Origin of the sequence: Shewanella chilikensis (genome assembly GCF_002836945.1) — a bacterium.
GTDB classification, from domain to species: domain Bacteria; phylum Pseudomonadota; class Gammaproteobacteria; order Enterobacterales; family Shewanellaceae; genus Shewanella; species Shewanella chilikensis.
Genome location: NZ_NIJM01000013.1, coordinates 1 through 57,671 on the forward strand (window position 1 = coordinate 1; position 57,671 = coordinate 57,671).

The window sequence follows — 57,671 nt, forward strand, 5'->3', positions numbered from 1 at the left end:
CCCCAGCAAGATCTGGTTTTGCTGCTGGGTTATGGCCGGGTTGGGCAGACCATAGGGAGGTTTCTCAAGGCCGAAGCTATCCCTTTTATTGCCCTCGACCGGGATCCCTCCCGGGTTGCCGAGGCGCGCCGGGCCGGAGAGCCTGTGTATTTCGGCGATGCTTGTAAACGCAGTTTGCTCAAACAAGCCAACGTGCGCCACGCCAAGAGTATAGTGCTGACCTTTTGCGAGCAGCCGCAGTTGGAAGAGGCCTTGGTGCTGTGTCGGCAACTGGCGCCCGAAGCGCGGATCATGGTGCGAACCCGGGATGACAGCGAGCTTGAGCAACTGGAGCAGGCCGGTGCCAGTCAGGTTATTCCAGAAACTCTGGAAGGCAGCTTGATGCTGGTATCTCAGGTGTTGTATCAGTCAGGGGTCCCTTTGTCGCGGATCCTCAAACGGCTGGAGTCGGAGCGGCGCAATCACTATCAGTATCTGCACGGTTTCTTTTCCGGTGAGGAAGCCGACTTCTCTCTCGAATTACTACATGCAGTGGCTCTGCCAAGAGGCGCCAATGCCGTGGGAAAATTCAGTGCCGAGATCCCCTGGCAACAGCTCAGAGTGGAACTGAGAGCCGTGCGCCGCGGCGGCAGGGAATACGAGCCACCGGATGAAGATTGGCAGTTTCGCGCCGGTGATACCTTGCTTATTCGCGGCAAGCCCAGAAGGGTGGAGAAAGCCGAAGTTATTTTGCTTCAAGGCTGATTACCCGGCCGCTGGCGTTGGTTTTATTTGCACTTTAAATGGGGTACTCTGCGACCTTTGTGGAGCTGAATGCCGGGAAGGACAGCTTGGCTGCATGTTGCAGCGACTTTTCCTGAATAAGCGCAAACCCGAGTGACTTACAAGGAGTTGGCAACCGTGACCCATGACAGTAATCATGGCCTCGATATCTCGTTCGAGGAACTGTTTGAGATTTTGACTTCTACCCAGCAGCTGCTGTTTTGCCGTGATGGCGATGTGCCGCTGATCCTGCCGGTGAATATCGATGGCAATGAACAGGCCAGTCATTGTTATGCCTACCTTCCCATGATGGATGAGCCTGAGGCGAGTCGGGTGCTTGCAGAGAATCTTAAACAACCGGATGATTACTATCTCAAACCCATTCATTGGCAACGGCTTATTCTGACCGCTCATATCAATGAAGTGCTGTTGCTGGATCTGGCGGGCAAACTCGTGCTGCCGCTGGAAGATCAGCAAGCCTACCTGAGCTATATGGCGGCGCGCCTCAATGGTGAAGACTGCGTGCTGCGGGTCAACAATGTGGAAATCAGCCCTTGGCTCACCGGAGAGGCCGACGCCTGGGAACTGGTGGAAGCACTGTTTGCCCGTCACGCCTCACTCAAGGGGATCTGGCTGGCCGACTGTCTGTGGCAACACGCCGAAGGCAAACCCGGTAAGCTAATCATTCTCGATGCCGAGCTGGCCAGCTACGAGATGTCGACCGCCTTGCAGGATCAGGCCAAGGCGCTGGGTTATACACTTGTCCAACTGAGAGATTTGACCCTGGATTATCAGTTGGATGCGCTGACCATACTGCCGCCGCTGGTGAGCCGAAGTGATGCGGGGGAAGTGCGTCTCTATGTCGGCGACCCGAACCAGCCCTTTATTCCGTTTCAGCGCCACCAGATAGTGCAAACCATAGTCGACAACCAAGAGAGCGGTTCCCATGGTTTACAGCAGGGGGCTGAGAATATAACCGTGACCGCCAATGAGCGGCAGCAAGGTTCTACACCAACCTTTGCTGTGACTCTGGTCTCAGTGTTGCTGGTGGTGGCCTTACTTATCTTTTTCGCCTGATCCATGCTCAACTGATATCGAAAAAAGCTTTCAATTCATCAATCTGACACATGGCGTCCTGATAACCCAAATCTATCAGGGCGCCTGTGTAGGCGTTCTCAAACAGCAGATAAGACACAATACTGGTGTCCGACTGACTGTCTATACCAATCAAAGCCAGCAGCCGGCGAATGGCGAAGGGCATCTCTTGATAGTAACGCTTGGCCAGCTCACTGAGATCTTCACTGGGTTTAATCACCAAGGTATCAATCGGCCTCAAATCCAACTGTTGGCGGCTCGATTCCGGCACCAGCGCCAGAGTGCTGTTGATGCGTCTGAGCCGCTCCAGATCTGAGTTCAGGGTATCGGAAAATATGGTATCCAGCAGATGACCGGCAATGGTGGCCGTCTTGGGATGATAATCCAACTCAACGGGGGTGTTCTTATGCGGGCTGTCTAAGTTGATCACCATGATCCGCTTGGCGCCCAGATGTATTGGGCTGGACAGCGGCGCCAGTTGATGCACTGAACCATCACCATAGTAGGACTGAGATAGCTTAATCGATGGGAACACCAAAGGAATGGCGGAGCTGGCCATCAGGTGCTCTGTGTGTAGCCTGGTGCGCTCGCCGCTGCGTCTGGCTCTTTGCCAGTTCTCCAGTTCCTTATTCGCCTGGAAGAAGGTCACGGAGCGGGAGCTGTTGTAACAGGAGGTATCAATGCTCAGTGCCATCAGGGAGCCACCGCGGATGTTGCGATCGATTCGCTCGAAGTTAATCAGCTCATTGAGCAGTTGCCGCAAGGGTTCATTGTCCAGCAAACTGCCGGCATCGGTATTGACCAGATCCCCCTGCATGCCACGAAGGGCCATCTTGGCCAGGTGTGCCAGCACGCCGGTATTGGAGGCGCGGTAGACTCTCTCTGTGTGGATATTACGCCAGATCCACTCCAGCTTTCTCAGCCCCAGATGAAAACAGGATGCATGGGTGGCGATAGCGGTGCCATTGATGGCTCCGGCCGAAGTGCCGCAAACAATCTTGAATGGAATGGCGTGATTGCGGGGATAAAACTGCACCAGTGCCTTGAGCACCCCAACCTGATAGGCCGCCCTGGCACCACCGCCCCCCAACACCAAAGCCCTGCTTTCCGGCACAGTGCCTCCTTTGCTAAAGCCCAAAACCATAAGAGAATGCCAAGGTATTATTTTGCAGACACTGCTTGGCTATCTCAGTTTAACTCTAGTTGGCTTTACTGTGGTCGGAGAAGCAAAAACCGCCCTGAGGCGGTTTTTTATAATGATAGCGGATGCTTATCTTATGCGAACCGGTTTTGGATCTGCTCGAGAATGCCACTGGCATCCAGCTTGAGCTCAGTCAGTATCTCTTCCGGTGAGCCGTGCTTGATAAATTCATCCGGCAGGCCAATTTGCAGCACAGGCTTACAGATCCCCTGGCTGGCCAGATACTCGAGCACGCCACTGCCGGCGCCGCCTATGATGGCGTTCTCTTCCACAGTTACCAGCAAGTCATGATTGGCGGCCAGTTCCTTGATCAAATCTTCATCCAAGGGTTTAACAAAGCGCATATCGGCGACTGTGGCATCCAGGCTTTCGGCGGCTTCCAGGCTGGCAGCCAGGGTAGTGCCGAAGTTGAGAATGGCAATCTGTTTGCCTTGACGTCTGACAAGGCCTTTACCTATCGCCATGGCCGTCATCTCTTCAACCTGCTCGGCGCCGGTTGCATTGCCGCGAGGGTAGCGCACTGCGCTTGGGCCCTTGTCGTAGCAGTAGCCGGTGTAAAGCATCTGCCGACACTCGTTTTCATCGGATGGCGCCATTATCACCATGTTGGGTACGCAGCGCAGATAGCTGAGATCGAAGGCACCCTGATGGGTTGGGCCATCGGCGCCCACAATGCCGCCACGGTCAATGGCAAACAGCACAGGCAGGCGCTGCAGTGCCACATCGTGGATCAACTGATCATAGCCGCGCTGCAGGAAGGTGGAGTAAATGGCCACTACCGGCTTATAGCCTTCACAGGCAAAGCCTGCGCCTAAGGTCACAGCATGTTGCTCGGCGATGGCGGCATCGAAGTATTGCTCGGGGAATTTCTGGGAGAACTCCACCATGCCGGAGCCTTCACGCATGGCCGGGGTGATCCCCAGTACCTTGTCATCCTTGGCGGCGATGTCGCACAACCATTTGCCGAACACCTGGGAAAAACTGGGTTTCCCGGGTTTGGTGACCGGTTTGCAAAATTGTGAAGGGTCAAACTTGGGCACCGCATGCCAGCCGATGGGATCTTTCTCTGCAGGCTCATAACCTTTGCCTTTCTTGGTCATGATATGCAGTACCTGCGGCCCCTTGAGGCTGCGCATGTTACGCAGGGTTTCCACCAGCGCATCCACATCGTGGCCATCGATAGGGCCTATGTAGTTGAATCCCAGCTCTTCAAAAAGGGTTCCCGGAACCACCATGCCTTTAAGGTGTTCCTCGGTGCGGCGCGCCATCTCTTTGATGACGGGCATGCCCTTGAGTACCTTCTTGCCGCCCTCACGTATTGTGGTGTAGAAGCGACCGGACATCAGTTGTGCCAGGTGGTTGTTGAGGGCGCCAACGTTTTCCGAGATAGACATCTCGTTGTCGTTGAGCACCATCAGCATGTCTTTGTGCAGATCGCCGGCGTGATTCATGGCTTCAAATACCATGCCGCCCGTCATGGCGCCATCGCCTATCACGGCCACCACTTTACGGCCGGCTTGCTCTTTATCGGCGGCGACGGCCATTGCCAGCGCGGCGGAAATTGAGGTGCCTGAGTGGCCGACACTGAAGGTGTCGTATTCACTCTCTTCCCGCCAAGGGAAAGGATGCAGACCGCCTTTTTGGCGTATGGTAGGCATGCGATCGCGACGACCGGTAAGGATCTTGTGCGGATAGGCTTGATGACCCACATCCCAGACCAGGCGGTCGAAAGGGGTGTTGTAGACATAATGCAGCGCCACGGTCAGTTCGACCGTACCTAAGCCAGAGGCAAAGTGACCGCTCGACATGCCCACAGATTTTAATAAAAACTCCCTGAGCTCGTCGGCCAGCTGAGGGAGCAGGCTTTGTGGAAGTTGACGTAACTCTTCCGGGGTATTGGCCTGTGCCAGCACAGGAAACTGAGTGATATCCAGACTCATAACGAGATACTTTGTCTCTTTTTATACTCTTCGCTCAACGATATAGCGGGCGAATTCGGCAATTAACTGGCTATTGTATGGCAATTTTGCCAGCGCTGATAGTGCATCTTCCAGCAGTTTTTGAGCTGTGGTCTTGGCGCCCTCCAGCCCCAAGAGTTTCGGGTAGGTACTCTTGTTGGCATCGAGATCCGACCCTTGGGGTTTGCCAAGCTCTTCTGTGCTGCCGGTAATATCGAGAATGTCATCCTGTACCTGGAACGCCAGGCCCACGGCATCGGCGTATTCCAGCAGTGCCAGTTCTTCTTTGGCGTCAATATCGGCGGCAATTACCGCAAACTCGACGGCGCAGCGGATAAGGGCCCCTGTCTTCAATCTGTGCAGGGCGGTGAGCTGCGCAAGGGAGATCTCTTTGTCTGTGGCATTGAGATCCTGCGCCTGGCCGCCACACATACCGCGGTAGCCGGAGGCTTTTGCCAGCGCCTGTACCAGACGCAGGTGTTGGCGGTCGCTGAGGCCTTCAATGTCGCTGCTGATAAGTTCAAAGGCCAAGGTTTGCAAGGCATCACCGGCCAGAATGGCGGTGGCTTCGTCAAAGGCGATATGCACGGTTGGCTGACCGCGGCGCAGGGCATCGTCGTCCATGGCCGGCAGATCGTCATGGATCAGCGAATAAGCATGGATACACTCTATGGCGGCGGCGCAATCATCGAGACGTTCAAGGGGAACGCCGAGCATCTCGCCTACAGAGTAGACCAGAAACGGCCGAATACGCTTTCCACCCAGCAGGGCTCCATGGCGCATGGCGGCCTTGAGTCTGGGCTCGGTATCATCCAGGGTGTCCAGTATGGTGCCAATCCTTTGATTGACTCTCTGTTGGTATTGGCTAATAGCTTGGGTTAACACTCACTCACCCTCGACTGTAAATGGGCTCAATGGCGCCTGGGGATCCTGGGCCAGCAGTATGGCTACTTTCTGCTGTGCTTGTTCCAGCTTGGCCTGGCTGCTGCGTACCAAGCCTATGCCACGTTCGAACTGTTTTAGCGCGTCGTCCAGCGATACTTCACCGCGTTCCAGTTCGGCGACTATGCGTTCCAGTTCGTTGAGAGATTCTTCAAAACTCAGATTTTCGGGTTTTTTGGCCACAATCGGTTTCCTTGATGCACCTTGGTTGCCGGCCCATTCCTGCGACCTGATTGGCACGGTGCAAAGGTAAAAGGAGAGAGGGAGGGCTGCAGGTGTCTTGGCGTTATGTTCAGCGTGACACAAGGTATATCAGGGCGCGATAAGGGTCAAATTGAAGCGTCCGTTATTTGCTCAATAGCACGCTTTGTCGCGGATTTTTTTTGGAGAAAATTAAAATCTTCCTAAACTTGCTTAAGCCCTGTCCGATAACTCAAAATAGAAACTATTGAAAATTATCATATTCATCTCCTGTGAAAAGCCAAGATCCTATATCACCCTTTGGGGCGGATCGGCTTGTATGGGATAGAGATCCCGGCCACACTGTGTCGGGTCTGCTTTAGAGGTGAGGAGCCACTGTGGATTTAGCAACCCTGATAGGACTGGTCGGTGCTTTTGCTTTTATTATCATGGCAATGGTCAGCAGTGGCGGCATTGCCATCTTTATCGATGTACCCTCTGTATTGATTGTGCTTGTCGGCTCGCTGTTTGTGGTGATGATGAAATTTAACCTCAAGCAGTTTTTAGGCGCCGTCAAGATTGCCGCCAAGGCGTTTATGTTCAAACTGGACAAACCCGAAGAGTTGATTGAACAGTCGGTTACCATGGCAGACGCCGCCCGAAAAGGGGGCTTCCTGGCGCTGGAAGAGGCGCAAATTTCCAACAGTTTTATGCAAAAAGCGATTGATATGCTGGTGGACGGCCACGACGGCGATGTGGTGCGTGAAGCACTGGAGAAAGACATTCAGCTGACCGAAGATCGCCATAAGGCGGGGATCAGTATTTTCAAAGCACTGGGTGATGTGGCGCCGGCTATGGGGATGATAGGTACTTTGATTGGTCTGGTGGCCATGTTGTCCAACATGGATGACCCAAAATCCATCGGTCCGGCAATGGCGGTGGCCTTGTTGACTACCTTGTACGGCGCCATTATTGCCAACATGGTGGCGATCCCGATTGCCGATAAGCTGGCGCTGCGGATGAACGAAGAGATGCTCAACCGCAACCTGATTATGGACGCTGTACTGGCGATTCAGGATGGCCAGAACCCCAGGGTGATTGAGGGCTTCCTCAAAAATTACCTGTCTGAGAAGCAGCGTAAAATAGATACAACGGACGGAGAGTAACACTATGGCCAAGCCCAAGTGTGATTGTCCGCCACCCGGCGCACCCATGTGGCTGGCAACCTTTGCCGACCTGATGTCGCTGCTGATGTGTTTCTTCGTGTTGCTGCTGGCCTTCTCCGAAATGGACGTAATGAAGTTCAAACAGATAGCCGGCTCGATGAAATACGCCTTCGGGGTGCAGAACAAGGTGGAAGTGAAAGATATTCCCAAAGGCACCTCTGTGATTGCGCTGGAGTTTCGCCCCGGACGCCCGGATCCCACCCCGATTGAAATAATCAACCAGCAAACCAACGAGATGACCCAGCAGATCCTTGAGTATCAGGAAGGGGATGACGACAGTGCTGGTGGTGTGCAGCAGCAAAGGGGCGAACAACGTGGCGGCGAGGCTTCGGCCACGGCGCAGGAGCAGGCCGAAGACAAGAAGACCCAGGAACAGCAGGCGGCTCAGGATCAGATTAACGAGCAGGTCAAGAAGATGGCCGAGGCGCTCAACAAAGAGATAGTGGACGGCGCGATTGAAATCGAGTCTCTTGGGCAGCAGATTATCATCCGTATCCGGGAGAAGGGCGCCTTTGCCTCAGGTTCGGGGTTCCTGCAACCCAGATTCAAGCCTGTGGTGCAGGCGGTTGGTGAGCTACTCAAAGATGTACCCGGGATCATCACAGTCTCCGGCCACACGGATGACATGCAGATAAGCAATGAGCTGTACAGCTCCAACTGGGATCTGTCCAGCCAGCGGGCGGTGGCGGTGGCCCACGAATTGGTCAAGGTGTCCGGCTTTGATGCCAGCAGAATGAAAGTGGTGGGCATGGCTTCCACTGCGCCTTTGGTGGCCAACGATTCGCCGGAGAATCGCGCCCGTAACCGTAGGGTGGAAATCTCCATTGAGCAGGGCAAGGCCAAAGAGTCTGACGAGATTGAGGTCGATCCCAATCTTTGATGGCGCAGTATCATCAGAATCAGAGCAGCCTGAAAACGGCTGCTTTTTTTATGCTTCTGCAATCCGGGCACGGCTTTGGAGTGGCAAATCTCTGTGCCAGTTAGCGGGTCTTTGTTATAATCCCACGATTGCTGTTTGAAATTTTTTTCCTCGGGATCCCCATGAAGTTTATCGTAAAGCTGTATCCAGAAATCATGATGAAGAGCAAACCGGTAAGAATGCGTTTTACCAAGATGCTCGAGTCCAATATCCGCAATGTACTCAAAAAAGTGGATGAAGACGCTGCCGTTACCCGCCAGTGGGATCGGATTATGGTGCAGGTTCCCAAAGACAAACCCCAGCTAAAACAAGTTTTTGCCGAGCGTCTGGCTTGTATTCCGGGAATTTCTACCATCAGCCAGGTCAATGAATATAGCTTTGAAACCGTTGATGATATTTACCAGCATGCTCTCAAGGTGTATGCCGACGAGCTGGCGGGTAAGACCTTCTGTGTCCGCGCCAAGCGCAGCGGCAAGCACGACTTCAGTTCGCAGGATGTGGAGCGTTACGTAGGTGGTGGCCTGAACCAGTTTACCGAAGCGGCCGGTGTGCGCCTCAAAGATCCGGATATGACCATTCATCTGGAGATCAACAACGACAAACTCTACCTGGTGGAGAGAAAGATCCCCGGGCTTGGTGGATTTCCGATCGCGACCCAGGAAGATGTGCTGTCCCTGATCTCCGGCGGTTTTGACTCAGGGGTGTCCAGTTTCCAATTTATCAAGAAGGGTTCCCGTACCCACTACTGCTTCTTCAACCTGGGCGGTGCCCAGCACGAAATCGGGGTCAAGCAGGTGGCGCACCATTTGTGGAAGACCTATGGCGAGTCGCATAAAGTGAAGTTTGTGACCGTTCCCTTTGAGCCCGTGGTGGCCGAAATCCTCGAGCGCATAGACAATGGCTTGATGGGCGTCATACTCAAGCGGATGATGATGCGTGCCGCCGCCAGAGTGGCAGAACGTATGGGGGTTCAAGCACTGGTCACAGGTGAGAGCCTGGGGCAGGTATCCAGCCAAACCTTGACCAACCTCAATGTGATTGACCGCTGTGTCGATACCCTGATCCTCAGACCTTTGATCACCATGGACAAGCAGGACATCATCAACGAGAGCCGCAAGATAGGTACGGAAGACTTTGCCAAGTCCATGCCTGAATACTGCGGCGTGATTTCACAAAAACCCACGGTCAAGGCGGTATTGTCCAAGGTTGAAGCCGAGGAAACCAAGTTTTCCGAAGATCTGCTGGACCGGATCATCGCCGATGCCGTGGTTATGGATATTCGGGAGATAGCAACCGACATGGATACCAAAGTAACGGAAACCGAAACCGTCGCCAGTGTCGGTCAGGGGGAAGTGGTGCTGGATATCAGGGCGCCGGAAGAGGAAGAGAGCAAGCCGCTGCAACTGGAAGGAGCAGAGATAGTTCATATTCCTTTCTTTAAACTGGCCAGCGCCTTTGCCGAGCTTGATAGCAGCAAGACCTATCTGCTCTATTGCGACCGCGGCGTGATGAGTAAATTGCAGGCGCTCTACCTTCAGGAGCAAGGGCACGGTAACGTCAAGGTTTACCGCCCTTGATAAACAAAAAGCCGCCTCTCTCGAAGCGGCTTTTTTGCTGCTGACGCTCAGCTAAATCCAATGGGGCTCAGTTAAGCTGAACCTTTGAGGGACTGGCTGCAGCGTCTTCGGCCAACAGCAGTGTCGGTTCGTCCAGCGCTTGGGTTCTGAGCTCTTCGCCGCTGGCGGCAATATCACGGCTCAGCTCCTGCTCAAGCATTTTGAAGTCTATCTGCACCGCAGGGACTTCGACAGTGACTCTGGGCAGAGGGCGAGCTTGGGTTGGCGCAGAAAGGTTTTCCGCGGCCACGGCGATACTGCTCATGCCAAGCAGCAGGAGCACAAAAGCGGATTTAAAGTTCAACATGGATGCCTCCGGGTAAGAACGGGCACTGAGTGCCAGTGTCAGACCTTCCCTTCGACTGCTCAGAGATTGTCTGAATATTCAACTTTTCGGCGTGAAATTTAATCAAAAGCGCTGGCTTTAACAAACGATAAAATGTAACAATCTGGATTAGAAAAACTAATTAAAAAATGAGAAGTGGATCACTATGTCAAAACGACTCCCGCCGCTGAATGCGGTCAAGGCATTCGAGGCAGCAGCAAGGCATTTGAGCTTTACCCGCGCCGCCGAAGAACTGTTCGTTACCCAGGCCGCAGTGAGTCATCAGATCAAGGCGCTGGAAGACTTTCTGGGATTAAAATTATTTCGCCGAAAGAACCGCTCGTTGCTACTGACCGAAGAGGGGCAAAGCTACTTCCTCGATATCAAAGATATTTTTACCCAACTGTCGGATGCCACCGACAGACTGTTGGCCCGCAGCGCCGTGGGTTCCTTGACCGTCAGCATGTCGCCCAGCTTTGCCATTCAGTGGCTGGTGCCGCGTCTGGCGAAATTCAGTGAGAAGAATCCCGATATCGATGTGCGGATCAAAGCGGTGGATGCCGAGTTCAGTGCTCTGTCCGATGATGTGGATGTGGCAATTTACTATGGTCAGGGTAACTGGCCCGGGCTCAGGGCCGACAAACTGCGCAACGAAGTGCTGATCCCTGTGTGTTCGCCAATGCTGCTCAACGGCCCCAAACCTCTGGAAAAGCCTGCCGATCTCAAGTATCACACCCTGCTGCATGATATGAGCCGTCATGACTGGCAGGCCTGGTTCCGCCAATGTGGCGTAACAGATGTCAATGTCAATCAGGGGCCAATTTTCAGCCACTCATCTCTGGTACTGCAGGCCGCGGCCCATGGCCAGGGGGTAGCTCTGGGCTACAGCGTGCTCGCCCGCCCCGACATCAAGGCCGGGCGTTTGGTCTGTCCGTTCCAGGAGGTTCTGGTCAGCAAAGATGCCTATTATCTGGTGTGCCAGCAAAAGCATGCCGAGTTAGGTAAAATCGTCGCGTTCCGCGAATGGATGCTGGATATGTTTGCCGAGGAGTCACGTAGTGAATTGTTGCCGGGATAAGTCGGTAACACGTTTCTCTGCATATACAGGAAGGCACTACAAAGAAGTGAAAGCTTGCAGTTTATAGGGAACTTTGATGGAACTGGCTTACATAAACGAAAACACGGAAGAGAGTGATGCCATGTTTAGTTGCTCTGATAACAGAGGGCACCTGTACGAAGACATGGACTACATTCCAGTGAGCGCATTGAGTGCGGTTATTTGGGAGGATGAAGACAGTTATTCAGAAGCTGTTTTCGATATCACAAATTCAGGGGATTTAAGCGTTACCAAACCTATAGCAGACGTTTTTATGAGCTTTGACCCATATGGCGTCGCTTTTTTGCCCAATAAATTACAGTGCATGGATGGTCTGTCGACTCAGCAGCGATATATTATCGCGATAAATAACGAGTTGGATGTATTGGATGAAGAAAAGTCAAATATTGAATCTTTTGTTGAACATTACGATCCCAAAGAACATGGTTATGATGTGCCTCTTGAAGAGAGAGAGTCGTTTCATTCCGTTCTAGTTCAAAAATTATATCTGGACCGGGAAAAACTCGAAACCTACCCTATGAACCGCAGGCATATTTTTAGGGTTAAAGGCACCAACAGCTTTTTCTTTTCTTCAGAAATATATGATGAATTGTATATTATCGCTCGACAGGGGTTAGCTTGTGGACTGACCGCTTTTAAGTTTGATGTCGATGATGAAGCACCAAGGAGATAATAGTAAGTGAAAGATGAATACTCGATACTCACTAAACAAAATATGGATACTTTCCCATTCCAACAAACACCTGCACCAGTAGGTGCTGCAGCACCGGATCTGTTATTGGAAATGACCTTTTCTCCAAAGCTGTTCATTATTGGTGATATAGCATCCAAACTGGAGCCATTGGTGCAGCATGGTGTTGAATGGCTGGATGCTCGTGTTGACAATTCGCCAAGTCAACCTTCGGATGAACAACTCGAGGTATATGACAACTATCGAATGCCTTATATCCAGCAGACGTACAGATTGACGGATAAAGAAAAGCAATTTGGTAAGTTGAATTGGTTAGATACTGATTCGACAGAGTTCGATTTTTCTAAACTGGAAAATATTCCTGTGGAACAAAGGTTAATATTTAAACTGGAAGAGGACTTTGGCTTGGTGTTTATTCATCAAAGTGTGATTGATTTATTGAAAGAACATGTAAAAACGGTATGGGTAAGAGATATATAATTACCGCTTGGTCGTTTTTTAACGCTATTTTTTAATAAATTGATTTGTCAGGAAAGTACGGTATTTAATATTGTGGTTTATTCGAATCCAAGCATGAAAATTATTGTATCTTCGAACAGGGCTAATGATGGACTTGAACACTAACTGGCTGCTAGATCAAGGTAAGGACAATGACACTCTGGTGTTGTTTGCCCATGGAGCCGGTGCCGATATGCACAGCGACTTTATGGCGGATTATGCCGCGCTGTTGGCCGCCAGCGGCCCGAGCGTGCTGAGGTTTAACTTTCCTTACATGGTCAAGCGCGGCGAGGATGGCAAGCGGCGTCCGCCGGACCGGGCACCTGCGCTGCTGCAGTCTTTCGAGCAGACCTTGGCGGCAGCGGTTGCCGCGTTTGCGCCCAAGCGACTATTTTTGATGGGCAAATCCATGGGCGGGCGGATGGCGGCCATGCTGGCGGCCAATGATAAGTTGGCAATGACCCCCAGCGGCGTTATCTGCCTTGGTTATCCGTTTTTGCCGCCGAAGAAGACCGAGCCCAGACTTGAACCCCTGTGGGAATGTGCCTCGCCTCTGCTTATTCTGCAGGGCGAGCGCGACAGCTTTGGCAAGCGCGAGCAGTTGGCCTCCTGGGCGCTGCCCGAGCAGGCCAAAGTACGCTTTATTACCGACGGAGATCATAGTTTTGTGCCGCGCAAGTCGTCGGGAAAGGATCTTAAGGCTAACCTGCAGGATGCAGTGAAAGAATCACTTTTATTTATCGGGAGTTAGTTATGCGTAAGGGGTTATTGTTACTGGCGGCCATCAGTGGTTTCTTTGCCGTTGCTCTGGGAGCTTTTGGCGCCCATGGACTCAAGACCATTGCACCTGCCGAGTTGATTGCAATATTCAACCTGGGGGTTGAGTATCAGTTCTATCATACCTTTGGTTTGATAACCTTGGCCTTTGCCGGTCACTGGTTTAAGTCGCGTCTGATTGACTGGGCTGCCGGGCTGTTTATCGCCGGGATCTTTATGTTCTCCGGCTCGCTGTATCTGTATGCCCTGACCGGCACCAAGTGGCTGGGCATGGTAACCCCCCTCGGTGGCAGCTGCTTCCTGGTGGGTTGGCTATTGTTGGCGGCAGCGGTATGGCGTCATCGCATGGATGAAACCGGGCTCTGAGTTTATGACTTCCGCAAGCGATGTTTTTTAATTGGCCTCCTGAGGTTACGGCAACTGGATTGCTAGCCAGATAAGCGTGAGGCTTTTAGGAAAAGAATAAAAAAGCACCTTAGGTAATAACAACCAAGGTGCTTTTTGTTGTTTAAGCCACAGATGAGTCTCTATGGCTTAGATTGCAGGCTTATTAGAGCAGACCGCGACGCTTGAGCAGGGCATCGGTTGTCGGCTCCTGGCCACGGAAGTTTTTGTAGGCTTCCATAGGTGGCACGCTGTTACCCACTTCTCGGATAGTCTTGCGATACTTCATGCCGATATCGCGCTTGAGGCCGCCTTGGCTCTGCACATAGGCAAAGGCGTCGGCCGCCAGGATTTCGCTCCACATATAGGCGTAGTAGCTGGCGCTGTAGCCACCCGGGAAGGCGTGGGCAAAGTAGGTCGACTTGTAACGTGGTGGCACGGCTTCAATGTTCAGGCCGTGTTTTTCAAGTGCCTTGGCTTCAAATTCGGCCACATTTTGCAGTGGTGCGTCTTTGCCCAGCGAATGCCATTCCATGTCTACCAGGGCGGCTGCCATATATTCCAGGGTGTCGAAGCCCTGGTTGAAGCTGCGGGACTTCAGCAACTTGTCCAGCATCGCCTTGGGTAAAGGCTCACCGGTTTGGTAGTGCTTGGCATAGTTGGCCAACACTTGTGGATGACCGGCCCAGTCCTCTTCGAAGGTAGATGGGAACTCGACAAAGTCACGGGATACCGCAGTACCTGACAGGCTGGGATAGGTTACTTTGGAGAACATGCCATGTGTGCCATGGCCCAGCTCGTGGAACATGGTGGTTACTTCATCATAGCTGACGAAGGTGGCTTCGCCTTCCGGTGCCTTCTTGATGTTCATCACATTGACCACCACAGGCTTTTCACCCTTGAGCAGGTTCTGACTGACGAAAGAGCTCATCCAGGCACCGCCGCGCTTGCCTTCACGGGCGAAATAGTCGCCGTAGAAGATGGCCATGCTGCTGCCATCGGCATCAAACATTTCCCAGGCTTTGACATCAGGGTGATAAACCGGCAGATCCGGCCGTGGCTTGAAGGTCACCCCATAGAGTTGGTTGAGAGTAAAGAAGACGCCGTCTTCCAACACTCGATTGAATTCGAAGTAAGGCTTGAGGCTGGCCTCATCCAGATCATACTTCTCCTGGCGCACCAGCTCGGCATAGAAGGCCCAGTCCCAAGGTTTGAGCTGGAACTTGCCACCTGTCTTGTCGATCATCGCCTGGATATCGGCGGCTTCTTTCTGGGTGTTGGCGATAACGGCAGGCACCATGGAGCCGAACATCTCATAGACGGCCTCGGGCGTCTTGGCCATTTGTGGGCTCAGACGGTAACTGGCCCAGTTATCAAAGCCCAGCAGGGCGGCACGCTCGGCACGTAGTTGTGCCAGACGAGCGACCAGAGAGGCGGTTTCATTCTCTCCTTCAAGGCCGCGGTAGGCAGAGGCTTCCCAAATCTGCTTTCTCAGCTCTCGGTTTTTCAGCTGAGTCAGCACAGGCTGGCGAGTGGTGTTGGTGATGCTGATAAGGTATTGGCCATCAAGACCGGCGGCCTTGGCATCGGCCACGGCATTGCGAATGGCCGAGTCGGACAGGCCGTCCAATTGAGCGACGTCAGCCACAGTTACGGCAATCTCTTTGTTCATCCGCATCAGTCGTTGCTGGAATTCGTTCACCAGCTTGGACTGTTCTTCGTTCAGAGCGCGGATCTGGACTTTCTCGTTCTCGGTCAGCTTGGCGCCGGCGAGCACAAAGCGTTGGTGGTACACCTCAATAAGGCGCACTTCTTCGCTGCTCAGGTTCAGTTGCTGACGCTGGGAGTAGAGGCTGTCGATACGGGCAAACAGCTCCGGGTTGAGATTGACGTTGTCTGAATGGGCCGCCATCTTTGGTGCCATTTCACCCTGAATTTTACGCAGTTCAGGGTTGGAGTTGGAGCTGGTCAGGTTATAGAAAACGCTTGAGGCGCGGCTCAGTAGTTCACCGGACTTTTCCAACGCCACGATAGTGTTGGCAAAAGTGGGTTTCTCTGGATTGTTGGCAATGGCCAGCACTTCCTGGTAGTGCTCGGCAATACCGGCTTCCAGCGCGGGCTTGAAGTGTTCATCTTTGATCAGGCGAAAATCCGGAGCCTGATATTGCAAGGTGCTCTTGGCAAAAAGTGGGTTGTTTTGGGTGGCTTCAGCTCTTGCCAGATTGGTGTCTTGAGACGTGTGGGTGCTGCAGCCAGAAATAGCCAGAGTGGCGCCAACGGCCAGCGCCAGAAGAGATTTTCGCATTGATATGACTTCCATCTTTAGTTATGAGTTTTTTAGCGCAATTTAGCACTTGTTGCTTAAAAGTGGCTGAATTTGATGATTATAGCCTACATAATCCTGATGTTTATATGCCAGAGGCTTATTGAGGTAGAAGTGTAACAAATTGATTTTAATGACTAGATTCAGTGAATGCTGAATCAATGCCCAAGTTTGATGGCATGGGGCATGCGTCCTGTATTTATGTGGTAAAAAGTGTAAAATTGCGGCCGGAATTTTTCTCAGGGGAGAGCCGTTTTGGCGCAACTTTATTTCTACTATTCGGCGATGAATGCCGGAAAATCCACCTCTTTACTGCAGTCATCTTATAACTATCGCGAACGTGGCATGCACACCCTGGTGATGACCCCGGCGATAGATGACCGTTTTGGAGTGGGAAAGGTCGCCTCCAGGATCGGTATTGAATGTGATGCACGTATTTTTGCCCATGACGATAATCTGCTTGAGATGATCCGCGCTGAACACGAACGCCAGCCTCTGCACTGCGTGCTGTTTGATGAATCCCAGTTCCTCAGTAAAGAGCAGGTCAAGCAACTGGCCTATGTGGTCGACATCCTGGATATTCCCGTGCTCTGTTACGGTTTGCGTACCGATTTCCAGGGCGAGCTGTTTGTTGGCAGTCAGTACCTCTTGGCCTGGGCCGACAAGCTGGTAGAACTGAAAACCATCTGTCACTGTGGTCGTAAGGCCAATATGGTGATCCGTCGTGATGGGGTGGGTAACCCGGTGCGCGAAGGTGAGCAGGTGGCGATAGGCGGCAATGAGAGTTATGAGTCTGTCTGTCGTAAGCACTACCGCGAACTGATTTGGGACTGATGCGAGGCGCAGTATTTAAAATACTCAAAAGATAAAAATTCAATCGCGAAAAGCCAAAGATATAAAGAAAGGAAGCTTATGTCGTTCAGTTCTCCCATCGGATATTGCCTGTTATGGCGGGTGTTACCGGTTTTATTGTTGAGTTTGTCACTGGGCTTAAGCCAGTTGCAACATGCTGTCGCCGGGCAGAAGGTGCCAAATTCAGAAGTTAAAGTGATTCAAAAGCTTATTTTTGAAAGGAAGATGGCAGAGGCGGCGCCCAGGCTGGATACGGCCATGGCAAACTACCCGGATTCGGGGCGGCTGGCATTTTTGCTTGGTCAGCTTTATTACTTCAGTAATCTCCCTAATTATCCCAAGGCGGTGGCAGCCTATGATAAGGCCGAGCTCATGCTGTCCAAGGACCCTGAGCTGTATTTTTTCCGCGCCGCGGCCAAGGCTCAGGTGCTGTCCGCTTATTCCCAGCGCCAGAGTCCGGACTATGTCGGCGCACTGGCCGATTACCGCAAAGCCGAGGCTTTGGGATCGGAGCGGGATCTCAGGTTGGATATTGCCAGGGCAATCTATGAAACCCGGAACTATTCGGCGGCGCTGGAACAGATAAACCGCTATCTCAATAACAAGCCTCAGCTTTGGGCCGATGGCCAGATGCTCAAAGGTAATATCCTGGCACAAATGGGCCAGCATGAGGCGGCGCTCAAGAGTTATCAACGCGCTGCGAGGCAGTATGACTATCTGGATAAGCTGCAGTTCTATCAGGCTGTCAGCTTGCGGGCGTTGGGACAATCCGATGAGGCTCTAGCGCAGCTCGACAAGGGGTTAAAGCGTCAGGGCCGTGCTTACTTGCAGCTTGTCTATCTCAAAGCCATGCTGAGCTATGAGCAGAAACAATACCAAGAGGCGGCCCTGTTGTACCAGCAGCTGATTGAAAGGCGCCGCGACTGGGCCTTACCCTTACTCGGCTATTACAACAGCTTAAGCCAGATGGGCGAGGGACCCATCAGCATCAGCCATATACTGGATCTGGCACTCAAGCTCGACCCCGAGGTTGTGGTTCACTTTCATCAGCAGGATCTGTTGCGACTGTAACGCCCGGCAATTGGCTGATTACTCGGCCAATTACTCGGGAATATCCAACTGGCGCTGGGCAGATGCTTTGCGCTTATAGGCCAGATCCAGACTGGCCAGCTCGCCATGAATGGCCAACAGTGCCTGGGCAAGTTGATAGATAAGCCAGCTGTAACCGCTGAGCGCAAAGTCTTGATGCGCCGCTTCCGGCGAGTCGTCGCTCGATTCAGATGGCAGTTGCTTAAGCAGCTGTTGCTGCAATTGATAACCAAGTCCCAAGGGGAGTTTAGGACAGTCGGGCGTGTTGCCGGCCACATAGTCCGCCAGATAGGCGAACTCTCGCTGCAGCCCACTGGCCACCTGCTTAACTCTGGCGTAAGCCGCATCTTCTTCGGCCTTCCAGCGGGTGAGCAGCAGTAGTTCCAAAAGCGTGATCACCCTTATCTGTTTGTTGGCCAGCTCGGTTAGAGTCTGGGCCTCTTTCTTTAATGTTTGGCTTTCCCATTCCAGCGAAAACAGCAGCTTTTTCTGCGCCAGCACCGCCTTCATTGCCGTCTCCAGCGACTTACGGGCATTTTCCGGTTCTTCCTGGCCGGCATTGAGATGCTGCTCCAACACTTGGGTCATGATTTTCAGTGAACTTGCCAGTTGTGCCCGCCAGTCCTGTTTGGCCTTGATTGGCAGCACAAACAGGGAGACCAGCACGGCAATCACGCAGCCGATGAGAATATTGGCGGTACGCCACAGAGCTTCTGAGGTGTCGTGGTTGGCGTCACCTATCACTATGATCATGGTGAACCCAGCTACCAGATAGGCATAGCTGTAACGGCCGGCGTTGAGATAACAGACTATGCTGACCCCGAGGATCAGCAACCCCATCAGATCCCAATAGCCGTTCATCAAGATCACCAAAGAGACCCCATAAGCCGAGCCCAGGCAGGTGCCTACAGCCCGCTGCAGCGATTTTTCGATAGCGCCGCCCACCTGTGGCAGGCCCATCATGATGATCACTATGGTGACCATACTCCAGACAAAATGAGGCAAAGACCAGATGGCGTTGATGGCGGCGGCAATAAACAGCGCCAAGGCCAGTTTTACCGTGTGTACGGCACGGGAATGGCGGTAGATAAAATCGGCGAAGGCGGAGGCTCTGGCAAACAGGGGCATGGCAGTGTCTCAAAAATGTGGTTGACCGTCAGCGGCAATTATGCCAGAGATGCGCGGCGATAGCGTCTCGGGGATGAGCTAAAGATGCAAACTGGGAAGCTGAATTAGCGGCGGATAATATGGTTGTGAGCTGGGTCACGGCTATAGTGCTCTGGGAGCAAGCATCTTTGGCTCCGTCATGCTTTTTCTTCGCTAGATAAGCAGCTAAATCCAGCGTCTGACTTTTTGACAATACAAGCGGTAGCTGTCACCAAAGAGTTGCTGCATTGCCCGTTCTTCCGGAAGGATTTGAAAGCGTTGCAAATAAGCAACAAAAAGGGCGATTAAAAACAGTAACCAGAGACAGTTGAGAAAGACGGCCTGTGCCAGCAGCAAGAGTACAAACCCCAGGTACATGGGGTTGCGTGAGCAGCGGTAAATACCTGAGGTCACCAAGGCCGAACTCTGTTCCGGCACCCTGGGATCCGGCGTGGTTCCATGGCGTTTGAAGCTCAGTACTCCTGCCAAAGGAATAACCAGCCCAGCAGTCAACAGAGAAACAGCGAGCCCCAAACTAAAGGTCGGATGCAGGTTTGAAGAGGGTAAGTAATAGGATGTCAGTTGCAACAGTAGCGCAAACAGCAGCAAGAGCGCCAGGGGTGGCAGTTTCTTTTCCAGTCCGGACATGAATTACACGGTTTTGAGTATTAGGTATCGGTTAAGATGACATGGACAAGGTATTGAATACAAGGGCATACCATTGGCTATTCCCATTTTGGCGCAGCCGCGTTCTGTGCTTTGCGCCAACACCAGTCAGTTTGCCAGTCGATTTGATTGTGGCGATAAAAGACCCGGCCAGGTGACCGGGTCTTTATCGAACTAAATATGCTTCAAGCGCGATCAGAAGGGGGCGTTGATATCCACCACGTTGATCAGCTTGTGGTTGACGAACTCTTTCAGGCCTAAGTCGATCAGTTCACGACCATAGCCGGAGCGGCGGATGCCGCCAAAGGGCAAATCAGCCTTAACCATGGTGGGGTGGTTGACAAACATCATCCCGGTAGAGACTTGCTTGGCTACCGCCAGACCGCGCTGTTCATCGGCGGTGAACACAGAGCCACCGAGGCCGAAGGGCGAATCGTTGGCAATGGCAATCGCTTCCTGTTCATCCTTTGCCTTGAGGATCATGGAGACAGGGCCGAAGAACTCCCAATAGTAAGCCGGGTTGTCCGGGGTCACATTGGTAAGTATGGTCGGCTGTACAAAAGCGCCTTGCTCCGGCACTTTGGGACCAACTTCGGTAGCTGTGGCACCATGCTCAACCGCTTCACGAATTTTCTGCTTCACTTCATCGGCAGCACCCTGGGAAGACAGGGGCGCCAGAGTCGTGTTCGGATCCATAGGGTCACCGGCTTTAAGCGCGGCTACGCCTTTGGTATAGCCTTCCATAAACTTGTCATAAATGGCTTCCACCAGGATCATCCGTTTGGATGAAACACATACCTGACCGGCATTCCAGTGACGGCCGAATACCGCCCAATCTATGGTTTTCTCGAGTTCGGCATCTTCCAGCACGATAAAGGCGTCAGAGCCGCCCAGCTCCAGAGTGGATTTTTTCAGCGCCTTACCGGCCTGAGAGGCAATAACGGCGCCTGCACCTTCAGAGCCGGTCAGAGCCACGCCATGTACCTTGGGTGAGTTGATGATCTGCTCGACTTGATCCCGGGTAGCATACAGGTTCTGGAAGGCGCCCTGTGGCAGTCCGGCATCCCGCATCAGGCTCTCAAAAGCGGCGGCGCACTGAGGCACATTGGAAGCGTGTTTCAGCAGCAGGGTGTTGCCGGCAGAAAGTTGCGGAGCCAAGATCCTGGCTATCTGGTAATAGGGGAAGTTCCAGGGTTCAATGGCCAGCAAGACCCCAAGAGGTTCATTGACCAGCAGCGCTTCCCCTTCGGCGGGATCGGCCACAGGCAGTTTCTGCGGTGCCAGCAGTCTCTCGGCATGCTCGGCATAGTATTCGAGGATCTGCGCCGACAGTTCTACTTCGGCCTCGGCCTCTCCAATGACTTTACCCATCTCTAGGGTCAGCAGCTCTGCATAGCGGCGCTTGCTGTCTCTGAGCAGGGCTGCAGCCCGATTGAGTATTTCAGCCTTGTTGGCAAAAGAGGTATTGCGCCAACTCAAAAAGGCCTGGTGGGCCGATTCAATTGCCTCTGTGACTTCGGCATCAGTGGCATTGGGAAATTCTTTGATGAGCTCTCCCGTGAAGGGATTGATCGTTGCATATGCCATGTGTTCCTCCCAGCGTTGCAAGTAATAGGGTATTGATGCCAACTCCTGGCATCGGGTGAAAATGTTTGAAGTTATCGTGGGTTTTGCCCCTCAGAGGCGAGTGGCAAGAAAAAGCTCAAACCTTTCTACGCTTTAAATGGCGACATTTGTGTGATCTTGATCGCATCAGTCGCCTGATGTCTACCGGTCGGTGATTTTTAATCCTTTTTTGTTAATTCTTTGTTTTTAAAAAAACTTAAAAACAGCATTGACCAACAAAAATGCAACTTATCGTTTTGATCTTGCGCAAGGGAAGATGCAACCCCTCGCTTTCGGGAGAGAGGTTGCATCCTTTGCATCTTGTCAGTTCTGGTGGCTATAGCGTTCGGTCATGGCATTGGCTGCGATCATTGCCTGATAGACATCATCGGCACTGACCGCCATAGGCATATTGCCCATGGTATCGCCTTCGGCGCAGGCGATTTCGGCAACTTTACGCCACTCCTCCTCACGGAATTGTTTCAGCCCCATATCTGCCAGAGTCAGCGGCAAACCCGCGGTTTTAATGATGCGGACAACATTGTCGATTTCGCTCTGTGGGGCGTTTTCCAGCACCAGTTGGGTCAAGAGGCCAAAGACTACCTTTTCGCCATGTTGGGCACCATGCAACTCGGCAACTGCCGACATGCCGTTATTGACTGCGTGCGCTGCCGCCAGGCCACCGGCTTCGGCACCAACACCGCTTAAATAGATGGTTGCTTCTATGGTTTGCTCCAGCGCCGGGGTGACTATCTTATTGTTTACCGCATCCATGGCGGCGGCCACATTTTCACTGAGCAATTGATAGCACAGTTGTGCCAGACCAAGGCCGGTACGGGAAGGCTTTTTCAGCACCAGGTTGACACCGTCGGCTTGATAACAGGCCCTGGCTTCAAAGTAGGTGGCCAGGGCATCGCCTATACCTGCAGCGAAGAAACGCGCCGGCGCGGCAGCGATTATGCTGGTGTCGGCAATCACGGCATCCGGATTTTGTGGCAGGAACAGATAGCGTTCAAACTCACCCGCTTCGGTATAAATCACTGATAAAGCCGTACAGGGAGCATCGGTTGACGCTATGGTGGGGTAGAGAACGACAGGGTGCTTAAGGTAGAAGGCAACGGCCTTGGCGACATCCAGTGTCTTACCGCCGCCGACACCGACAATTACGTTGGCATGAGCCTGCTCAGCCAGGGCGACAAGACGCTGGATCTCGACTTCGCTGCACTCGTAGTTGAATTTTTCCAGTTGGTTGTTGATGCCGTTTTGCTCAAGCCCCGTCAGGGCTTCGTCCTCAAGCCTGCTGAGAATAAACTCATCGGCGATAATAAAAGCATTGTCGCCGAAGTCATGCACATATTCGTGCATTTGTGACAATAAGCCTTTGCCAATAATGAACTTTTTGGGAGATGTGACGGTACGTGGAACTGCTGTGCTCATATGGCCTCCATTACATTCAGACTCGGATCCTTGTTCAAAGAGACTCTATCACAGCCAAGATTTAATGCTATGGCGTAATCATCTGGTTTTTATTGGATTAACAGTAAAATAAACTGCAATGAGGTTTTGGTCCCTGGTCGGGGAACTGCCACTGGCCTTTTATTTGGAGAGGTTGCAGTGATGGATATTAAAACCTAACCGGGCAAGGACTGGGGAGAGCGGCGGCAAGATAGCAACAGTTATTGAGCTTTGCTTAAGGTGGTGGCAACTGGATAGTCGCCACCTTTTTTAGCGGAACGATGTTCGGCCGCTATCCATTCCCTTTAGGAGGGGATTGGCGGCATTGGTTCAGCAGGGTTTGCAAGTGGCCACCGAGCTGCTGATCTTTAATATCAGTGCCGTTTTTCAGTAGCTGTTCGACATCCGCCAAAGCCTTGTCTATTCCCTGGGATTCGATAAGTGTGCTGACATAGGCGGCGAGATCCGCGCCCTTATTCAGCAGTGCGGCTGCGTTTTCAAAGCTGAAGCCTTGCTCCAATAGCTGTTGAATTTGGCCGAGTAGCTCGCTGACCCTGGCGGGCTCTGCCAATACGCCATCGACCTGGATCAGTTCACCAAGCGGATCCTGGCTGAGCTTTTCAGCGACGCAGGCGGTCACTGAGCTGACCTCGGCGCTGCGATTGATGGCATCCAGACCTTGAGAGCGGATCTGCTCAATGGCTTGTTGTAATTGCTGATCCCTGGCGAGCCACTGCTGCTCCAGTTGTGCCTTTTCATCTGTGGCAAACCAGCCGCAGCCGGAGAGAGTGCCAAGGGCAAGCGCCGAAAACATCCAGAGAGCTGCTTTTCTGGCGGGGAAATGCTTTTTGCCTAGGGTGTTGGACTGCTTCATCCACAGGACTCCTGCAAAGGTTCTTAGAAGTCACAGTATCGGCTATCAGCCTTAAGCCGGGCTGAACAGCTTGAGTCCTTTAGTTGGTATGCGCATTTAACAGCAGGTTGGGCAAGGTAGACGGGAGCCTAGGCTCCCAGCCTGTTTAGAGATTAAAGCCCGGCGAACGTAAAGGGCTTGGCCGTGACAAAGTCCGGTAGTGCGTTACCTGAGTAGAGGCTGCTGTTGTTAATGGTCAGCTTTTTCACCTTTTGCAGCTTGTCAAAGTTGATGCCCTTCATATCGACCCAGAAGGTGTTGGGGGTCAAGGCGGTTTCAAAGTAATACACCCGATTTTTATGATCCGAGACCGAGCGCCACCGGGTTGAAGAGATATTCGGCTCAGTCTCGGAAGCTATGCCGAAGGGCACAGAGGCGTTACGAATGACGCTGAAGGCGCCGGCAACCGCTACTCGGGTATTGGCTGTCTTGGGAATGGCATCCATATAGAAAGAGGCCCTGACAAACCTGTCAGCGGCGCGGTTGGTTCCCGGTAACATGGTGAAGCCGCCAATCTGCTGCCAATACTGGTTCAGTGCCAGTTGCTGCTCGAAGATGGGGGAGTTGGTCATGACCCGGTACTTTGGGTCGTGATGGATTACCAGCTTGCCGTCTATGTACTCGAATATGGCGCTGTCACCTGTGGCATCGGAAATCGACAGATGCAGGGTGGCAAAGCGTTGGGTGCCGGGAATATTGGCGGAAACCACCACAAAAGGCTCGGCTCTCAAAGCATCGACAGTTTCGGCGACTGTGGCAAAGTTATCCAGTACATATTGCACCCAGGCGGCTACCGACAAGCCTTTTCGTTTACCCTGGTATTCGGGATAACTCGACTCTGCCAGCCAGAGCAGATTGGCCACCAGGCCCTTCTCATTCATGCCGTCGGTGCTTGAGATATCAAAGGCGCTGGTGATCAGGCTGCCGTAGCGTGAGGTCCAGGTGACTGAGTTGTCGCCGACTGCCCCATGACGCTGCATGCCGCGGGGAAACAGCCACAGACTCGCTGGGATTTCGTCGCGCCAGTCCATGGAGCGGGCGGTGATCACCAACTGGTCTTCGCCGTGATAGACGGCGCGGGTACAGGCCTGCGCAGTAGTGCCAATAACCAGCATTAACGCGCTGCTGATTAAAGCGATGAGTTTACGATTCATAGTGACTTCCCTGTTTGATTGCCAAAGAGAATGAATAAGTTAAAGGTGTTGAATACCTGATGGCAAGCCTGGTTTGTTTATTCTGCCCATCAGTGCTGCCTCAAGTGAAACAGTGCCTCCAGACCTGGGTTTTCTGTGTCTTCCCCCGGATGATACAGGTAACAGCTGATGCGGGCATAGTTATCCAAATCGCCGCGCCACAGGCAGCTGGCTTCAATATCCCGCTCTTGTTGCTGAAAGCGGATCCTAAGCACCTTGGCATCGCCGTTCAGCACCGGCTCTATGGTCGCGGTCCCTTGAATGCTTACACCTTCTATCTCCCGATGCACCTTAAGTTCGCCGCCCTGTTCATAAATGCTCATTTTGCCCGTGTAGCTGGCATCTGAGTCAATGGCTTTGCCAACCAACTGATAATGGCCCTGCAGATACTGCTTGAAAAGCTCATCTACTTCGGCCATTGCCGTAGGCGCCAGGCAGAGGGAAATTAAGGGCAAACATAATATTGCCAAACGGCGAATAAACAGTTTATTCATTGACCTTCCTTAGATTTGTACATCTATAGCTTGGTGCATCTTTGCTGCTGCTCTGGCAGCCTACTTACCGCTTTGATTGTTTCAGGGCCTTGTTGTGGTTGAAGTCGGCAGCGGCGCTTATCAGTGCCTTGAAAGCCGCTTCATCCAAGGGTTGGCCCTGGGTAATATCTATGGCTCTACGCTGTTTGCCCTCAAGACCTGCATTAAACAGCTGGTGGGGATCCGCCAGCGAAGCGCCATTGGCAAATGTCAGTTTCAATTTGGCTTTGTATGACTCGCCGGTACAGAGTATGCCTTGGCTTGACCATACAGGTACACCGGACGGGTTGGTTGGCTTTACCCATTTGCACTCTTCAACTACCTCGGGAATCGCCGCCTTGATAAGTTCGCGGATATGGCCAAGCATCTCGGCGCGCCAGCCGCCCAGGGCGGCAATCTTGTGGTCGATAGAAACGCTACCGTCAGTTTGCTGCAATTTTTTGTCCATCTGTGTTCTCCCTGGCTCGCTTGCGAGTGCGAGCCTGACTCTGTGTTATCTGGCTGCAGGATAGACCAAGTTGGACAAAGGTGCTCCGGCGAACGTCGATTCAATGGTCGCTGCCAAGCAATTTTACGATTGCCTGCTGGGCCGCCGGTGCGCATTTTGCCATATCTGCTATGCCTATCCAGTCCAGGCTTTCTATCTCGGCTGCGGTATTGATGTCGCCACTAAAGCCCGCGCTGAAACAGTGCATGGTCAGCTCAGTGTCCTCAAGGCCAAAGGCCTTATCCGTGATGCTGAACCTGTGGCAAATGGTGTCTTGCTGCAGTTCTATGCTGAGCTCTTCCTGCAGTTCCCGTGTCAGGGCTTGTTCAAGGGTTTCACCTGGTTCAGGTTTGCCGCCGGGAATAAAGAATGTATCTTTGCCCTTGGATTTGACACACAAGACTTCAGCGTTTTTTTTATGTAGCCAGGCGACACTATGTAATTGTTTCATGGGGTTCCTTGTTTACAACTAAAACCAGCTATTGGCTCTTCAGCGGTTGTCATGTGGACTTTGGGGGGCAGTAAAATACTGCTGCGGCTGGATCAGTTTAACCCCTAACATATTGGCCAAATACTGCTCCAGAAACACCTTGTGGCTGGCTCCGACTATCACCAGCACTCGACCTCCAGGGTTAGCTGCCACCACGCGCATGATGTGCGAGCTCATGTTGAGATTGCGTATCTCCCAAAGGGCAACCCGGGAGAGCGCCGCATCCGGGGGTAAATCTTTATCGATAAACAGGCTCCACTCCTTGTCAATGACGGCCGTCTGGTACTCCTGGCTGTTTAGCCAGGAAAAGAGCGGCAACCAGTTGCCTGTCTCGAGCGCCTCAGTCTTTAGCCTTTGTGGCTTGTTGATATAGTCGCTTTTGGCCAGAGCGGCGGCATGAGGCGACTGATTGTAAGACTCCAGCAGTCGCGCTTCGATGGGGCGGTAGAGATCTTTATCCAGATGATCATCTATCGGATAAATGCGCTTGAGCTTCAGTGCCATGGCCAGGTTGTTGCCAAGGGTGTTTTTCTCGTTATTGCTCGCGGCAAGTTGCTCCAGGTAGTGCTGTAACTCGGTGGAAATCGCTGTGCTCGCTGCAGTTTTGTCCAAATAATGCCAGTGCAGCAGGGCTAGCTCTTTGTGATAGGCGGCAACGGCTAACTTGATGAGTCTTGCTCGCTGCACAGGTTCAAGGCTGGCCTTATCCAATAAGGGCTCCAGACTCTCAAGCGCCTTTTGCGCCGAGAGCTGCAACTCCTGCTGCTCCTTTATCGCCAGCGCCAGAAATCTTTGTCCTACAAAATGATCCAACACAGTTTGATACTCGCCTGAGCCGTTGATCATGGTGGCAATATCCTCTGGCCGCAGTGACTCTACCGCTATGGCCGTAGGCTGGTAACGGGAGAGTGGCTCAAGGATCGAGGATAGAGAGCGGCTGTCCAATTGCTGTTTGATATTGCTCAGGTGCAGGCTGCCAAGCACCATCACCTGAGTCTTGGGTTGGCTTTTGCTACTGAGCCTTTGCAGTGCATGCTCAGCCCCTGGCGCTTGAGCGGCGACAGGGTCTGCTTTGGCCGTTGTTATATGGACAATACCCGCTGCCGACAGGCAGATAAGAAAAAGCAGCGCTTTAATGGTCAAGTTGAGTCTCCCAAAAGTGATTGTTTTTGGCTAATACCATGAGATGGCAGAGGTATAACAATACTGGCCGTAGAAAAACTTCTGGTTAACTTTTCACATAGAGACTGTTGGATGATGCTGATGATTAAAGCATCTTGAATTCCACCAGACGGTATGTTGAGTTGATTTATTGCAACTGGGAGAGATGACAAACTTCCCTGTTACTTGGTGGATGATCCTGAGGTCATCCCATCAAGTCTTCACGTCCCGGCCTAAAGCGGTTGCTTTCCATTAAGACTTATGTCGCTTCCTGGGTTTGGACCTTTGGGCTGAAGCTAAGCTATCCATTGCCAATATGGTTTCAGAGTAATTGATAGTCAGGAGGGAGACAAGAATGATTTGATTAAATTCAAGGCCCTGGAGAGCCAATTCTTCAAAGCACCTAAACCCTAAGCCGGACTATTTGCCCGTCCGGCCTTGTGGGTTGATACTTTTGCGGAAATGCTTCTTTGGGGAGAGCTGTTTATTTCTTGTCTTCCCTTGTGGAGCCGATGAATTGCCTTTGACTTGCTGGTCAGTCATTTTGGGCTGTGGCAATATCCCCAACTCTTCAAAGAAGTTGATTTGTCTTCTTAGTTCGAACAAAGAACCGGTGCGGCTGGTCTGGCCTATGGTTAGGGTCCAGCTGTCGGTGAGTCCATCGGTATTGCTGAGGATATAACCGCGATAAACAAGCTTACGCATCTTGTTGAACGCTTATTCCTATGTTGGACACGCCGTTCATGACGATTTCTTTGCGTAGTGCTTTGACAAAATCCGCAGTTATCTGCGGGTTTTCCTCGATAATTTCCAGCAAGGATGCCTGCAACTCGCGCTCTTCCTGCATTACTTCGTGGCTGAAGACAAACTCGTCCAATGCCTCACCATCCAATTCGGGATCGGCTATGGCTTCAATATAGTTGGCGACAGTACCGGATGACAACTTGGAGATATTGGTGATGTCGTCTTCCACCTTGCTTTCCAGCGCACCAAGCAGTGAACTGAGTGCCACAGCCGCATCCATCGCCGGGTAGACTCCATAGGCGTCGAATTGGGCTGGTTCAGGGGTGTTTTCCTCCAATTTGGCCATCTGCAGTTCAAGGTTCAACTTGAGTTTGCGGTCATATAAAGACTGCCACAGCAGGTTGAGCACAGTATCCAGTACTTGGGGATCGCCGAATTCACACACCTCGGAAAACAGTTGGTAGTTGGGGTACATACGCTGGCACAATGCCACGGCAAAGAGTTTCTTTTGCGGCAGTTCCAGCGCCTTCAGGCGTTTAAAGAAGCCAGGTTTAGTTGTCATCGGTTAAATCCATCGAAAGTTGGGATATCACTTGTTTTGCCGCGGATTCTACCTTAGTTAGCTCATCAAGTAACTCCAGTATTTCCGGCTCCAGCTCGGTAATGTTATTGCCTTGCTTGAGACCGCCTTCCACGGTTTGACAGAGTTTTTGCAGCGTCGGTACGCCGCAGTAGCAACAGGCGCCGTGCAGTTTGTGAACACAGGCCTTCATTTCGTCTATGTCATTTTGTTCCAGCGATTCCTGTATGGTGGTTCTGGTTTGTGGCATGGAATCGATCAACATTCTGAGCATATCCAGTGCCAGATCCTGCTTCTGGTTGGCCTGGGTCAAACAGAGTTCCCAGTTGAGGGTATGTTGATCAAAATGAGTAAACTTGGGCCGGGTAATCCAGCGACTGATCACTCCTTTCAGTGCCGCTTCATCGATTGGCTTGGGTAGATAGCCGTCCATGCCACTGTTGAGGATCCGCTCGCGCTCCTCATTGATGGCATGGGCCGTGACCGCAACTATCGGTGTATTACGATTCAGCGAGTCCTGACGGATGAGGCGAGTGGCGGTAATACCATCTGTCCCCGGCATCTGAATATCCATAAAGATCAAATCAAAACTGCGTTTTTTGGCCAGGTTGACCGCCTGCTCGCCATTACTGGCCGTGGTTACTCCTGTGACCAGTTCATCGAGCAGGGTGTCAATCAGCTTGAGGTTGGCCGGGTTATCATCCACCGCCAGCACATTGAGTTTGTGGCGCTGCTGCGGCTCTACCAATTGGGGACGGGCGGTTTTGAGTTCCGACTCCTGCGGCAGATAAATCATATTGCGTGCCATCAGGTATTCGCTGGCGGGGATACTCAACACCAGATCCACCGCGGGACGGATATAACGCTCCAGCGCTTCCTGGTCATGGCAGTCAAATAGGGCGATAAGGGCCTCGGTGACTTGTCTGGCGCTCTTGAGTATTGACTGCAATTGGGGTGGACCATCGAAGCCGTGACAGCCGAGCAGTACATAGTCGAAATGTGCCTTGTCCTGAGCGAGCTCGGCTTCCAGCTGCGGCACAGTGTGAACACTGTTGACCTGCATCTGCCAATGTTGCAGACGGCGGTTGAGTACAGAACGGGTTAAGGGTCTGGGTTCAAACAGTAATACCGTCTTGCCTCTGAGCTGCTCCAGTGGCAGTGGTTCACCTATGGAGAATTGGCTGGTCATCAGCGGCAGGGTAAACCAGAAGGTAGAGCCTTTGCCCATTCTGGAACTGAAGCCTATCTGGCCGCCCATCTGATTAATGAGGCGCTTGGTTATCACCAATCCAAGACCTGTACCGCCAAAGCGGCGGGAGATGGATGAATCGGCCTGGCCGAATGCCTGGAACAGCAACTCCTGCTGACTCTCCTCTATGCCGATACCTGTATCCGATACCTCACAGTGCAACAGCAATTTGTCTTCTTTGATGTTGCTGATATCCACCTTCAGCAGCACACTGCCCTGATCGGTAAACTTGATGGCATTGCCCACCAGATTGGTGATGATCTGACCCACCCGCATGGCGTCTCCGCTGACGGCATCCGGCACTTCCGGGGCCACATCCACGACAAGTTCCAACCCTTTCTCGTGGGCAGAGCCGGACAGCAGCATCAGGGTATCATCCAGGGTTTCCCTGAGGGCGAATGGCATGGTTTCCAATACCATCTTACCGGCTTCCAGCTTGGAGAAGTCGAGGATGTCGTTGATGATCCCCAGTAGGTTGGTGGCACTGCGTTCAATGGTGCGAATATATTCCATCTGGCTGGCGTGCAGCGGCGTTTTCAATAGTTGACGGGCAAAACCTATCACGCCATTGAGTGGCGTTCTCAGCTCGTGGGACATGTTGGCCAAGAATTCGGATTTTATCCGGCTGGCTTCCAGCGCCCGTTTCTTGGCCAAGTCCAGTTCGACGTTCTGAATTTCAATCTGCTCCAGGGTTTCCCTGAGATCCGAGGTCGCCTGATCTATGTTCTGCTGCATCTCATCATGGTATTCCGACAAGGAGCCCGCCATGGCGTTAATCCCCCGTTTGAGCAGATCCAGCTCACCGATGAGATTGCCCTCCAGCCGGGTATCCAGCTTGCCCTCACGGATTTTGGCCACCACCCGTACCATGTCGGTGATAGGCTGAGTGACATTCTTTACCAGGCGGAAGGTGAATAGCAGATTCAGCTGCACCCCGATAAGCACTATGATAAAAGCCGCCACCGCGGCTCTGTGCTGTTCCAGCAGCGCCTTTTCCTTGTTGAGCAGCAAAGAGATATAGCCCAGGGGTTTCTCATTGAAGCCGGGAGCATCGTCTATCGCCAGCAGACTACCGGCAGCGAAAATCGGTGCCCTGAGCACCAGGCTGTCGCCTAGCTGATCATATTCGGTGCGGGCCAGATCCGAGATGGCGCCCTTGTAGCGCATAATCTCAAAGTCTTTGTGATAATGGGAGGTGACAAACAGCTGGTTGTCGGCATCGAAGATGGCGATGGATTTCACCAAGGTCGACTTGTTGAGCTGAGCCGCGGCGAGCAGGCGTTTGGTGGCTTCGCGGTTGTTGGCGGCCAGGCCTATCTCGCTGGCGATGGCCAGCGGCTCTATGATATTACTGCCCTGTTCTATGAGCGTATCTTCAAGCTCATAAAAGCGATTTATGGTAAAGTAACTGCCCAGAAGAATACCGACCAAAATGGTAGGAGCCAGGGCCAATACCAGCACCCAGGATCTGAGGCTGTACTTGGTCATGTTATTCGCACTGTTCATGGGCGGTATAGGTATTCCAGATAGTTTGTTTTACGGCTATAGATAGACTGCCAGATATCCCGGCGTCTTTGCCAGTTTTTTATTGTTTCAGGGGCCTAGATGGCACAATTTTTTAGAGAAAAACCAAACAGATCCAAGAAAGTCTCCGCAAAACTGTCACTCACGGCTTCCGGATTGGATCATCAGGGTGCCGGGATCGGTCAATATCAGGGCAAAGTGGTGTTCATTCCCGGCTTATTGCCTGGTGAGAGCGCCGAGGTGCAGCTCACCGAACAAAAAAAGAACTATGCCAGGGGCAAACTCATCCGCATCAGCCAAACATCGCCGGAGCGGGTTGAACCCCAATGCCCCCATTATGCGCTTTGCGGCGGCTGCGATCTGCAACACTTGTCAGATTTGAGCCAGCGGCAGCACAAGCGCCGGGCCTTGGCCGAGTTGTTTGCCAAGCTCTCGGGCCTATCTGAACTGCCGGAGATCGGCGAGTTGGCTTCCACCCCTTGGCATTATAGACGCAAGGCCAGACTGGCGACCTGGTATGACAAACAAAGTCGCGAATTCACCCTGGGGTTCAGGGCCAAGTCCAGCAGCAAGGTAGTTGCCATTGGCGAATGTCCTGTATTGGCGGTTTCGTTGTCGGAACTGATAAAGCCGTTGGCGGCGCAACTGGCACACCTGCAGGGCGTGGCTCAGCTTGGTCATGTGGAGCTGATTGAAACCGAAGCCGGTCGTTTTGTGGTGCTGAGAATTACCCGGCCACTGGTGAATAAAGACAAGGAAAAGCTCAAGATCTTTGCCGGGCAGCAAGAAGTGCAGTTGGTGCTGCAGGACAATCAGGGCGAGTGTGATTACCTCACGGGCAATCAGCCAAGCTACCGCTTGCCTGGCGTCGATGGCGATGAGCTGACGCTTAAGTTTAATCCGGGGAATTTTATTCAGGTTAATGGTGAAGTAAACCGTGCCATGGTGGCCAAGGCCATAGATTGGCTGCAACCCAAGGTCGGCGAGCACATACTGGATCTCTTCTGCGGCATGGGTAACTTCAGCCTACCGCTGGCGGCCACCGGCGCCCGGGTCACAGGTGTCGAGGGCGTGCCCGCCATGGTTGAGCAGGCCAGACAAAATGCCAAACAGGCCGGGCTTGAAGGGTTGCAGTTCTTTTGCGCCGATCTCAGCGCCGATCTTTCGGCCGAGCCCTGGCTTGGCAAGGTGGATAAGCTGCTGCTGGATCCCGCCCGTGCCGGTGCCTATGAGACGCTTTCTTATCTGAAAAATATCGCGCCTGAGCGGGTGGTGTATGTTTCCTGCAATCCGGCAAGCCTGGCGCGGGACAGCGTCTTGCTGCTCGAGCAAGGCTATCGCCTGGAGCGCCTCAGTGTGTTGGACATGTTCCCCCAGACCCATCACACCGAAGCCATGGCCTTGTTTGTGCGGAATTGATGCTTTTATTGTCTATCGAGTCAATTTTATCAATAAAGGTACTCACGGGGGTTTGACATCCCATCGGGTATGCTCAAGATAGGGAGTCTTGTTGAGTCTGTTAATCGGACACTAAAGGAAGGTGAGATGGTATCTGTTCGCGAAGCACACTTTAAGGATCCTGATTTCAATCTGGATGAGTGGGTTAATCGTTATGTGGCCGACTCCGCCGATGCCGGGCGTTTGTTGGAGCTGATAGCCAAGGTGGAAGCGCTGCCTATGGGTAAGTGCAAGCGTCCCAAAGCCGAGCTGCAGGCCAAGGCGCGGGAGATGATAGAGATCCTCGCGCCGCTCAACATGGATATCGAAACCCTGCAGGCCGCCATCTTATTTGTGTTTTTCGAGGTGGGCATAGTCGATGAAGCCAAGCTCACCGAAGATTTTGGCCCCGAGTTGGCTACCTTGGTCAACAGCGTCAAGACCATGGATGCCATAGGCGCACTCAAGGTGGGCAATGACAGCCGCAGCAGCGAACCGCAAATCGACAATATCCGCAAGATGTTGCTGGCCATGGTGGAAGATGTACGCGCCGTGGTGATCAAACTGGCCGAGCGGGTATGCTTGCTTAGGGCCGTGAAAAATGACGATGAAGAAACCCGGGTCTTACTGGCCCGGGAAATTGCCGACATCTACGCGCCGCTGGCTAACCGTTTGGGTATAGGTCAGCTCAAGTGGGAGCTGGAGGATATCTCGTTTCGTTATCTGCATCCCGAGACCTATAAAGAGATTGCCAAGCAGCTGGATGGCAAGCGCCTGGACCGTGAAGTCTTTATCGACAACTTTGTCAATCAGTTGCAAACGCGGCTGGATGAAGAAGGCATTCGTGCCAAGGTCTATGGCCGCCCCAAACATATCTACTCCATCTGGCGCAAGATGCGCGGCAAGCAGCTTAAATTTGACGAGCTGTTTGACGTGCGTGCGGTGCGAATCGTCACCGACCGGTTGCAGGACTGCTACGGCGCGCTCGGTGTAGTGCATACCCTTTGGCACCATATTCCCAGAGAGTTTGACGACTATATTGCCAACCCCAAACCTAACGGCTACCAGTCGATTCACACTGTGGTGGTGGGGCCGGAGGGCAAAACAGTCGAAATCCAAATTCGTACCCAGCAGATGCATGAAGATGCCGAGCTCGGGGTGGCGGCTCACTGGAAATATAAAGAGGGCAATCACTCCGGCAAACAGAGTGGCTACGAAGAGAAGATCAACTGGCTGCGCAAGATTTTGCAGTGGCAGGAAGATGTGGTTGAGAGCGGCAACCTAGTGGAGGAGATCCGTGCCCAGGTCTTCGAAGACAGGGTCTATGTGTTTACCCCGTCCGGAGAAGTGGTGGACTTGCCAGCCGGCTCGACCGTGCTGGACTTTGCCTACTATATCCACTCCCAGGTGGGCCACAAGTGTATTGGCGCCAAGGTCGATGGCCGCATAGTGCCGTTCACCTACCAGGTGGAAACCGGTGAGCGCATCGAGATCATCACCTCCAAGCATCCCAATCCGAAGCGGGATTGGCTTAACCCCAACCTGGGTTATATCAAGACCTCCAGAGCCCGCAGCAAGATCCAACACTGGTTCAAGCAGCAGGACAGGGACAAGAACCTGGTGGCCGGACGCGAGATGCTGGAAGCCGAACTGGCGCGGGTGGGGCTGACACTCAAGGATGTCGGCAGCGCAATTGAGCGCTTCAACATGACCAACATGGACGACCTGTTGGCGGCCATAGGTGGCGGCGATGTGCGCCTCAACCAAGTGGTTAATCATGTACAGAGCCGACTCAGAACTCAGGAGCCTTCCGACGAAGAGGCGGTGGAAGAGCTGGTCAAGAAAGGTCAGCAGAAACCCATAGGTGCCAATCGCGGCCAGATTGAGGTCAATGGTGTCGGTAATCTGATGAGCCATCTGGCGCGCTGCTGTCAGCCGGTGCCCGGTGATGAGATTTTCGGTTTTATCACCAAGGGGCGTGGTATTTCGGTGCACAGAGCCGATTGTGAGCAGGTCAAGGAATTGATGCGTGCCCATCCCGAGCGGGTAGTGGATGTGGTCTGGGGCGAAAACTACTCCGGCGGCTACAAGATCCGTATTCGAGTGGTGGCCAATGACAGAACCGGTTTGCTGCGGGATCTCACCTCTGTGCTGGCGGCGGAAAAGTCCAATGTGCTGGCGATGAGTTCCTCATCGGATCTCAAGAACCAGACGGCGGCCATTGAACTTGAGATGGAGCTTTATAACCTCGACGGTTTATCCCGGGTTATCTCCAAGCTGACCCAGATAGACGGGGTAATAGAAGCCCGCAGGCTCTGAGGCCAGTTCGGTATTCGACCGGTATTTAAAACAGGACGCCTAGGTTGCGTCCTGCTGTTTTTTAAGACTTATCAAAGAGTCGTTGGATTGGTAAGCGTATTAGCAACAAAGGAGTAACGGCGGTGGCGGCAGATATCAATGCATTGCTTGAGATTATGGCAAAGCTCAGGGACCCTGAGCTGGGTTGCCCCTGGGACAGGGCACAGGATTTTGACTCCATAGTGCCCTACACCCTGGAAGAAGCTTATGAAGTGGCCGACGCCATAGAAAGCCGCGACTGGCAGGAGTTACCTTCTGAGCTTGGCGATCTGCTGTTTCAGGTGGTGTTCTATTGCCAGCTTGGCAAGGAAAAGGGCTGGTTTGATTTCGCCACTGTGCTTGAGCGGATATGTAATAAGCTTATCAATCGTCATCCCCATGTGTTTGCCGCCGATACCGACTTGAGTTTTGACTCGGCGCCGGATGCCAAGAACAACTGGGAGCGCATTAAAGCAGCAGAGCGCGCCGGGCGCGAACTGCACTCAGTGCTGGATGATATTCCCAAGGCGCTGCCGGCGTTGGCGCGGGCGGGTAAGATTCAAAAGCGGGTCGCCAGAGTAGGGTTTGATTGGCCCGAGCTTGAACCTGTAGTCGACAAGGTACAGGAAGAGATTGAAGAGGTGTTGCACGAAGCGCGTCAAGCCACGCCGGATAAGGCCAGGGTTGAGGATGAAGTGGGCGATTTGCTGTTTGCTGCGGTGAATCTGGCGCGCCACTTGGGGGTGGATCCCGAGCAGGCTCTCAGAGGGGCCAACAACAAGTTTGAGCGGCGTTTTCGCGCCGTCGAGCAAAAAGCCAATGCCAGCGGCAAGCCGTTTGCAGAACATGATCTGCAGGCACTGGATGCTTATTGGGATCAGGTCAAGCGTGAAGAGCGCGGTGAAATCCAGTAGCAGGCGAAGCCTGGATTAAAAATGCGCGAATGAGATCAGCGCGTAAAAATTATCGTCATTCCTGTTTGGTAAATGGCGGGGGCTTTGATATACTGTCGCCCCGTCCTGGTGCTTTCATTCGAGCACCTATTTATCATTCTTTTTTCTCAGGTTCAGCATGACTACAAGGTATATCTTCGTTACTGGTGGCGTTGTTTCATCACTAGGTAAAGGCATTGCAGCAGCATCGCTCGCGGCAATTTTAGAGGCCAGAGGCCTGAATGTAACCATCATGAAGCTGGATCCTTACATCAACGTTGATCCGGGAACCATGAGCCCAACCCAACACGGGGAAGTGTTTGTCACTGAGGACGGCGCAGAGACAGATCTGGACTTGGGCCACTATGAGCGTTTCATCCGTACCAAGATGAACCGCCGCAACAACTTCACTACGGGTCGTATCTACGAGGAAGTGCTGCGCAAGGAGCGTCGTGGTGACTACCTGGGTGCCACCATTCAGGTTATTCCGCACATCACCAACGCCATCAAGGAAAAAGTCCTCGAAGGCGGTGAAGGCCATGATGTCGCCATCGTTGAAATCGGTGGTACTGTGGGTGATATCGAATCTCTGCCTTTCCTCGAGTCTATCCGTCAGCTGGGTGTTGAATTGGGCCGCGAACGCAGCCTGTTTATGCATCTGACTCTGGTGCCTTTTATCGGCCCGGCTCAGGAAGTGAAAACCAAACCGACTCAGCACTCGGTAAAAGAGCTGCGTTCTATCGGTATTGCGCCGGATATCCTGGTTTGCCGTGGCGACCGCGCCATCCCGGCTACAGAGAGAGCCAAAATCTCCCTGTTCTGTAACGTTGAAGAGCGGGCGGTTATCTCCCTTAAAGACGTGGACTCTATCTACAAGATCCCGGCGCTGCTGCGCTCACAAGGTCTGGATGAGCTGGTCGTCAAGCGCTTTGGTCTGAGCTGTCCTGAAGCCGACCTGTCCGAATGGGAAAACGTGGTTTATCAGGAAGCCAATCCAAACAATGAAGTGACCATAGGTATGGTCGGCAAGTACATCGAACTGCCGGATGCCTACAAGTCAGTCAACGAAGCACTCAAGCATGCCGGCCTCAAAAACCGGGTTTCGGTGAACATCAAGTATATCGATTCCCAGACGGTTGAAGTCAAAGGCGTTGAAGTGCTGGAAGGCCTGGACGGCATTCTGGTTCCCGGCGGCTTTGGTGAGCGTGGTGTTGAAGGTAAGATCCTTGCCGCTCAATATGCCCGTGAAAACCAACTGCCATACTTTGGTATCTGTCTGGGTATGCAGGTTGCCCTGATTGAATTCGCTCGCCATGTCGCCGGTATGGAAGGTGCCCACTCTACCGAGTTCAACAAGGAAACCCCTTTCCCTGTTGTGGGCCTGATCACTGAATGGGTGGATGAAGAAGGCAATTTGGAGCAGCGTGACGAGGCCTCAGATCTTGGCGGTACTATGCGTCTTGGCGCTCAGCTGTGCCATCTGATTGAAGGCACCAAGGCCGCTGCGGCTTATAAGAGCAACACTTGTATCGAGCGTCACCGCCATCGTTACGAAGTGAACAACGCCTTCCGTGAGCGTCTGGAAAAAGCAGGCCTGGTGTTCAGTGGCTTGTCTTCGGATCGCAAGCTGGTGGAGATGATCGAAATACCGGCGCACCCTTGGTTTGTTGCCGGTCAGTTCCATCCGGAATTCACCTCCACACCTCGCGATGGTCATCCTCTGTTTGAAGGTTTTGTCGCCGCCGCCAGTACTTACCAAAAGCGTAATCTGGGTTAAACTATTAGAGCCGGACTGCTATGGCAGTCCGGCTTTTTCATCCCCGGCCGAGCCGGGAAGTGTGAAGTGAAAGTCCAATACCCATATGAGAGACGCTGAACGCTCAGATGGGTATGGGTTTTTTCTTTAACTTTTAATCGAGGACATTATGGCTAAGATCATTAACGTCATTGGACGCGAAATCATGGATTCTCGCGGTAACCCCACAGTAGAAGCTGAAGTGCATCTGGAAGGTGGTTTCATCGGTATGGCTGCAGCTCCATCAGGCGCTTCTACCGGTAGCCGTGAAGCGCTGGAACTGCGTGATGGCGACAAGGCCCGCTATCTGGGTAAAGGCGTGCTCAAGGCTGTTGACAATGTCAACGGTCCTATCCGTGAAGCCCTGCTGGGTAAAGATGCCACGGCTCAAGCCGAGCTGGATGGCATTATGATTGCGCTGGACGGCACCGAAAACAAAGACAAGCTGGGCGCTAACGCCATTCTGGCGGTGTCTTTGGCTGCTGCCAAGGCCGCAGCTGCATTCAAAGGTATGCCACTTTACGCTCACATCGCCGAACTGAACGGGACTCCTGGTCAGTACAGCATGCCGGTTCCTATGATGAACATCTTGAACGGTGGTGAGCATGCCGACAACAACGTCGACATTCAGGAATTCATGGTACAGCCAGTCGGTGCCAAGAGCTTCCGCGAAGCCCTGCGTATGGGCGCTGAAATCTTCCACAACCTGAAGAAAGTGCTCCAGTCCAAGGGCCTGAACACTGCCGTGGGCGACGAAGGTGGTTTTGCGCCTAACCTGTCATCCAACGCCGATGCCCTGGCGGTTATCAAAGAAGCCGTTGAAGCTGCTGGCTACAAATTGGGCACAGATGTGACTCTGGCGCTGGATTGTGCCGCTTCCGAGTTCTACAAAGACGGTAAGTATGACCTGGCCGGTGAAGGCAAGGTATTCGATTCCAACGGTTTCTCTGACTTCCTCAAGTCATTGACCGAGCAGTATCCTATCGTTTCTATCGAAGATGGCCTGGATGAGTCTGACTGGGACGGATGGGCTTACCAGACCAAGATCCTCGGCGACAAGATCCAACTGGTGGGTGATGATTTGTTCGTGACCAACACCAAGATCCTGTCTCGTGGTATTGAGCAGGGCGTTGCCAACTCGATTCTGATCAAGTTCAACCAGATAGGTTCTCTGACCGAGACTCTGGCCGCTATTCGTATGGCCAAAGAAGCCGGTTACACTGCCGTTATCTCTCACCGCTCAGGTGAAACTGAAGATGCGACCATTGCCGACTTGGCAGTAGGTACCGCAGCCGGCCAGATCAAGACAGGTTCTCTGTGCCGCTCTGACCGTGTTGCCAAGTACAACCAGTTGCTGCGTATTGAAGAGCAACTGGGCGCCAAGGCAGCCTACCACGGCCTGAGTGAGATCAAAGGTCAGGCGTAATTTTCGCCCCCAGTTTCAAAAGGCCGCCACTTGGTGGCCTTTTTTGTTGTACTATCAACACTAATCGTATTTTTAGGACATGAGCTGAATTTATCACCATGAAACGACTGCTTTTTGTCATCGTCTTGCTGCTGGGGCTACTGCAATATCGTCTTTGGCTGGGAGAAAACAGTCTGCCGGAGTACTTCCATCTTGAACAGCAGATAGCGGCTCAAAATGACAGCAATGCCAGGCTCGAAGAACGTAACCAGGTACTGAAAGAGGAGATCCGCGATCTACGCAGCGGTACCGAAGCCCTGGAAGAGCGTGCCCGCAATGAGCTGGGGTTAATCAAGAAGGGTGAAACCTTTTATCGGGTTGTTGGTGGTGAGCAGCGTTCCATGTCTTTGGCCAATCAATAACGGCCTAATTTCAACATAACGGATATCCATGAGCGAAGCTATTTCTTCCCGAGCCATAGCGGCCGGGCTCCTCAGTGATGAACAAGTGATTGCCATAGTGCCTGCGGCGGGGATAGGCAGTCGCATGGGCGCTGATTGTCCCAAGCAGTATCTGCCGCTTGCCGGCTCCTGTATTTTGGAGCAAACCCTCAAGGGTTTGCTGAGCCACAATGGCATCTCAAAGGTGATAGTAGCGCTGAACCCAGAAGATAGCTTTTTTGGCAAACTGACGGTGGCCAGTCATCCCAAGTTGGAGACTGTCACTGGCGGTAAAGAGCGGGCCGATTCTGTGTTGGCGGCGCTTGAGAGCCTGGTAGCCGACAAGCAATTGCCCGCTAATACCTGGGCTTTGGTACACGACGCTGCCAGACCCTGCCTTACCCATGGCGATATTGATAAGCTGCTTGCTTCACGGAAACAATATCCACAAGGGGCGATACTGGCAGCACCGGTGCGCGACACCATGAAACGCAGTGGCGTCGATGGCTGCATCAGTGAAACGGTTGCCAGAGAAGCACTCTGGCATGCGCTAACGCCGCAGCTGTTTCCACTGCTTACTTTGACCGAGGCGCTGAAAGCGGCGTTGGCCGCCGGTGTGCTGGTGACAGACGAAGCCTCGGCGATGGAGTGGCGCGGAATACACCCGGCGCTTATCAGCGGCCGCAGTGACAATATCAAGGTAACCCATCCGGACGACTTGCCGCTGGCAGCGCTTTATCTGGCGCATCAGCGGGGCAACTGAATACAGGAACAAGCAATGAATATACGTATTGGACACGGTTTTGATGTACATAAATTTGGTGGTGAGCCGCCCTTGATCCTGGGAGGGGTGGAAGTGCCGCACCACACAGGCTTGTTGGCGCACTCGGATGGTGATGTGGTATTGCACGCGATTTCAGATGCGATACTCGGCGCCATGGCACTTGGTGACATAGGTAAACACTTCCCCGATTCAGATGCCGAATTCAAGGGAGCCGACAGCCGGGTGCTGCTGCGTCATTGTTATCGCCTGGCACTGGACAAAGGCTTTCGTCTCGGCAACCTGGATGTGACCATTATTGCCCAGGCGCCCAAGATGGCGCCGCATATTGAAGCCATTCGGCAGATGTTGGCTGAAGATCTGCACACAGATCTCGATTCCATCAACGTCAAGGCGACCACGACAGAAAAACTCGGCTTTACCGGCCGCGGTGAAGGCATTGCGGTAGAAGCCGTGGTGCTGATGTTCGGTATGTAATACCGACTCATTTACAGGAAAAGATTTCAAATAAGATGAATTCATTACACTTTCTCTATGGCAAGCCTCTCTCCAAAGGCGATATGCGCACCAGCAACAGCGATTTTCAGGTGCAGGAAATACTGCCTTTTCTACCCTCGGGCGAGGGTGAGCACCATCTGCTGCATATTCGTAAAGATGGCCTGAATACGGTTCAGGTGGCTGAGATGCTGGCCAAATTGGCCAAGGTGCATCCCAAAGAGGTGACCTTTGCCGGTCAGAAGGACAAGAATGCCATCACAGAGCAGTGGTTCGGCGTACGAATTCCGGGTAAGGAAACACCGGATTGGTTGAGCCTCAACAGTGAGTCGATCACGGTATTGAGTGCGGCGCGTCATAACAAGAAGCTGCGCATTGGCGCGCTTTCCGGGAACCGTTTCAAGCTGGTTCTGCGCCAGATAACCCAGCCGGAAGATGTATTGCAGCGGCTGGAGTCGATTGCCGGGAGCGGCGTACCCAACTATTTCGGTGAACAGCGCTTTGGTCACAACGGCCGTAACATAGAAATGGCGCGGCAGATGCTGCAGGGGCGCAAGGTGAAAGACAGAAACAAGCGCTCTATCTACCTGTCGGCGCTGCGCTCATTATTGTTTAATCAACTGGTCTCTCAGCGCCTGGCGACCCATGGGCTTGAGTGTCTGGATGGTGACTGTGTCATGCTGGCCGGCAGCCGCAGTTTCTTTGTTGCCGAGCGCTGGGATGAGGTATTGCAACAAAGGCTGGCAGAGAAAGATATTTTGCTGTCGGCGCCCATGTGGGGTAGGGGCCAGCCACTTAGCAGTGCCGATGCGTTAGCCTTTGAGACTCAGGTGCTGGCCGAATACCGCGCCGATTGTGAAGGCCTGGAAAAAGCTGGGCTCGAGCAGGAAAGGCGACCACTGTTGCTGCGTCCCGAAGGGATGAAGTACCAGTTTATCGAGCCGGACACTTTGGAGCTGGAGTTCAGCCTTCCAGCCGGCAGCTTTGCAACTTCAGTACTGCGGGAACTGCTCGATTATGATGATGTGACCGAACGTTTGTGGCGTGAGCGCCAGGCGGCTCAGGAAGGAAATCCCGCATGAAAATCTTGGTCAGCAACGATGATGGGGTAACGGCACCAGGGATCCGCGCCCTATCGGAAGCCTTGTCAGCCGTTGCCGAAGTGCTCACTGTGGCACCGGATCGCAACTGCTCTGGAGCCAGTAACTCTTTAACCTTGACGAACCCCTTAAGGATTAATAAGTTAGACAATGGCTACATCTCGGTAAACGGTACACCAACCGATTGTGTTCATCTGGCGATTCGCGAACTCTATGAAGGCGAACCCGACATGGTGGTCTCGGGGATCAATGCCGGTGCCAATATGGGAGACGATACCCTCTATTCAGGCACAGTGGCAGCAGCGATGGAAGGGCGTTTTCTGGGGTTACCGGCTGTGGCCGTATCCCTTGTGGGACGTGAGTTTACGCATTATGACACTGCGGCGGCCTATGCGGTGAAGATCATCATGGGGCTTAAGAAGCATCCTATTGCCTCTGATCAGATCCTCAATATCAATGTGCCGGATCTGCCTCTCGATGAAATCAAGGGGATACGGGTTACTCGGCTCGGCGCCCGTCATAAGGCTGAGGGTATGGTCAGAGCCAGAGATCCTCACGGCCGTGAGGTATTTTGGTTGGGGCCACCCGGGATTGAACTGGATGTGGGTGAAGATACCGACTTTTATGCTGTGTCTCAGGGATATGTGTCCATCACCCCATTAACTGTAGATTTAACCGCCTATCGGCAGCTGTCTCAATTGCAACACTGGATAGAAAAACTATGACCCGGGTAGCCTCCACATCGGCATTGAATTTAACCAAAAAACTGCAGGAAGCAGGGATCCGTCATCCGGGTCTGTTGCAGGTGGTGGCCAAAACCCCCAGAGAGTTGTTTCTTGATGGCGCATTGGCGCATAAGGCTTATGAAAACACTGCTCTCCCTATAGGCTCAGGCCAGACCATATCCCAGCCTTATATTGTGGCGAGAATGACTGAGTTATTGTTGGAGCATAATCCTGCCAAGGTGTTGGAAATTGGTACCGGCTCAGGGTATCAGGCGGCGGTATTGGCGCAGTTGGTGCCTGAACTTTTCACCGTTGAGCGGATCAAAAGCCTGCAAATCCAAGCTCGTCAACGTCTCAAACGCCTGGATCTACATAATGTCCATTTCAAATACGGTGATGGTTGGCAAGGCTGGCCCAACAGGGCACCCTTCGATGCCATCATGGTGACTGCGGCGGCCTCTGATATCCCTGCCGCCTTGCTGGAACAGTTGGCTGAGGGGGGAGTATTGGTGATCCCTGTCGGTGATGAGAGTCAGCAGTTGTTGAAGATCCGTCGGGAAAAGGGACAGTTTATTTCTCAGGTGATCGAGGCGGTGAAATTTGTGCCTTTAATCAGTGGCGGCTTAGCCTGATACTTATTACAGCGTGCAGGAGTATTCTTGAATCCATTGCATTTCAGCCAGTTATTGCAACGAAAGACGTCATTGTTTTGGCGTCTTGGCTCAGTGCTGTTGGTCACTCTGGTTTCTGGATGTAGTTTTCAGGCTCACAGGCCGGCTCCGGTCGAATCTATTTATGGTGTAAAACGGCCGGCAATAGAAAGAGGCTCAATCCAATCTGATACTTACAAGGTGAGAAAAGGCGATACCCTTTATTCCATTGCCTGGGGAGCCGGTAAAGACTATGCGCAAATAGCCAAGTTAAATCAGCTAGATAAGTCTTATACCATCTACCCTGGACAGGTACTCATTCTTGAAAGTAAAAAAAATGTTAAACACTCATCACGGCTGAACTCGAGTAAAAACTCCAAACCTCAATCTCAAAAACCAAAAGATAAGGTATATAAAAAACAAACGGTTAAGCAGAAACAGGCCGTTGCTCAAGCTAAGCAAAATAAGCCGAAAAAAACACTTGATCCCAAACCAAAGTCTGCTTACCCTGTATCCAATGGTAAACAGAATGTTAACCATGTTGTCCACAAGCCGAGTTCGACTCTGCCGGACAAAGTCAGTCGCTGGATATGGCCGGTCAATGGCCGGGTGATTGGCGCTTTCTCTGCCAAAGAGCAGGGAAATAAAGGAATCAAGATAGCCGGTAACCGAGGCGATATTATTAAAGCCACTGCCGATGGTCGGGTGGTCTATGCGGGTAATGCTTTGCGGGGTTATGGAAACCTCGTCATTATCAAACATAGTGATGACTATCTCAGCGCTTACGCCCACGCCGATAAGATCTTGGTCAAGGAAAAGCAGCATGTGTCTGCCGGGCAGACGGTTGCGAAGATGGGAAGCACAGGCACCAACCAGGTCATGCTGCACTTTGAGATCCGCTACCATGGCCAGTCTGTCAATCCACTCAATTATTTACCCAAACGCTGATTGTTTGGGAGCCAAAATTGGCATATGGAGGATAAAAAACGATGTAAATTAGTTTGTTAAGGTTTGGGAGAGAATATTATGAGCCGCAAAAATGCTAGCGCACCCGTGGAAGAGCTTGTAGATTTATCCGTAAACGACACGGAAGTGGCGTCGAAGAAGGAAGAAGCTCTGGCCGAAATGGTTCAGGATGACCTGCAAAAAAACTTAGACGCGACCCAACTTTATCTGAGTGAAATCGGATTTTCCCCTTTGCTGAGTGCAGAAGAAGAAGTTTTTTTCTCGCGCAAGGCCCTCAAAGGTTGTGAAAAATCACGCAACCGCATGATCGAAAGTAATTTACGCCTCGTGGTCAAAATAGCCCGCCGTTACAACAACCGTGGCTTGGCACTCTTGGATCTGATTGAAGAAGGCAATCTTGGTCTGATCCGTGCCGTAGAGAAGTTTGACCCCGAGCGCGGCTTCCGTTTCTCCACTTATGCCACCTGGTGGATCCGCCAGACCATAGAGCGAGCCATAATGAATCAGACCCGCACCATACGTCTGCCTATTCATGTGGTGAAAGAGCTCAATGTGTATCTGCGTACAGCCCGGGAGTTGGCCCATAAGCTGGATCACGAACCCACAGCCGAAGAGATAGCCGAAAAGCTGGAACTGCCGAGCAGTGATGTCAGCAAGATGCTGAAGCTGAATGAGAGGATCACCTCGGTCGACACCCCGATAGGCGGTGACAACGACAAGGCTCTGCTCGATGTGTTGGCAGACGATGATGAGATGACGCCGGATGCCCAGGTGCAGGAAGAAGACATTTCCAACTCAGTGGTTAAGTGGCTCAATGAGCTTAATACCAAGCAAAGAGAAGTGCTTGCCAGACGCTTTGGCCTACTGGGATATGAGCCTTCCACTCTGGAAGATGTGGGCTCGGAAATTGGCCTGACCCGTGAAAGAGTGCGGCAAATTCAGGTGGAGGCATTGAAACGCCTGCGCGACATACTCTCTTCTCAGGGATTGTCGGTAGAGGCTTTGTTCAAGGCCTAGATAAGTTTGCAATAGCGCCCAAAGAATCTAATCCCGAACAGATGTATCTGGCGACTTGAAGGGGTTCATGCAAAAGATAAAAATCCGATGCTCATATGTCATCGGATTTTTTGTCATTCAGCTTCGTTGCTTCCCAGCCTCATCCAGCGTCTTGGCAAACAAAACTCGTTAGCATGGCGTCGCCAGCCTCAGGTTCGTACTCGAAGGCCATGAGTTGCTTTTCGTTTTCGGGCCGGTATCAGGTATTAACCTGGTGGCGCTTCATTGAACTCCTGTGGTTGTTTATCGCCAAAAATCGCCGGTAATCACACTATTTGACTTGATTTCAGACCGGCAAGTTGGACCGGACATGCGATCACTTTAAGCATCGGCAGATTATGTGTCAGCGCCTTGACAGATTATGTGTCAGCGCCTTGAGCTGTGTCATATGTTCCGAGCCTGGTTCAACTTGATTATTATCTTTTGGGAAATGTGGGATTTATTTCCAGGTAAGATATTGTTTGGTATATGTTTTTGTTATGGATTTACACGCATTAGGATTGTTGCCGATAGCGGCTAATGGAGAGGTTTTAAAGATATTTTTATCAGGGTTTCAAGTGTTTAATCCGGAAAATTATGACAAAATGGTAGCGTTAATAGAGCTTAAACGAGTCTTTTTCATAATTTTGTAATAAAACTGTCCAATAATGGCCACGTGGAAATTCACTGACAGAAACCGTTATGACTGCAAGGATTTTAATAGTAGAAGATGAGTTGGCTATCCGTGAGATGCTGACTTTTGTTATGGAACAACACGGGTACACCACCAGTGCCGCCGAGGACTTTGACTCTGCGCTAGCACTGCTCAAGGAACCTTATCCGGATCTTATTCTGCTGGACTGGATGTTTCCGGGTGGTAGCGGTATCCAGTTTGCCAAGCGATTGAAGCAAGATGAGTTTACCCGCCAGATCCCCATTATCATGCTCACCGCCCGCGGTGAGGAAGAGGACAAGGTCAAAGGCCTGGAAGTGGGCGCCGATGACTATATTACCAAGCCGTTTTCCCCCAAGGAGCTTGTGGCTCGCATCAAGGCGGTTCTCAGACGCGCCGCGCCAACCCGCCTGGAAGAAACCATAGATGTGCAGGGCCTGACCCTGGATCCTGTCAGCCACAGGGTCACTGTGGGAGATTCCGTGCTGGAGATGGGGCCGACCGAGTTTCGTTTGCTGCACTTTTTTATGACTCACCCGGAACGGGTCTACAGCCGTGAGCAGCTGCTGGACAATGTTTGGGGCACCAATGTCTATGTCGAAGACAGAACCGTGGATGTGCATATTCGTCGCTTAAGGAAAGCTGTGGAGCTGTCCGGGCACGATAAACTGATCCAAACGGTTCGCGGCGCAGGTTACCGCTTCTCTACCCGTATCTAGCGGGGTAACAATGGGCACGGGCCGGGTTTTGCGTTATCTTGTGCAACCATCGGCCTTTTGCCTGGGCATTTTCTATGTTTGATTCCTATTCGGGTTATCGGCTGTTTTCCCGTCTGATGCTGTACCTGGCGGCTTGTCTGCTTCTTGGGTTGCTGCTTGGTCAGTTGCTCTTGGTACTGTGTCTGGGAGCTTTTCTATTATTGGGTTGGCATTATCGCCAGCTTATTCGGCTCAATTACTGGTTGTGGCGCGATCGCCGCTTAACGCCGCCTCAGGGCAGCGGCAGCTGGGAAGGGGTGTTCAATGGCATCTATCGCCTACAGGGGAAAAACCGCAAGCGGGTGAGTCAGTTGGCCGGCTTATTGGGACGGTTTCGTCAGGGGGCTGAAGCGCTTCCTGATGCGGCTGTGGTACTTGATTCAGAGCACAATATCCTCTGGTGTAACAAATTGGCGCAGTTGCTGCTCGGCTTTGTTTGGCCGCAGGATAATGGTCAGCGAATAGATAACCTTATCCGGCATCCCGACTTTTCGACCTATTTGAAAAAGGGCCATTACAAGGAGCCGCTGGAGCTGCCGTCCCCGGTTTCGGATAGACGTTTGCTGGAAGTGCGTTTGATGGCTTACGGCGACAGGCAGCTGTTGCTGATTGCTCGGGATATCACCCGGGTTAGGCAACTCGAGGGAATGCGTAAAGAGTTTGTTGCCAACGTCTCCCATGAGCTGAAGACGCCGCTCACTGTGCTGCAGGGATACCTTGAGATGATGCAGAGCATGGCCGAACCTGATTCCCCCAATGTCAAGGCGCTGGAGTTGATGCAACAGCAGACCGGCCGGATGCAATCCATGGTAGAGCAGCTGTTGGCGTTGTCGCGGATTGAAGATGCCGCCGATATCAACCTGGAACACACAGTGGATATGCAGCAGTTGATGACCACCTTAAAAGAGGAGGGCGAAGCGCTCTCCCGTGGCCGCTACCAACTGAGCTTCTATGCCGAACCAGGGCTCAATACCCATGGCAATGAGTTGCAGCTGCGCAGTGCCTGCTCCAATCTATTGTCTAACGCCATACGTTACACAGAGCCGGGCGGCAGTATTGAGGTGCGCTGGCAACGGGTGGCAACCGGCGCCATGTTCAGTGTTAAAGACAGCGGTGAAGGGATTGCACCGCAGCATATCAGTCGTCTGACCGAACGCTTCTATCGGGTCGACAGTGCACGCTCGCGGCAAACTGGTGGCAGTGGTTTGGGGTTGGCGATAGTGAAACACGCCCTCAGTCATCACCACAGCGAACTTAAGGTGGCCAGTGAGCTGGGTAAGGGCAGTACTTTCAGCTTTGTGATCCCGCAGCATCTGCTGGAGCAGCAAGATTCTTGAAGCGCTAGAATGGACGAATGTTATTAAGGAGCCGCTGGCTCCTTTTTGTTATATGGTGCGAAGGGGAATTACTTTGGTGCTTGTGTCACCGGCAGTAAGCTTCAGATTTTGATTATACAAACTCTTCGCCACAAAAAGTGAGCGGCTTAAACAGTACCTTTAGTCGAAGGCCCTTTATGTCGAAACTATTGAAACTGTGCTACCGGCTAATTTCAATCCCTTATTGGTTTCGAATTTATTTTGGGCTGTCATGCAACTGTCATTTTAAAGTCATAGACTTGTCATTGTGGCAATTGATACTGGCTGCGTTTTAGAAACCAATTTCGGTAAACACTGGAGCAAATAATGAAATTGAAACAGCTTGTCGGTGCGGTGACTCTTACAGCCGCTGGTGTATTCTCAGCAGCATCTATGGCTGCTATCGATCAGTCACTGCCAACCTACGAGAAAACAAGTGGCGTATCCGGTAACTTGTCTTCTGTCGGTTCTGACACTCTGGCCAACATGATGACTCTGTGGGCAGAAGAATTCAAACAGATGTACCCTAACGTCAACATCCAGATCCAGGCTGCCGGTTCTTCAACTGCGCCTCCAGCTCTGACTGAAGGGACTTCTCAGTTCGGCCCTATGAGCCGCAAGATGAAGCCAAACGAAGAGGAAGCGTTTGAAAAGCACTTTGGTTACAAGCCAACTGCGATTCGTGTTGCCATTGATGCTCTGGCAGTATTTGTTCACAAGGACAACCCAATCAAGGGGCTGAGCATAGAGCAGGTTGATGCCATCTTCTCCTCTACCCATAAGTGTGGTGGCAGCGATATCACTCGCTGGGGTGATGCCGGTCTGGACGGAAGCTGGTCTGCCAAGGACATTCAGCTGTATGGCCGTAACTCAGTATCCGGTACTTACGGTTACTTCAAGAAGAAAGCCCTGTGTAAGGGTGACTTCAAAGCCAATGTGAACGAGCAGCCAGGCAGCGCCTCAGTGGTTCAGTCCGTATCTCAGTCGCTGAACGCTATCGGTTACTCAGGCATAGGTTACAAGACAGCCGGTGTTAAAGCCGTGGCTCTGTCGAAGAAGGGCGACGACTATATCGCTGCAACGCCAGAGAACGCTGCCAGCGGTACTTATCCACTGTCACGCTACCTCTACGTCTACATCAACAAGCATCCAAACAAAGAGCTGTCACCCATGCAGCGCGAGTTTGTCCGCTATGTCCTGTCCAAGCAGGGTCAGCAGGTTGTTGAGAAAGACGGTTATGTTGCACTGCCAAGAAGTGTGATTGCCAAAGACCTGGAGAAGGCTGGTATCCGTCTGTAAGACTTACCCCTTCGAACAAAAGCCCGCATCGCGGGCTTTTTTGCGTCTGCGTTTCAGTCCATGGAAAACAGTGCAGGGGCGCGCTGTTGCATGAACTCGATAAAGAGTTTTACCTTGAGTGGTTGCTGGCTGCGTTGATGATAGAGCAGGGAGATACGGCGTTTTTCTCCTTTCCACTCCGGCAGCAATACCTGTAGCCGGCCATCTTTCAACTCCTGTTTGCAAAAGAGCTCAGGGCCGTAAAGAATACCGCCGTCATTCAAAGTTGCGCGGATGGCACCGTGGAGATCCGTCAGGGTCAGGTTGGCCGGGCCGTCATAATAGAAGGCGTCGCCATCGGGATGGCGCAGCGACCAGTTGAACAGAGGCCAGACCTTGATAACCTTGTGCTGGCTGAGCTGCTGCGGATGATTGAATACCGGCGCCTTTCGAAGATACCCGGGGGAAGCCACCAGGCGATAATCCAAGACCCCGAGAGAGCAGGAGACCCAGGAGGAGTCCGGCTGGGTGCCGCCGACTATGGCAACATCTATGCCTTTGTCGATAAGGTCCACCACCTCATTGCTTTGGGCGATATGCAGTTTGATATCCGGATAGCACTCGCAAAATTCGTTCAGTGTCTCGATGAATATCATAGAGATAATCGAGATGGGGGCGGCAATTCTCAAGGTGCCTTCGGGCTTGTCGGCGCAGGTGCCGCTGGCCAGGGCATCAAACTGGGCTATCAGTTGCTGATAGCGTTGGAACAACTCCAGTCCCTCTTCGGTCAACCTCAGTTTGCGGGTGGTGCGCATCAGCAGTTGTTTATCCAGCACAGATTCCAGCTTGGCTAGTTTGCGGCTGACGGTGGCCACCGGCATATTCAGTACTTTGGCGGCCTGGGAGAAACTACCGGCATTGACCAGATGTACAAACAAGTAGAGCAGTTGCAGTTCGGGAGCCTGATTGTCACTCATTGCTGTTCCTCAATGTGCCAAGGATATGTTTAAAACGCTTGTCTGCCGATGTCTACGACCATAGCGCAATGGCTGGCAGAAAACGGCTGTGGTAACTTGTCGGCAATCTCTGCCGAACTTAACTTAGCTGTACTGATAAGGGCAGGCAAGATACAGAATTCCCCGCCATTTTCGCAGATCCTCGGCGGGAGTACGACAGTCAAAGTCAGCAAAATGGAAGAAGTATGACTGGAATCATTACTCCGCTGATCTCTGTGTTTGGCATTATGCTCGCAGGTTCACTGGTACAGAAAAGCAAAATCCTGCCGGATGGTACGGACGCCGCCCTCAATCAATATGTTTACTACATAGCTTTTCCGGCCATTATGATGATAGTGCTGGCAAGAACCTCTTTCGAGGAGATCTTCCAGTGGCATTTCATCTTCGGTTTCAGCTTGGCAATGATGCTGACCTACCTTCTGGTGTTGCTGATTTCCGGCTGTTTCAGGGCCGGCCAGGGGGTAGGGGCAATTCGCGCTTTGAATGCCACCTTTGGCAATACCGCCTTTATTGGCATCCCCATGATGATGATAGTCTACCCGGGAAACCAGTTGGCGCTGGCCGCGGCGGCCATTGCCAGCCTGTTGTCTGTGGTGATGTTTGCCATCGCCCTGGTGTCGCTGGAGCTCGCTAGAGATACAGAAAATAAGGCCCATCCTTTGCTGATTATTGTTGAAGCGCTGGCGAAAAACCCGATTGTTATCGGCAGCGCCCTGGGCGTTGCCGTCTCGGCATCCGGTATGGCTCTGCCGGATGGGATAGAGATGATGATAAGCCAGATAGGCGCCACCTCCAGCCCCTGTGCCCTGTTTGCCATCGGCATGGTGTTGGCCAAGGCGACCCGGGTTCGCGGCGCCACCCGTGTACCTGGGCCTTGGCAGTTGGCCGAGCTTTTTGGTATCAACGCCTGCAAGCTACTGCTGCAACCTCTGCTGGCTTATCTGTTATTGAAAGCCATGGGGATCAGCGGCACCAATCTGCAGATGGGCGTTATCCTTGCGGCCCTGCCTACGGCCGCGAGTGTATACTTACTGGCGCAGCGTTATGACACCAAGGCCGGGGTCAGTGCTCAGGGGATACTACTGGGCACGCTGATCACCTTTATCAGTTTGCCTTTGATAGCGGCATGGGCTGTTTAGGGAAGAACACAGGGAATAATTAATCGACAGATATTTACTGTATAAAAAATCAGTATATACTGTTTATCAATACAGTGTTTTGGGAATTCATTATGCTTTGCCAACTCAGCATCAATAACTTTGCCATAGTGCGTTTTCTGGAGCTGGACTTCCGTCCGGGAATGACCAGCATTACCGGCGAGACCGGGGCGGGTAAATCCATTGCCATCGATGCCCTGGGGCTTTGTCTCGGCAACCGGGCTGATGCCGCCAGTGTGCGTCCCGGTGCCAGCAAGACGGAAGTCAGTGCCCGTTTCTCTCTGGCGGATGTCCCTCTGGCCAAGCGTTGGCTGGAAGATAATGACCTCGAACTCGAAGATGAATGTATTCTCCGGCGCACCATTGGCAGCGATGGCCGCTCCCGCGCCTATATCAATGGTAACCCTGTGCCGCTGACTCAGCTCAAGGCGTTGGGGCCCTTGCTGGTGGGGATCCACGGCCAGCATGCCCATCACGCCATGCTCAAGACAGAGCAGCAACTTTACCTGCTGGACAGCTATGCCAATCATAAGCTGTTGCTCGATGGTGTCAGCAGTGCCTATCAGCGTTATCGCCAAATCGAGCAGGAACTGCGGCAACTGGTGCTGTCGCAGCAGGAGAGAATTGCCCGCAAGCAGTTGCTCAGTTATCAGGTGGAAGAACTCAACGACTTTGCCCTCGGGGAGCATGAATTTGCCGAGATAGAGCAGGAGCACAAGCGTCTGGCCAACAGCACGGCGCTGATCGAGTCCTGTCAGTTGGCCCTGATGCTGCTTAGCGAGGGCGAAGAGGCCAACATAGAGTCATTGCTGAACCGGGCCGTGCATATCAGTGCCGAGCTGGAGAGTGTCGATGCTGAGCTGGCCAATGTCGGCGGTATGCTCAACGATGCCCTGATCCAGGTGCAGGAAAGCAGCAGCGAGCTGCAGCGCTATCTGGACAAACTCGAGTTGGATCCCGAACACTTTGCCATGCTGGAGGCGCGACTTTCCAAGGCGATGCAATTGGCGCGCAAGCATCAGGTGATGCCCTCAGAGTTGTATCAACACCATCAGCAGTTGCTGGCCGAACTGGGTAGCCTCGACTCAGATGAGCAGAAGCTCGAAGAGATAGAGCAGCAATTGGAAGCCAGCAAACAGAATTATCTGACCCAGGCGCAAAAACTCAGTCAGAGCCGCAGCCGCTATGCCAAAGAGTTGGACAAGTTGGTCACGGCTTCCATCCATGAACTCAATATGCCCAAGGGCAAGTTCAGCATAGCGGTGGAGTTTAATCCTGAGCAGATGTCGGTCAATGGCAGTGACAGGGTGGAGTTTCTGGTGACCACCAACCCGGGACAACCCCTGCAGAGCCTGGCCAAGGTGGCCTCGGGGGGCGAGCTTTCCCGTATCGGCTTGGGTATTCAGGTGATAACTGCCCGTAAGGTAGCTACCCCGACACTGATTTTTGACGAGGTGGATGTGGGGATTTCCGGGCCAACGGCGGCCGTGGTGGGCCGCATGTTGCGCACCTTGGGAGAATCGACCCAGGTATTGTGTGTAACTCATCTGCCGCAGGTGGCAGGTAACGGCCATCAGCATATGTTTGTTGCTAAACATGCCAAGGGCAGTGGTACCGAAACCTCTATGGTGGCGCTAGATAAAGAGCAGCGGGTACAGGAGTTGGCCAGGTTGCTTGGTGGCGATACCATTACCAGCAATACTCTGGCCAATGCCCGAGAGTTGCTGAGCAGTTAAAAGCGACGTTTTGCAAGTTTTGAGATAAAACAGCCACAACCAATATTATCCGCGGGATTTTTGAGTCGCGATGGCGACTCAAAAACTATGGTCCGCTGAAAATCGGCCCGGTCAATGTCGGCCTATTGAGAGTCACAATAGGCCTCAGAGACTTAATTTCTTACAAGATCATCTCTGGCACATGTTCGGGGACGATAAGCTTGCCGGCGGTTTTGGCAACTATCTCCTCGACACTCACACCTGGTGCCCGCTCCAGCAGGTGGAAGGCGCCATCCTTGATTTCGATAAAGGCCAGGTCTGTCAGTACTCGCTTGATGCAGCCGTAACCCGTGAGCGGCAACTCGCATTTGCTCAGCAGTTTGGAATTGCCGTGTTTGTCGGCGTGCATCATGGTGACTATGATATTGTCGGCGCCGGCCACCAAGTCCATGGCGCCGCCCATGCCTTTAACCAGCTTTCCGGGGATCATCCATGAGGCGATAGAGCCTTCGACATCCACCTCGAACGCGCCCAGCACAGTGAGATCCACATGCCCGCCACGGATCATGGCGAAGCTCTCGGCGCTGGAGAAGAAAGACGCGCCCTTGACGGCGGTAACGGTTTGCTTGCCGGCGTTGATCAGATCCGGATCTATAGTGTCTTCGGTGGGGAATTCACCCATCCCCAAGAGGCCGTTTTCCGATTGCAGCATCACCTGCATGCCCTCGGGGATATAGTTGGCCACCAGAGTGGGGATACCTATCCCCAAGTTGACGTAGTAACCGTCTTTGAGTTCCTTGGCGACGCGTTGGGCCAGTTGTTCTCTTGAAAGTGCCATTTTGCTCTCCTGCCCTTATGCCTGTTTGACTGTGCGCTGTTCGATACGCTTCTCGAACGCACCCTTGATGACGCGATCCACATAGATGCCCGGGGTGTGGATATGATCCGGGTCCAGCTCACCCGGCTCGACTATCTCTTCCACTTCCACCACAGTTATCTTGCCGGCGGTGGCCATCATGGGGTTGAAGTTGGCGGCTGTTTTGCGAAATACCAGGTTACCCATGGTATCGGCCTTCCAGGCGCGGATCAGCGCGAAGTCGGCGGTCAGTGCCTCTTCCAGCACATAGTGGCGGCCATTGATTTCGCGGGTCTCTTTGCCATCGGCCACAGGGGTGCCGTAGCCGGTGGCGGTAAAGAAGGCGGGGATCCCGGCGCCGCCAGCGCGGATCTTCTCCGCCAGAGTGCCTTGCGGAGTGAGGATCACATTGAGCTCGCCGCTGAGCATCTGCCGCTCAAAGGTGGCGTTTTCACCCACATAGGAGGCGATCATTGTGCTTATCTGCTTATGTCGCAGCAGCAGCCCCAGTCCGAAGTCGTCCACCCCGGCGTTATTGGAGATGGCGGTCAGGCCGCTAACGCCCAGCTTGACCATTTGATTGATAAGACCTTCGGGAATGCCGCAAAGGCCAAAACCGCCCACCATGACTGTCATATCATTGGTGAGACCTGCGAGCGCTTCGTCGTAGCTGCCGACGAGTTTATTGAGTCCTGCCATAGTGATGTCCTTGCTGTTTATTATCTGTCGTTATACTGCTTATCTGTTGTGCCACCTGGAGGCCTTAAACTCCCAGGGCTCTGGCTACTTTTGAACCGGTTTTCCGGCCAAGCTGCTGGCTTATCTGCCGTCCGGCCCGGGCCAGTTTGTTGAGATCTATGCCTGTGTCTATACCCATACCATGCAGCATGTAGACAAGATCTTCACTGGCCAGATTACCGGATGCGCCTTTGGCATAGGGGCAGCCACCGAGTCCGGCGACCGAGGTATCTATTACACTGACGCCGGTTTCCAGGCAGGCGAGAATGTTGGCCAGCGCCTGACCGTAGGTATCATGGAAGTGTAGCGCCAAGCGCTCTATCGGTACGCGCTCGGCCACGGTTTCCAGCATTTTGCGGGCCTTGAGCGGTGTACCTACGCCTATGGTGTCGCCGAGGGATATCTCATAGCAGCCCAATTGATGCAGAATGTCGGCGACCCGAGCCACTTCTGCCGGGGCGATTTCACCATCATAGGGGCAACCCAGTACGCAGGAAACATAGCCGCGAACCCGAATGCCTTGCTCCTTGGCCCGGCTCAGCAGGGGCTCGAAGCGGGCGATGGACTCTTCGATGGAGCAGTTGATGTTCTTCTGGCTGAAGCCTTCGGAGGCGGCGGCAAATACCGCCACTTCATCGGCGTCGGCATCCAGCGCCAACTCCAGGCCCTTGAGATTGGGAGTCAGGGCGCTGTAGCAGACGCCGGCGCGGCGTGAAATGCCGCGTAGCACCTCGCCCGAGTCTGCCATTTGCGGCACCCACTTGGGCGACACAAAGCTGGCGGCTTCGATGCGCTTCACCCCGGCATCGGCCAGCGCTTCAATCAGGGCTATCTTGGCTTGAGTGCTGACCGAGGTTTCATTTTGCAGGCCGTCTCTTGGGCCCACTTCAAACAGGCTTACCTTGGGAGGCAGCATTTTTAAGCCTCCTTGAGTTGTTCGCTGAGCTCCAACAACTGGGCGCCATCGCTGACCAGTTCGCCGGGCTGGAAGAAAAACTCACTCACAGTGCCATCGAAAGGCGCGGCTATGGTGTATTCCATCTTCATCGCTTCCATCACCATCAGCCCTTGGCCGGCCTTAACGTTATCGCCTACAGCCACCAGGTGGGTGACTATGGTGCCGTTCATCGGCGCCTTGAGCAGATCGGCATGGTTGGCCTGCTCCTCTTCCAGCTCATTCTGAATGGCGCGGAAATGGCAGGCGCTAAGCTCGCCGGAGCGGCCAAGCAGGGTAAAGTCCATGCCCTGGCGGCTGATTCGCTGGCTGCTGATATGCCCATCGACCACACAGCGAAGCGTGTCACCACCGGCCTCATCTGTGCTCAACTCGCCTTCGATAACCAGGGTTTGGCCATCCAGTGTCAGTTGCCAGCTATCGGCCTTGGCCAGCTCAGTCAGTTGCAGGTGATGAATATGGTGTTCATCGTCCATCAGGGCAATATCGTGGCGCTTGGCGCTGTTGAGTCTAAAGCCACTGGCGCTGCCCCAGGGCGAGGAAGGGTCCTGACTTTTTGCCTGTTTGGCCCGGGAGTCGCGTTTGCGCCACAGCATTTCATACAGGGCGGCTTTGGCCAGCAGCGGCAAGGGCTGGGCGCTGTCTTTCGCTTGAGGCAGCAGCTGTGCTTGATAGCGCTCAATAAAATCTGTGCTGAAGTCGGCGCTGGCAAAGGCCGGGTGAGCGGCGATTTTACCCAGGAAACCGATATTGTGTTTCAGGCCGGTGAGCTGGAAGTCATCCAGAGCCCTCTGCAGGCGCTGCAGCGCTCTTGGGCGTGATTCATCCCAGACAATCAGCTTGGCTATCATGGGGTCGTAGAAGTTGGAGATTTCATCGCCTTCACGGACACCCGAGTCGATACGCACATGGCGCGATGGCTTGGGCTCGCGCAGGAAGTTGAGCTTGCCGCTGGCAGGCAGGAAGTCGTTATCCGGATCTTCGGCATAAATTCGCACTTCAAAGGCATGGCCCTTAATGGCAACTTGCTCCTGAGTCAGGGGCAGAGGCTCTCCGGCGGCGACCAGCAGCTGCCAGTGCACCAGATCTGTCTCGGTCACCAGCTCGGTAACCGGATGCTCTACCTGCAAACGGGTATTCATCTCCATAAAGAAGAAGCTGCCGTCTTCCTCTGTGGCATGGGTGTCCAGCAGAAACTCGACCGTGCCTGCGCCCACATAATCGATGGCGCGGGCGGCGGCCACGGCGGCTTCACCCATGCGGCGGCGCAGGGCGTCGCTGAGGCCGGGGGCCGGCGCTTCTTCCACCACTTTCTGGTGGCGGCGCTGAATCGAGCAGTCCCTGTCTGACAGATAGATGGCATTGCCTTGG

General features: G+C 53.0%; 54 protein-coding genes (1 of these 54 running past the window's edge). 30 read left to right on the forward strand and 24 right to left on the reverse strand.

Annotation, left to right across the window (positions count from 1 at the left end):
* A partial coding sequence (locus tag CX651_RS06710) for a potassium channel protein (protein ID WP_198552045.1) occupies positions 1-744 on the forward strand: 744 nt, incomplete at its 5' end.
* A gap of 156 nt (positions 745-900) precedes the next feature.
* A complete protein-coding gene (locus CX651_RS06715) occupies positions 901-1,839 on the forward strand; it encodes a hypothetical protein (RefSeq protein WP_101054971.1) in 939 nt (312 codons plus the stop codon).
* A 7-nt stretch (positions 1,840-1,846) separates the two neighbouring features.
* On the opposite strand, the gene CX651_RS06720 is transcribed toward CX651_RS06715, so the two are convergent.
* The 4 genes from CX651_RS06720 to xseB all read right to left on the reverse strand — a co-directional run bounded on the left by CX651_RS06720 (position 1,847) and on the right by xseB (position 6,141).
* A complete protein-coding gene (locus CX651_RS06720) occupies positions 1,847-2,971 on the reverse strand; it encodes a patatin-like phospholipase family protein (protein ID WP_101055090.1) in 1,125 nt (374 codons plus the stop codon).
* A gap of 161 nt (positions 2,972-3,132) precedes the next feature.
* The gene (gene dxs / locus CX651_RS06725; RefSeq protein WP_101054973.1) at positions 3,133-4,998 is read right to left on the reverse strand and encodes a 1-deoxy-D-xylulose-5-phosphate synthase; all 1,866 of its coding nucleotides are present in this window, start codon (positions 4,996-4,998) and stop codon (positions 3,133-3,135) included.
* Positions 4,999-5,019: 21 nt separating this feature from the next.
* Positions 5,020-5,901 (reverse strand): (2E,6E)-farnesyl diphosphate synthase, encoded by an 882-nt coding sequence (gene ispA / locus CX651_RS06730; RefSeq protein ID WP_101054975.1) that lies wholly within the window; start codon positions 5,899-5,901, stop codon positions 5,020-5,022.
* Positions 5,902-6,141 carry an exodeoxyribonuclease VII small subunit gene (gene xseB / locus CX651_RS06735; RefSeq protein ID WP_101054977.1) on the reverse strand — a complete coding sequence of 80 codons (240 nt, stop codon included), beginning with the start codon at positions 6,139-6,141 and terminating at the stop codon, positions 5,902-5,904.
* Positions 6,142-6,536: 395 nt separating this feature from the next.
* Here xseB and pomA point away from each other — a divergent pair, with 395 nt between their 5' ends.
* From pomA to thiI, 3 genes are all read left to right on the forward strand, one after another.
* Entirely contained in the window at positions 6,537-7,304 is a 768-nt protein-coding gene (gene pomA, locus CX651_RS06740) for a flagellar motor protein PomA (RefSeq protein WP_101054979.1), read from the forward strand.
* Between the two features lie 4 nt (positions 7,305-7,308).
* The gene (locus tag CX651_RS06745) at positions 7,309-8,244 is read left to right on the forward strand and encodes a flagellar motor protein MotB (RefSeq protein WP_101054981.1); all 936 of its coding nucleotides are present in this window, start codon (positions 7,309-7,311) and stop codon (positions 8,242-8,244) included.
* 161 nt (positions 8,245-8,405) lie between these two features.
* Positions 8,406-9,860 (forward strand): tRNA uracil 4-sulfurtransferase ThiI, encoded by a 1,455-nt coding sequence (gene thiI / locus CX651_RS06750; RefSeq protein ID WP_101054983.1) that lies wholly within the window; start codon positions 8,406-8,408, stop codon positions 9,858-9,860.
* Positions 9,861-9,927: 67 nt separating this feature from the next.
* Here thiI and CX651_RS06755 read toward each other — a convergent pair whose 3' ends face one another.
* A complete protein-coding gene (locus CX651_RS06755) occupies positions 9,928-10,206 on the reverse strand; it encodes a hypothetical protein (RefSeq protein WP_101054985.1) in 279 nt (92 codons plus the stop codon).
* 184 nt (positions 10,207-10,390) lie between these two features.
* Here CX651_RS06755 and CX651_RS06760 point away from each other — a divergent pair, with 184 nt between their 5' ends.
* The 5 genes from CX651_RS06760 to CX651_RS06780 all read left to right on the forward strand — a co-directional run bounded on the left by CX651_RS06760 (position 10,391) and on the right by CX651_RS06780 (position 13,673).
* Positions 10,391-11,302 (forward strand): transcriptional regulator GcvA, encoded by a 912-nt coding sequence (locus tag CX651_RS06760; protein WP_025012011.1) that lies wholly within the window; start codon positions 10,391-10,393, stop codon positions 11,300-11,302.
* 76 nt (positions 11,303-11,378) lie between these two features.
* Positions 11,379-12,014: an imm11 family protein gene (locus CX651_RS06765; protein WP_071476302.1), complete on the forward strand. Its 636-nt coding sequence runs from the start codon at positions 11,379-11,381 to the stop codon at positions 12,012-12,014.
* A gap of 6 nt (positions 12,015-12,020) precedes the next feature.
* Complete coding sequence (locus CX651_RS06770; protein WP_071476301.1) at positions 12,021-12,512, forward strand: hypothetical protein; 492 nt, start codon at positions 12,021-12,023, stop codon at positions 12,510-12,512.
* A 124-nt stretch (positions 12,513-12,636) separates the two neighbouring features.
* Complete coding sequence (locus CX651_RS06775; RefSeq protein WP_101054987.1) at positions 12,637-13,281, forward strand: alpha/beta fold hydrolase; 645 nt, start codon at positions 12,637-12,639, stop codon at positions 13,279-13,281.
* 2 nt (positions 13,282-13,283) lie between these two features.
* Complete coding sequence (locus CX651_RS06780) at positions 13,284-13,673, forward strand: DUF423 domain-containing protein (RefSeq protein WP_025887273.1); 390 nt, start codon at positions 13,284-13,286, stop codon at positions 13,671-13,673.
* 184 nt (positions 13,674-13,857) lie between these two features.
* Here the strand turns inward: CX651_RS06780 and CX651_RS06785 are convergent, their stop codons facing one another.
* Positions 13,858-15,996 carry a M3 family metallopeptidase gene (locus CX651_RS06785; RefSeq protein ID WP_101054989.1) on the reverse strand — a complete coding sequence of 713 codons (2,139 nt, stop codon included), beginning with the start codon at positions 15,994-15,996 and terminating at the stop codon, positions 13,858-13,860.
* 273 nt (positions 15,997-16,269) lie between these two features.
* Between CX651_RS06785 and CX651_RS06790 the strand changes: the two genes are divergently transcribed.
* Positions 16,270-16,848: a thymidine kinase gene (locus tag CX651_RS06790; RefSeq protein ID WP_101054991.1), complete on the forward strand. Its 579-nt coding sequence runs from the start codon at positions 16,270-16,272 to the stop codon at positions 16,846-16,848.
* 78 nt (positions 16,849-16,926) lie between these two features.
* Positions 16,927-17,937, forward strand: a complete 1,011-nt coding sequence (locus CX651_RS06795; protein ID WP_101054993.1) for a tetratricopeptide repeat protein — start codon at positions 16,927-16,929, stop codon at positions 17,935-17,937.
* A gap of 30 nt (positions 17,938-17,967) precedes the next feature.
* On the opposite strand, the gene CX651_RS06800 is transcribed toward CX651_RS06795, so the two are convergent.
* The 13 genes from CX651_RS06800 to barA form a co-directional block, all read right to left on the reverse strand.
* The gene (locus tag CX651_RS06800) at positions 17,968-19,083 is read right to left on the reverse strand and encodes an FUSC family protein (protein ID WP_101054995.1); all 1,116 of its coding nucleotides are present in this window, start codon (positions 19,081-19,083) and stop codon (positions 17,968-17,970) included.
* A 204-nt stretch (positions 19,084-19,287) separates the two neighbouring features.
* Positions 19,288-19,749 (reverse strand): methyltransferase family protein, encoded by a 462-nt coding sequence (locus CX651_RS06805; RefSeq protein WP_101054997.1) that lies wholly within the window; start codon positions 19,747-19,749, stop codon positions 19,288-19,290.
* Between the two features lie 213 nt (positions 19,750-19,962).
* Positions 19,963-21,354: an NAD-dependent succinate-semialdehyde dehydrogenase gene (locus CX651_RS06810; RefSeq protein WP_089110952.1), complete on the reverse strand. Its 1,392-nt coding sequence runs from the start codon at positions 21,352-21,354 to the stop codon at positions 19,963-19,965.
* Between the two features lie 342 nt (positions 21,355-21,696).
* On the reverse strand, positions 21,697-22,809 hold the full coding sequence (locus tag CX651_RS06815; RefSeq protein ID WP_101054999.1) for a glycerol dehydrogenase: 1,113 nt from the start codon (positions 22,807-22,809) through the stop codon (positions 21,697-21,699).
* A gap of 310 nt (positions 22,810-23,119) precedes the next feature.
* Complete coding sequence (locus tag CX651_RS06820; RefSeq protein ID WP_101055092.1) at positions 23,120-23,641, reverse strand: hypothetical protein; 522 nt, start codon at positions 23,639-23,641, stop codon at positions 23,120-23,122.
* 212 nt (positions 23,642-23,853) lie between these two features.
* Complete coding sequence (locus tag CX651_RS06825; RefSeq protein WP_101055001.1) at positions 23,854-24,894, reverse strand: linear amide C-N hydrolase; 1,041 nt, start codon at positions 24,892-24,894, stop codon at positions 23,854-23,856.
* An 89-nt stretch (positions 24,895-24,983) separates the two neighbouring features.
* On the reverse strand, positions 24,984-25,427 hold the full coding sequence (locus tag CX651_RS06830; protein ID WP_101055004.1) for a hypothetical protein: 444 nt from the start codon (positions 25,425-25,427) through the stop codon (positions 24,984-24,986).
* Between the two features lie 64 nt (positions 25,428-25,491).
* On the reverse strand, positions 25,492-25,914 hold the full coding sequence (locus CX651_RS06835) for a DUF1801 domain-containing protein (RefSeq protein WP_101055006.1): 423 nt from the start codon (positions 25,912-25,914) through the stop codon (positions 25,492-25,494).
* Positions 25,915-26,014: 100 nt separating this feature from the next.
* The gene (locus tag CX651_RS06840) at positions 26,015-26,404 is read right to left on the reverse strand and encodes an NUDIX hydrolase (RefSeq protein WP_101055008.1); all 390 of its coding nucleotides are present in this window, start codon (positions 26,402-26,404) and stop codon (positions 26,015-26,017) included.
* A gap of 39 nt (positions 26,405-26,443) precedes the next feature.
* A complete protein-coding gene (locus tag CX651_RS06845; protein WP_229839769.1) occupies positions 26,444-27,586 on the reverse strand; it encodes a DUF5694 domain-containing protein in 1,143 nt (380 codons plus the stop codon).
* Between the two features lie 438 nt (positions 27,587-28,024).
* A complete protein-coding gene (locus CX651_RS06850; protein WP_101055010.1) occupies positions 28,025-28,309 on the reverse strand; it encodes a DUF3319 domain-containing protein in 285 nt (94 codons plus the stop codon).
* The gene (locus CX651_RS06855; RefSeq protein WP_101055012.1) at positions 28,302-28,910 is read right to left on the reverse strand and encodes a YjaG family protein; all 609 of its coding nucleotides are present in this window, start codon (positions 28,908-28,910) and stop codon (positions 28,302-28,304) included. Before CX651_RS06855 ends, CX651_RS06850 begins: the two co-directional genes overlap by 8 nt.
* Positions 28,900-31,683, reverse strand: coding sequence for a two-component sensor histidine kinase BarA (gene barA / locus CX651_RS06860; RefSeq protein WP_101055014.1), 2,784 nt, complete (start codon positions 31,681-31,683; stop codon positions 28,900-28,902). The genes CX651_RS06855 and barA overlap by 11 nt, the downstream gene beginning before the upstream one ends.
* A 99-nt stretch (positions 31,684-31,782) precedes the next feature.
* Here barA and rlmD point away from each other — a divergent pair, with 99 nt between their 5' ends.
* The 16 genes from rlmD (at position 31,783) to CX651_RS06940 (ending at position 49,884) form a co-directional block, all read left to right on the forward strand.
* Entirely contained in the window at positions 31,783-33,120 is a 1,338-nt protein-coding gene (gene rlmD / locus CX651_RS06865; RefSeq protein WP_101055016.1) for a 23S rRNA (uracil(1939)-C(5))-methyltransferase RlmD, read from the forward strand.
* A 126-nt stretch (positions 33,121-33,246) separates the two neighbouring features.
* Positions 33,247-35,457, forward strand: a complete 2,211-nt coding sequence (gene relA, locus CX651_RS06870) for a GTP diphosphokinase (RefSeq protein WP_044734857.1) — start codon at positions 33,247-33,249, stop codon at positions 35,455-35,457.
* A 122-nt stretch (positions 35,458-35,579) separates the two neighbouring features.
* Positions 35,580-36,389: a nucleoside triphosphate pyrophosphohydrolase gene (mazG, locus tag CX651_RS06875; RefSeq protein WP_306295061.1), complete on the forward strand. Its 810-nt coding sequence runs from the start codon at positions 35,580-35,582 to the stop codon at positions 36,387-36,389.
* Positions 36,390-36,546: 157 nt separating this feature from the next.
* A complete protein-coding gene (locus CX651_RS06880; RefSeq protein ID WP_101055018.1) occupies positions 36,547-38,184 on the forward strand; it encodes a CTP synthase in 1,638 nt (545 codons plus the stop codon).
* 148 nt (positions 38,185-38,332) lie between these two features.
* Positions 38,333-39,628, forward strand: a complete 1,296-nt coding sequence (eno, locus tag CX651_RS06885) for a phosphopyruvate hydratase (protein ID WP_101055020.1) — start codon at positions 38,333-38,335, stop codon at positions 39,626-39,628.
* A 98-nt stretch (positions 39,629-39,726) separates the two neighbouring features.
* A complete protein-coding gene (ftsB, locus tag CX651_RS06890) occupies positions 39,727-40,029 on the forward strand; it encodes a cell division protein FtsB (protein ID WP_039033729.1) in 303 nt (100 codons plus the stop codon).
* Positions 40,030-40,057: 28 nt separating this feature from the next.
* Positions 40,058-40,810: a 2-C-methyl-D-erythritol 4-phosphate cytidylyltransferase gene (gene ispD, locus CX651_RS06895; RefSeq protein WP_101055022.1), complete on the forward strand. Its 753-nt coding sequence runs from the start codon at positions 40,058-40,060 to the stop codon at positions 40,808-40,810.
* A 15-nt stretch (positions 40,811-40,825) separates the two neighbouring features.
* Positions 40,826-41,305 (forward strand): 2-C-methyl-D-erythritol 2,4-cyclodiphosphate synthase, encoded by a 480-nt coding sequence (ispF, locus tag CX651_RS06900; protein WP_101055024.1) that lies wholly within the window; start codon positions 40,826-40,828, stop codon positions 41,303-41,305.
* Between the two features lie 35 nt (positions 41,306-41,340).
* Positions 41,341-42,405: a tRNA pseudouridine(13) synthase TruD gene (truD, locus tag CX651_RS06905; RefSeq protein ID WP_101055026.1), complete on the forward strand. Its 1,065-nt coding sequence runs from the start codon at positions 41,341-41,343 to the stop codon at positions 42,403-42,405.
* Positions 42,402-43,148, forward strand: coding sequence for a 5'/3'-nucleotidase SurE (surE, locus tag CX651_RS06910; protein WP_039033732.1), 747 nt, complete (start codon positions 42,402-42,404; stop codon positions 43,146-43,148). The genes truD and surE overlap by 4 nt, the downstream gene beginning before the upstream one ends.
* Positions 43,145-43,780 carry a protein-L-isoaspartate(D-aspartate) O-methyltransferase gene (locus CX651_RS06915; RefSeq protein WP_101055028.1) on the forward strand — a complete coding sequence of 212 codons (636 nt, stop codon included), beginning with the start codon at positions 43,145-43,147 and terminating at the stop codon, positions 43,778-43,780. The genes surE and CX651_RS06915 overlap by 4 nt, the downstream gene beginning before the upstream one ends.
* Before the next feature lie 72 nt (positions 43,781-43,852).
* Positions 43,853-44,746 (forward strand): peptidoglycan DD-metalloendopeptidase family protein, encoded by an 894-nt coding sequence (locus CX651_RS06920; protein ID WP_101055096.1) that lies wholly within the window; start codon positions 43,853-43,855, stop codon positions 44,744-44,746.
* 78 nt (positions 44,747-44,824) lie between these two features.
* On the forward strand, positions 44,825-45,781 hold the full coding sequence (gene rpoS / locus CX651_RS06925; protein ID WP_025889143.1) for an RNA polymerase sigma factor RpoS: 957 nt from the start codon (positions 44,825-44,827) through the stop codon (positions 45,779-45,781).
* A gap of 720 nt (positions 45,782-46,501) precedes the next feature.
* On the forward strand, positions 46,502-47,191 hold the full coding sequence (gene phoB / locus CX651_RS06930) for a phosphate regulon transcriptional regulator PhoB (RefSeq protein WP_025011640.1): 690 nt from the start codon (positions 46,502-46,504) through the stop codon (positions 47,189-47,191).
* A 74-nt stretch (positions 47,192-47,265) separates the two neighbouring features.
* Entirely contained in the window at positions 47,266-48,567 is a 1,302-nt protein-coding gene (gene phoR, locus CX651_RS06935; protein ID WP_101055030.1) for a phosphate regulon sensor histidine kinase PhoR, read from the forward strand.
* Positions 48,568-48,912: 345 nt separating this feature from the next.
* Positions 48,913-49,884, forward strand: a complete 972-nt coding sequence (locus tag CX651_RS06940) for a PstS family phosphate ABC transporter substrate-binding protein (RefSeq protein WP_101055032.1) — start codon at positions 48,913-48,915, stop codon at positions 49,882-49,884.
* Positions 49,885-49,937: 53 nt separating this feature from the next.
* On the opposite strand, the gene CX651_RS06945 is transcribed toward CX651_RS06940, so the two are convergent.
* Entirely contained in the window at positions 49,938-50,840 is a 903-nt protein-coding gene (locus CX651_RS06945) for a LysR family transcriptional regulator (protein WP_039033736.1), read from the reverse strand.
* A 224-nt stretch (positions 50,841-51,064) separates the two neighbouring features.
* Here CX651_RS06945 and CX651_RS06955 point away from each other — a divergent pair, with 224 nt between their 5' ends.
* Entirely contained in the window at positions 51,065-52,018 is a 954-nt protein-coding gene (locus tag CX651_RS06955) for an AEC family transporter (protein WP_101055036.1), read from the forward strand.
* A 92-nt stretch (positions 52,019-52,110) separates the two neighbouring features.
* Positions 52,111-53,772 carry a DNA repair protein RecN gene (recN, locus tag CX651_RS06960; RefSeq protein ID WP_101055038.1) on the forward strand — a complete coding sequence of 554 codons (1,662 nt, stop codon included), beginning with the start codon at positions 52,111-52,113 and terminating at the stop codon, positions 53,770-53,772.
* A 160-nt stretch (positions 53,773-53,932) separates the two neighbouring features.
* Here recN and CX651_RS06965 read toward each other — a convergent pair whose 3' ends face one another.
* The 4 genes from CX651_RS06965 to CX651_RS06980 form a co-directional block, all read right to left on the reverse strand.
* Positions 53,933-54,589, reverse strand: coding sequence for a CoA transferase subunit B (locus CX651_RS06965; protein WP_101055040.1), 657 nt, complete (start codon positions 54,587-54,589; stop codon positions 53,933-53,935).
* Positions 54,590-54,604: 15 nt separating this feature from the next.
* A complete protein-coding gene (locus CX651_RS06970) occupies positions 54,605-55,306 on the reverse strand; it encodes a CoA transferase subunit A (RefSeq protein WP_101055042.1) in 702 nt (233 codons plus the stop codon).
* A gap of 64 nt (positions 55,307-55,370) precedes the next feature.
* Positions 55,371-56,261 carry a hydroxymethylglutaryl-CoA lyase gene (locus tag CX651_RS06975; protein ID WP_101055044.1) on the reverse strand — a complete coding sequence of 297 codons (891 nt, stop codon included), beginning with the start codon at positions 56,259-56,261 and terminating at the stop codon, positions 55,371-55,373.
* A gap of 2 nt (positions 56,262-56,263) precedes the next feature.
* Positions 56,264-57,671 carry the 3' portion of an acetyl/propionyl/methylcrotonyl-CoA carboxylase subunit alpha gene (locus tag CX651_RS06980; RefSeq protein WP_101055046.1) on the reverse strand. Its footprint extends 650 nt past the window's final position, so only the last 1,408 of its 2,058 coding nucleotides appear in the window; the start codon falls outside the window, past its right edge — the gene reads right to left on this strand; it ends in the stop codon at positions 56,264-56,266.

Excerpts from the sequence above, each read along its gene's own strand:
- CX651_RS06945 (WP_039033736.1), bottom strand. The coding sequence starts at position 50,840 with ATGAGTGACAATCAGGCTCCCGAACTGCAACTGCTCTACTTGTTTGTA.
- CX651_RS06755 (WP_101054985.1), bottom strand. The coding sequence starts at position 10,206 with ATGTTGAACTTTAAATCCGCTTTTGTGCTCCTGCTGCTTGGCATGAGC.
- eno (WP_101055020.1), top strand. The coding sequence starts at position 38,333 with ATGGCTAAGATCATTAACGTCATTGGACGCGAAATCATGGATTCTCGC.
- CX651_RS06815 (WP_101054999.1), bottom strand. The coding sequence starts at position 22,809 with ATGAGCACAGCAGTTCCACGTACCGTCACATCTCCCAAAAAGTTCATT.
- CX651_RS06800 (WP_101054995.1), bottom strand. The coding sequence starts at position 19,083 with ATGCCCCTGTTTGCCAGAGCCTCCGCCTTCGCCGATTTTATCTACCGC.
- CX651_RS06835 (WP_101055006.1), bottom strand. The coding sequence starts at position 25,914 with ATGGACAAAAAATTGCAGCAAACTGACGGTAGCGTTTCTATCGACCAC.
- recN (WP_101055038.1), top strand. The coding sequence starts at position 52,111 with ATGCTTTGCCAACTCAGCATCAATAACTTTGCCATAGTGCGTTTTCTG.
- CX651_RS06810 (WP_089110952.1), bottom strand. The coding sequence starts at position 21,354 with ATGGCATATGCAACGATCAATCCCTTCACGGGAGAGCTCATCAAAGAA.
- CX651_RS06830 (WP_101055004.1), bottom strand. The coding sequence starts at position 25,427 with ATGAATAAACTGTTTATTCGCCGTTTGGCAATATTATGTTTGCCCTTA.
- CX651_RS06785 (WP_101054989.1), bottom strand. The coding sequence starts at position 15,996 with ATGCGAAAATCTCTTCTGGCGCTGGCCGTTGGCGCCACTCTGGCTATT.
- CX651_RS06970 (WP_101055042.1), bottom strand. The coding sequence starts at position 55,306 with ATGGCAGGACTCAATAAACTCGTCGGCAGCTACGACGAAGCGCTCGCA.
- CX651_RS06965 (WP_101055040.1), bottom strand. The coding sequence starts at position 54,589 with ATGGCACTTTCAAGAGAACAACTGGCCCAACGCGTCGCCAAGGAACTC.
- CX651_RS06850 (WP_101055010.1), bottom strand. The coding sequence starts at position 28,309 with ATGCGTAAGCTTGTTTATCGCGGTTATATCCTCAGCAATACCGATGGA.
- barA (WP_101055014.1), bottom strand. The coding sequence starts at position 31,683 with ATGAACAGTGCGAATAACATGACCAAGTACAGCCTCAGATCCTGGGTG.
- ftsB (WP_039033729.1), top strand. The coding sequence starts at position 39,727 with ATGAAACGACTGCTTTTTGTCATCGTCTTGCTGCTGGGGCTACTGCAA.
- CX651_RS06775 (WP_101054987.1), top strand. The coding sequence starts at position 12,637 with ATGATGGACTTGAACACTAACTGGCTGCTAGATCAAGGTAAGGACAAT.
- ispD (WP_101055022.1), top strand. The coding sequence starts at position 40,058 with ATGAGCGAAGCTATTTCTTCCCGAGCCATAGCGGCCGGGCTCCTCAGT.
- CX651_RS06975 (WP_101055044.1), bottom strand. The coding sequence starts at position 56,261 with ATGCTGCCTCCCAAGGTAAGCCTGTTTGAAGTGGGCCCAAGAGACGGC.
- phoB (WP_025011640.1), top strand. The coding sequence starts at position 46,502 with ATGACTGCAAGGATTTTAATAGTAGAAGATGAGTTGGCTATCCGTGAG.
- CX651_RS06780 (WP_025887273.1), top strand. The coding sequence starts at position 13,284 with ATGCGTAAGGGGTTATTGTTACTGGCGGCCATCAGTGGTTTCTTTGCC.
- CX651_RS06805 (WP_101054997.1), bottom strand. The coding sequence starts at position 19,749 with ATGTCCGGACTGGAAAAGAAACTGCCACCCCTGGCGCTCTTGCTGCTG.
- CX651_RS06840 (WP_101055008.1), bottom strand. The coding sequence starts at position 26,404 with ATGAAACAATTACATAGTGTCGCCTGGCTACATAAAAAAAACGCTGAA.
- thiI (WP_101054983.1), top strand. The coding sequence starts at position 8,406 with ATGAAGTTTATCGTAAAGCTGTATCCAGAAATCATGATGAAGAGCAAA.
- CX651_RS06855 (WP_101055012.1), bottom strand. The coding sequence starts at position 28,910 with ATGACAACTAAACCTGGCTTCTTTAAACGCCTGAAGGCGCTGGAACTG.
- CX651_RS06760 (WP_025012011.1), top strand. The coding sequence starts at position 10,391 with ATGTCAAAACGACTCCCGCCGCTGAATGCGGTCAAGGCATTCGAGGCA.
- CX651_RS06915 (WP_101055028.1), top strand. The coding sequence starts at position 43,145 with ATGACCCGGGTAGCCTCCACATCGGCATTGAATTTAACCAAAAAACTG.
- CX651_RS06745 (WP_101054981.1), top strand. The coding sequence starts at position 7,309 with ATGGCCAAGCCCAAGTGTGATTGTCCGCCACCCGGCGCACCCATGTGG.
- phoR (WP_101055030.1), top strand. The coding sequence starts at position 47,266 with ATGTTTGATTCCTATTCGGGTTATCGGCTGTTTTCCCGTCTGATGCTG.
- dxs (WP_101054973.1), bottom strand. The coding sequence starts at position 4,998 with ATGAGTCTGGATATCACTCAGTTTCCTGTGCTGGCACAGGCCAATACC.
- CX651_RS06880 (WP_101055018.1), top strand. The coding sequence starts at position 36,547 with ATGACTACAAGGTATATCTTCGTTACTGGTGGCGTTGTTTCATCACTA.
- relA (WP_044734857.1), top strand. The coding sequence starts at position 33,247 with ATGGTATCTGTTCGCGAAGCACACTTTAAGGATCCTGATTTCAATCTG.
- CX651_RS06795 (WP_101054993.1), top strand. The coding sequence starts at position 16,927 with ATGTCGTTCAGTTCTCCCATCGGATATTGCCTGTTATGGCGGGTGTTA.
- rlmD (WP_101055016.1), top strand. The coding sequence starts at position 31,783 with ATGGCACAATTTTTTAGAGAAAAACCAAACAGATCCAAGAAAGTCTCC.
- CX651_RS06940 (WP_101055032.1), top strand. The coding sequence starts at position 48,913 with ATGAAATTGAAACAGCTTGTCGGTGCGGTGACTCTTACAGCCGCTGGT.
- surE (WP_039033732.1), top strand. The coding sequence starts at position 42,402 with ATGAAAATCTTGGTCAGCAACGATGATGGGGTAACGGCACCAGGGATC.
- CX651_RS06825 (WP_101055001.1), bottom strand. The coding sequence starts at position 24,894 with ATGAATCGTAAACTCATCGCTTTAATCAGCAGCGCGTTAATGCTGGTT.
- CX651_RS06765 (WP_071476302.1), top strand. The coding sequence starts at position 11,379 with ATGGAACTGGCTTACATAAACGAAAACACGGAAGAGAGTGATGCCATG.
- CX651_RS06955 (WP_101055036.1), top strand. The coding sequence starts at position 51,065 with ATGACTGGAATCATTACTCCGCTGATCTCTGTGTTTGGCATTATGCTC.
- ispF (WP_101055024.1), top strand. The coding sequence starts at position 40,826 with ATGAATATACGTATTGGACACGGTTTTGATGTACATAAATTTGGTGGT.
- CX651_RS06820 (WP_101055092.1), bottom strand. The coding sequence starts at position 23,641 with ATGTTTTCGGCGCTTGCCCTTGGCACTCTCTCCGGCTGCGGCTGGTTT.
- rpoS (WP_025889143.1), top strand. The coding sequence starts at position 44,825 with ATGAGCCGCAAAAATGCTAGCGCACCCGTGGAAGAGCTTGTAGATTTA.
- truD (WP_101055026.1), top strand. The coding sequence starts at position 41,341 with ATGAATTCATTACACTTTCTCTATGGCAAGCCTCTCTCCAAAGGCGAT.